At 61.3% G+C, this 55,186-nt stretch carries 55 protein-coding genes (2 of these 55 only partly in view); 29 read left to right on the top strand and 26 right to left on the bottom strand.

The window, feature by feature from the left end:
• Positions 1–826: the 3' portion of a ribonuclease G gene (gene rng / locus ACLBXN_RS19570; protein WP_343677539.1), read on the top strand. 662 nt of this gene lie to the left of the window's left edge; 826 of the gene's 1,488 nt are visible here — the last part of the coding sequence; its start codon lies off the left edge, out of view; the stop codon is at positions 824–826.
• 90 nt (positions 827–916) lie between these two features.
• Here rng and ACLBXN_RS19565 read toward each other — a convergent pair whose 3' ends face one another.
• Positions 917–2,449, bottom strand: a complete 1,533-nt coding sequence (locus ACLBXN_RS19565; RefSeq protein WP_447613247.1) for an NCS1 family nucleobase:cation symporter-1 — start codon at positions 2,447–2,449, stop codon at positions 917–919.
• Between the two features lie 483 nt (positions 2,450–2,932).
• Between ACLBXN_RS19565 and ACLBXN_RS19560 the strand changes: the two genes are divergently transcribed.
• Positions 2,933–3,607 carry a GntR family transcriptional regulator gene (locus tag ACLBXN_RS19560; protein ID WP_447613246.1) on the top strand — a complete coding sequence of 225 codons (675 nt, stop codon included), beginning with the start codon at positions 2,933–2,935 and terminating at the stop codon, positions 3,605–3,607.
• A 250-nt stretch (positions 3,608–3,857) separates the two neighbouring features.
• On the opposite strand, the gene ACLBXN_RS19555 is transcribed toward ACLBXN_RS19560, so the two are convergent.
• Positions 3,858–5,648, bottom strand: a complete 1,791-nt coding sequence (locus ACLBXN_RS19555) for an acyl-CoA dehydrogenase (protein ID WP_447613245.1) — start codon at positions 5,646–5,648, stop codon at positions 3,858–3,860.
• Between the two features lie 484 nt (positions 5,649–6,132).
• On the opposite strand from ACLBXN_RS19555, the gene ACLBXN_RS19550 reads away from it, so the two are divergent.
• From ACLBXN_RS19550 to ACLBXN_RS19540, 3 genes are all read left to right on the top strand, one after another.
• A complete protein-coding gene (locus ACLBXN_RS19550) occupies positions 6,133–7,113 on the top strand; it encodes a quinone oxidoreductase family protein (RefSeq protein WP_447613244.1) in 981 nt (326 codons plus the stop codon).
• Positions 7,114–7,205: 92 nt separating this feature from the next.
• Positions 7,206–7,862 (top strand): DsbA family protein, encoded by a 657-nt coding sequence (locus ACLBXN_RS19545; RefSeq protein ID WP_407713425.1) that lies wholly within the window; start codon positions 7,206–7,208, stop codon positions 7,860–7,862.
• Positions 7,831–8,184 (top strand): Rieske (2Fe-2S) protein, encoded by a 354-nt coding sequence (locus ACLBXN_RS19540; protein ID WP_447613243.1) that lies wholly within the window; start codon positions 7,831–7,833, stop codon positions 8,182–8,184. Before ACLBXN_RS19545 ends, ACLBXN_RS19540 begins: the two co-directional genes overlap by 32 nt.
• Positions 8,185–8,308: 124 nt before the next feature.
• Here the strand turns inward: ACLBXN_RS19540 and ACLBXN_RS19535 are convergent, their stop codons facing one another.
• The 4 genes from ACLBXN_RS19535 to ACLBXN_RS19520 all read right to left on the bottom strand — a co-directional run bounded on the left by ACLBXN_RS19535 (position 8,309) and on the right by ACLBXN_RS19520 (position 12,329).
• Positions 8,309–9,421, bottom strand: a complete 1,113-nt coding sequence (locus ACLBXN_RS19535; protein WP_447613242.1) for a porin — start codon at positions 9,419–9,421, stop codon at positions 8,309–8,311.
• A gap of 241 nt (positions 9,422–9,662) precedes the next feature.
• Positions 9,663–10,700, bottom strand: coding sequence for a Bug family tripartite tricarboxylate transporter substrate binding protein (locus ACLBXN_RS19530; RefSeq protein ID WP_447613241.1), 1,038 nt, complete (start codon positions 10,698–10,700; stop codon positions 9,663–9,665).
• Positions 10,701–10,799: 99 nt separating this feature from the next.
• Positions 10,800–11,402: an RBBP9/YdeN family alpha/beta hydrolase gene (locus ACLBXN_RS19525; RefSeq protein ID WP_447613240.1), complete on the bottom strand. Its 603-nt coding sequence runs from the start codon at positions 11,400–11,402 to the stop codon at positions 10,800–10,802.
• Positions 11,403–11,417: 15 nt separating this feature from the next.
• The gene (locus ACLBXN_RS19520) at positions 11,418–12,329 is read right to left on the bottom strand and encodes a TauD/TfdA dioxygenase family protein (RefSeq protein WP_211459008.1); all 912 of its coding nucleotides are present in this window, start codon (positions 12,327–12,329) and stop codon (positions 11,418–11,420) included.
• A gap of 110 nt (positions 12,330–12,439) precedes the next feature.
• On the opposite strand from ACLBXN_RS19520, the gene ACLBXN_RS19515 reads away from it, so the two are divergent.
• Positions 12,440–13,462, top strand: coding sequence for an AraC family transcriptional regulator (locus ACLBXN_RS19515; RefSeq protein WP_043005288.1), 1,023 nt, complete (start codon positions 12,440–12,442; stop codon positions 13,460–13,462).
• A gap of 78 nt (positions 13,463–13,540) precedes the next feature.
• Here the strand turns inward: ACLBXN_RS19515 and ACLBXN_RS19510 are convergent, their stop codons facing one another.
• Positions 13,541–14,593: a Bug family tripartite tricarboxylate transporter substrate binding protein gene (locus tag ACLBXN_RS19510; RefSeq protein WP_447613239.1), complete on the bottom strand. Its 1,053-nt coding sequence runs from the start codon at positions 14,591–14,593 to the stop codon at positions 13,541–13,543.
• Positions 14,594–14,613: 20 nt separating this feature from the next.
• On the bottom strand, positions 14,614–14,760 hold the full coding sequence (locus ACLBXN_RS19505) for a hypothetical protein (protein WP_155293383.1): 147 nt from the start codon (positions 14,758–14,760) through the stop codon (positions 14,614–14,616).
• 304 nt (positions 14,761–15,064) lie between these two features.
• On the opposite strand from ACLBXN_RS19505, the gene ACLBXN_RS19500 reads away from it, so the two are divergent.
• Positions 15,065–16,135 (top strand): BKACE family enzyme, encoded by a 1,071-nt coding sequence (locus ACLBXN_RS19500; protein ID WP_043005289.1) that lies wholly within the window; start codon positions 15,065–15,067, stop codon positions 16,133–16,135.
• Positions 16,136–16,268: 133 nt separating this feature from the next.
• On the opposite strand, the gene ACLBXN_RS19495 is transcribed toward ACLBXN_RS19500, so the two are convergent.
• On the bottom strand, positions 16,269–17,207 hold the full coding sequence (locus tag ACLBXN_RS19495; protein ID WP_447613238.1) for an MBL fold metallo-hydrolase: 939 nt from the start codon (positions 17,205–17,207) through the stop codon (positions 16,269–16,271).
• A gap of 96 nt (positions 17,208–17,303) precedes the next feature.
• Between ACLBXN_RS19495 and ACLBXN_RS19490 the strand changes: the two genes are divergently transcribed.
• Positions 17,304–17,897 (top strand): NUDIX domain-containing protein, encoded by a 594-nt coding sequence (locus ACLBXN_RS19490; RefSeq protein WP_211459002.1) that lies wholly within the window; start codon positions 17,304–17,306, stop codon positions 17,895–17,897.
• A gap of 233 nt (positions 17,898–18,130) precedes the next feature.
• Positions 18,131–18,439, top strand: a complete 309-nt coding sequence (locus tag ACLBXN_RS19485; protein ID WP_003053925.1) for an ArsR/SmtB family transcription factor — start codon at positions 18,131–18,133, stop codon at positions 18,437–18,439.
• Between the two features lie 59 nt (positions 18,440–18,498).
• Here the strand turns inward: ACLBXN_RS19485 and ACLBXN_RS19480 are convergent, their stop codons facing one another.
• Complete coding sequence (locus ACLBXN_RS19480; RefSeq protein ID WP_211459000.1) at positions 18,499–18,912, bottom strand: DsrE family protein; 414 nt, start codon at positions 18,910–18,912, stop codon at positions 18,499–18,501.
• 160 nt (positions 18,913–19,072) lie between these two features.
• Here ACLBXN_RS19480 and ACLBXN_RS19475 point away from each other — a divergent pair, with 160 nt between their 5' ends.
• The 11 genes from ACLBXN_RS19475 (at position 19,073) to ACLBXN_RS19425 (ending at position 29,005) form a co-directional block, all read left to right on the top strand.
• Positions 19,073–20,107 (top strand): MBL fold metallo-hydrolase, encoded by a 1,035-nt coding sequence (locus ACLBXN_RS19475; RefSeq protein ID WP_447613237.1) that lies wholly within the window; start codon positions 19,073–19,075, stop codon positions 20,105–20,107.
• Positions 20,104–20,598 (top strand): hypothetical protein, encoded by a 495-nt coding sequence (locus ACLBXN_RS19470; protein WP_447613236.1) that lies wholly within the window; start codon positions 20,104–20,106, stop codon positions 20,596–20,598. Before ACLBXN_RS19475 ends, ACLBXN_RS19470 begins: the two co-directional genes overlap by 4 nt.
• Before the next feature lie 115 nt (positions 20,599–20,713).
• Positions 20,714–21,034: a c-type cytochrome gene (locus tag ACLBXN_RS19465; protein ID WP_447613235.1), complete on the top strand. Its 321-nt coding sequence runs from the start codon at positions 20,714–20,716 to the stop codon at positions 21,032–21,034.
• Positions 21,035–21,089: 55 nt separating this feature from the next.
• Positions 21,090–22,442, top strand: coding sequence for a sulfite dehydrogenase (gene soxC, locus ACLBXN_RS19460; protein WP_447613234.1), 1,353 nt, complete (start codon positions 21,090–21,092; stop codon positions 22,440–22,442).
• Positions 22,426–23,496 carry a c-type cytochrome gene (locus ACLBXN_RS19455; RefSeq protein ID WP_447613233.1) on the top strand — a complete coding sequence of 357 codons (1,071 nt, stop codon included), beginning with the start codon at positions 22,426–22,428 and terminating at the stop codon, positions 23,494–23,496. The genes soxC and ACLBXN_RS19455 overlap by 17 nt, the downstream gene beginning before the upstream one ends.
• A 36-nt stretch (positions 23,497–23,532) precedes the next feature.
• Positions 23,533–23,988 carry a thiosulfate oxidation carrier protein SoxY gene (soxY, locus tag ACLBXN_RS19450; RefSeq protein ID WP_447613232.1) on the top strand — a complete coding sequence of 152 codons (456 nt, stop codon included), beginning with the start codon at positions 23,533–23,535 and terminating at the stop codon, positions 23,986–23,988.
• 32 nt (positions 23,989–24,020) lie between these two features.
• Positions 24,021–24,332, top strand: a complete 312-nt coding sequence (gene soxZ, locus ACLBXN_RS19445; protein WP_003053938.1) for a thiosulfate oxidation carrier complex protein SoxZ — start codon at positions 24,021–24,023, stop codon at positions 24,330–24,332.
• A 78-nt stretch (positions 24,333–24,410) separates the two neighbouring features.
• Positions 24,411–25,220 (top strand): sulfur oxidation c-type cytochrome SoxA, encoded by an 810-nt coding sequence (gene soxA, locus ACLBXN_RS19440; RefSeq protein ID WP_447613231.1) that lies wholly within the window; start codon positions 24,411–24,413, stop codon positions 25,218–25,220.
• Between the two features lie 9 nt (positions 25,221–25,229).
• A complete protein-coding gene (gene soxX / locus ACLBXN_RS19435) occupies positions 25,230–25,883 on the top strand; it encodes a sulfur oxidation c-type cytochrome SoxX (protein WP_447613230.1) in 654 nt (217 codons plus the stop codon).
• Between the two features lie 182 nt (positions 25,884–26,065).
• The gene (soxB, locus tag ACLBXN_RS19430; protein WP_447613229.1) at positions 26,066–27,799 is read left to right on the top strand and encodes a thiosulfohydrolase SoxB; all 1,734 of its coding nucleotides are present in this window, start codon (positions 26,066–26,068) and stop codon (positions 27,797–27,799) included.
• 96 nt (positions 27,800–27,895) lie between these two features.
• Entirely contained in the window at positions 27,896–29,005 is a 1,110-nt protein-coding gene (locus ACLBXN_RS19425) for a YeeE/YedE family protein (protein WP_447613228.1), read from the top strand.
• Positions 29,006–29,121: 116 nt separating this feature from the next.
• Here ACLBXN_RS19425 and ACLBXN_RS19420 read toward each other — a convergent pair whose 3' ends face one another.
• Genes ACLBXN_RS19420 through lptF form a run of 5 tightly spaced genes read right to left on the bottom strand, consistent with a single transcriptional unit; the run spans position 29,122 to position 33,969 of the window.
• Positions 29,122–30,288: a pyridoxal phosphate-dependent aminotransferase gene (locus tag ACLBXN_RS19420; protein WP_447613227.1), complete on the bottom strand. Its 1,167-nt coding sequence runs from the start codon at positions 30,286–30,288 to the stop codon at positions 29,122–29,124.
• 40 nt (positions 30,289–30,328) lie between these two features.
• On the bottom strand, positions 30,329–31,270 hold the full coding sequence (locus ACLBXN_RS19415) for a CysB family HTH-type transcriptional regulator (protein ID WP_003075706.1): 942 nt from the start codon (positions 31,268–31,270) through the stop codon (positions 30,329–30,331).
• Between the two features lie 58 nt (positions 31,271–31,328).
• Positions 31,329–31,757 (bottom strand): sirohydrochlorin chelatase, encoded by a 429-nt coding sequence (locus tag ACLBXN_RS19410; protein ID WP_447613226.1) that lies wholly within the window; start codon positions 31,755–31,757, stop codon positions 31,329–31,331.
• 2 nt (positions 31,758–31,759) lie between these two features.
• Positions 31,760–32,863 carry an LPS export ABC transporter permease LptG gene (gene lptG / locus ACLBXN_RS19405; protein ID WP_043005305.1) on the bottom strand — a complete coding sequence of 368 codons (1,104 nt, stop codon included), beginning with the start codon at positions 32,861–32,863 and terminating at the stop codon, positions 31,760–31,762.
• On the bottom strand, positions 32,860–33,969 hold the full coding sequence (gene lptF, locus ACLBXN_RS19400) for an LPS export ABC transporter permease LptF (protein WP_043005306.1): 1,110 nt from the start codon (positions 33,967–33,969) through the stop codon (positions 32,860–32,862). The genes lptG and lptF overlap by 4 nt, the downstream gene beginning before the upstream one ends.
• A 23-nt stretch (positions 33,970–33,992) precedes the next feature.
• On the opposite strand from lptF, the gene ACLBXN_RS19395 reads away from it, so the two are divergent.
• The 3 genes from ACLBXN_RS19395 to ACLBXN_RS19385 are packed head-to-tail and all read left to right on the top strand — an operon-like array spanning position 33,993 to position 36,836.
• Complete coding sequence (locus ACLBXN_RS19395; protein WP_447613225.1) at positions 33,993–35,549, top strand: leucyl aminopeptidase; 1,557 nt, start codon at positions 33,993–33,995, stop codon at positions 35,547–35,549.
• 51 nt (positions 35,550–35,600) lie between these two features.
• The gene (locus ACLBXN_RS19390; RefSeq protein ID WP_211458970.1) at positions 35,601–36,032 is read left to right on the top strand and encodes a DNA polymerase III subunit chi; all 432 of its coding nucleotides are present in this window, start codon (positions 35,601–35,603) and stop codon (positions 36,030–36,032) included.
• Between the two features lie 3 nt (positions 36,033–36,035).
• A complete protein-coding gene (locus ACLBXN_RS19385; protein WP_447613224.1) occupies positions 36,036–36,836 on the top strand; it encodes a hypothetical protein in 801 nt (266 codons plus the stop codon).
• Positions 36,837–36,865: 29 nt separating this feature from the next.
• Here the strand turns inward: ACLBXN_RS19385 and ACLBXN_RS19380 are convergent, their stop codons facing one another.
• On the bottom strand, positions 36,866–37,885 hold the full coding sequence (locus ACLBXN_RS19380; protein WP_211458966.1) for a D-2-hydroxyacid dehydrogenase family protein: 1,020 nt from the start codon (positions 37,883–37,885) through the stop codon (positions 36,866–36,868).
• A 652-nt stretch (positions 37,886–38,537) separates the two neighbouring features.
• Here ACLBXN_RS19380 and ACLBXN_RS19375 point away from each other — a divergent pair.
• Together ACLBXN_RS19375 and ACLBXN_RS19370 are read left to right on the top strand one after the other, a co-directional pair.
• Entirely contained in the window at positions 38,538–40,013 is a 1,476-nt protein-coding gene (locus tag ACLBXN_RS19375; protein ID WP_447613223.1) for a sensor domain-containing diguanylate cyclase, read from the top strand.
• Between the two features lie 159 nt (positions 40,014–40,172).
• Entirely contained in the window at positions 40,173–41,339 is a 1,167-nt protein-coding gene (locus ACLBXN_RS19370; RefSeq protein ID WP_447613222.1) for a GGDEF domain-containing protein, read from the top strand.
• Positions 41,340–41,350: 11 nt separating this feature from the next.
• Here ACLBXN_RS19370 and ACLBXN_RS19365 read toward each other — a convergent pair whose 3' ends face one another.
• Positions 41,351–42,130 carry a YoaK family protein gene (locus ACLBXN_RS19365; RefSeq protein WP_029158460.1) on the bottom strand — a complete coding sequence of 260 codons (780 nt, stop codon included), beginning with the start codon at positions 42,128–42,130 and terminating at the stop codon, positions 41,351–41,353.
• Positions 42,131–42,272: 142 nt separating this feature from the next.
• Entirely contained in the window at positions 42,273–43,490 is a 1,218-nt protein-coding gene (locus ACLBXN_RS19360; RefSeq protein WP_211458962.1) for a GGDEF domain-containing protein, read from the bottom strand.
• Positions 43,491–43,810: 320 nt separating this feature from the next.
• Here ACLBXN_RS19360 and ACLBXN_RS19355 point away from each other — a divergent pair, with 320 nt between their 5' ends.
• Positions 43,811–44,065 carry a putative hemolysin gene (locus tag ACLBXN_RS19355; RefSeq protein WP_447613221.1) on the top strand — a complete coding sequence of 85 codons (255 nt, stop codon included), beginning with the start codon at positions 43,811–43,813 and terminating at the stop codon, positions 44,063–44,065.
• A gap of 390 nt (positions 44,066–44,455) precedes the next feature.
• Here the strand turns inward: ACLBXN_RS19355 and ACLBXN_RS19350 are convergent, their stop codons facing one another.
• From ACLBXN_RS19350 to ACLBXN_RS19335, 4 genes are all read right to left on the bottom strand, one after another.
• Positions 44,456–44,650: a hypothetical protein gene (locus ACLBXN_RS19350; RefSeq protein ID WP_019042799.1), complete on the bottom strand. Its 195-nt coding sequence runs from the start codon at positions 44,648–44,650 to the stop codon at positions 44,456–44,458.
• 67 nt (positions 44,651–44,717) lie between these two features.
• Complete coding sequence (locus tag ACLBXN_RS19345) at positions 44,718–44,888, bottom strand: hypothetical protein (RefSeq protein ID WP_447613220.1); 171 nt, start codon at positions 44,886–44,888, stop codon at positions 44,718–44,720.
• Positions 44,889–45,725: 837 nt separating this feature from the next.
• Positions 45,726–46,073: a PRC-barrel domain-containing protein gene (locus ACLBXN_RS19340; protein ID WP_043005313.1), complete on the bottom strand. Its 348-nt coding sequence runs from the start codon at positions 46,071–46,073 to the stop codon at positions 45,726–45,728.
• Positions 46,074–46,141: 68 nt separating this feature from the next.
• Entirely contained in the window at positions 46,142–46,324 is a 183-nt protein-coding gene (locus ACLBXN_RS19335) for a hypothetical protein (protein ID WP_447613219.1), read from the bottom strand.
• 407 nt (positions 46,325–46,731) lie between these two features.
• Between ACLBXN_RS19335 and ACLBXN_RS19330 the strand changes: the two genes are divergently transcribed.
• Positions 46,732–48,261 (top strand): EAL domain-containing protein, encoded by a 1,530-nt coding sequence (locus ACLBXN_RS19330; RefSeq protein WP_447613218.1) that lies wholly within the window; start codon positions 46,732–46,734, stop codon positions 48,259–48,261.
• A gap of 289 nt (positions 48,262–48,550) precedes the next feature.
• Here the strand turns inward: ACLBXN_RS19330 and ACLBXN_RS19325 are convergent, their stop codons facing one another.
• Positions 48,551–49,411, bottom strand: a complete 861-nt coding sequence (locus ACLBXN_RS19325) for a hypothetical protein (RefSeq protein WP_447613217.1) — start codon at positions 49,409–49,411, stop codon at positions 48,551–48,553.
• A gap of 353 nt (positions 49,412–49,764) precedes the next feature.
• On the opposite strand from ACLBXN_RS19325, the gene ACLBXN_RS19320 reads away from it, so the two are divergent.
• Complete coding sequence (locus ACLBXN_RS19320; protein ID WP_447613216.1) at positions 49,765–51,567, top strand: clostripain-related cysteine peptidase; 1,803 nt, start codon at positions 49,765–49,767, stop codon at positions 51,565–51,567.
• Positions 51,568–51,725: 158 nt separating this feature from the next.
• Here the strand turns inward: ACLBXN_RS19320 and ACLBXN_RS19315 are convergent, their stop codons facing one another.
• Positions 51,726–52,169: a universal stress protein gene (locus tag ACLBXN_RS19315; protein ID WP_447613215.1), complete on the bottom strand. Its 444-nt coding sequence runs from the start codon at positions 52,167–52,169 to the stop codon at positions 51,726–51,728.
• 317 nt (positions 52,170–52,486) lie between these two features.
• On the opposite strand from ACLBXN_RS19315, the gene ACLBXN_RS19310 reads away from it, so the two are divergent.
• Entirely contained in the window at positions 52,487–54,292 is a 1,806-nt protein-coding gene (locus ACLBXN_RS19310) for an alpha/beta fold hydrolase (RefSeq protein WP_447613214.1), read from the top strand.
• 96 nt (positions 54,293–54,388) lie between these two features.
• On the opposite strand, the gene ACLBXN_RS19305 is transcribed toward ACLBXN_RS19310, so the two are convergent.
• Positions 54,389–55,030 carry an FABP family protein gene (locus tag ACLBXN_RS19305; protein WP_447613213.1) on the bottom strand — a complete coding sequence of 214 codons (642 nt, stop codon included), beginning with the start codon at positions 55,028–55,030 and terminating at the stop codon, positions 54,389–54,391.
• 115 nt (positions 55,031–55,145) lie between these two features.
• A protein-coding gene (locus ACLBXN_RS19300; RefSeq protein ID WP_407713392.1) for a DNA breaking-rejoining protein crosses the window boundary here: on the bottom strand, positions 55,146–55,186 show its final stretch. Its footprint extends 361 nt past the window's final position; the window shows 41 of its 402 coding nt (coding positions 362–402); its start codon lies beyond the right edge, outside the window; the stop codon is at positions 55,146–55,148.

Genomic DNA, 55,186 nt, shown 5'->3' with positions numbered 1-55,186 from the left:
GCTGCAGCGTGTGCTGCGGGATCTGGTCGGCGAGAACACCCAGAGCATTCGCATCGATTCGCGCGAGCAGTTTGCGCTGCTCAAGAGCTTTGGCCAGGAATACATGCCAGCTGCTGTGCCCAAGCTTGCGCTGTACAAGGGCGAGCGGCCGATCTTCGACCTCTACAACATCGACGAGGAAATCGCGCGCGCACTGGGGCGGCGTGTGGATCTGAAGTCGGGCGGCTATCTGATCGTCGATCAGACCGAAGCTCTGACCACCATCGATGTCAATACGGGCGGCTATGTCGGTGCGCGCAATTTTGACGACACCATCTTCAAGACCAATCTGGAAGCGGCGCACGCAATTGCGCGTCAGTTGCGCCTTCGCAATCTGGGCGGCATCGTCATCGTGGACTTCATCGACATGGTGCGCGAGGAGCATCAGGGTGAGGTGCTCTCCGAATTCCGCCGCCAGCTGGCACGCGACCGCGTCAAGACCATGGCTGGCGGCTTCTCGCAACTGGGCCTGGTGGAGATGACGCGCAAGCGCACGCGCGAGTCGTTGGCCCATATGCTGTGCGAGCCCTGTGCTGCCTGCTCCGGCAAGGGCAATGTCAAGACCGCGCGCAGCATCTGCTACGAGGTGCTGCGCGAAATCCTGCGCGAAGCCCGTCAGTTCAATCCCCATGAGTTCCGTGTCGTGGCATCGCCCAAGGTGGTGGAGATGTTCCTCGACGAGGAAAGCCAGCATCTGGCCAGCCTTTCCGACTTCATCGGCAAGCCCATTTCGCTGCAGGCCGAGACTGCGATGGCGCAGGAGCAATACGATATCGTGCTGTTGTGAGGAGCGCTGAGCCGGCAAGCTGCGGCTTCAAGCAAAACGAGGCGCTTGGGCGCCTCGTTTCATATGCCTGCCTAAAACAGGTGCAGTGGCTTAGTGCTTGGCCGCTGCAACAGCGATGGTTTCGCCATCCCGGTCGGTGTAGGTCAGGCCCTTGGGGGCGACCAGCCAGTAGAAGAAGGCCCCCAGTCCTGCGGCAATGAACCAGGAAAATGCCGAGACGGATTGCAGGTAGGGCACAAAGGCGAAGAGCAGCGAAATCAGGGCGGATGGAATCAGCGCCTGAATCGCTCTGGGGTTGAAGCCGTTGCGGTAGTGGTAGGGGCCGTTCGCATTCTGGGTGTACAGAGCCACCACATCCACGCGTTGCTTGCGGATGAGCCAGTAATCGGCCATGACGATGCCGAACAGAGGGCCGAGCAGGGAGCCAAGACCGCCAAGGAAATACACGATCACCACGGGCGAGCTGTAGAGGTTCCAGGGCAGGATGACAAAGCCCAGGATGGCACTGACCAGGGCGGCTTTGCGGAAGTTGAGCTTTCTGGGCAGCAGATTGGTTAGCGCCAGCGCGGGGGCCACGAAGTTCGCCATCAGATTGACGGCAATAGTCAGGATGATCAGCGCAATACTGGCCAGGATCAGCAGAGGCTTGCTGGGAATTTTCTGGATGATGTCCACGGGGCTGCTGATGAGCGTGCCGTCGATGGAGAGCTGGCCGCCGGTCAGGATCACAACCACGAGACCGAAGACCATCATATTGATGGGAATGCCCCAGAAATTGCCCTTGATCACCGCGCTGCGCGAAGTCGTGCCTCGGCTGAAGTCGCAGAAATTCAGAACAAAAGTGCCATAGAGCGCCACCCAGAGCGAGGCGGCTCCCAGAATCTGCACCCACTGGGAGCCATGGGCCTGCACGGTAGGAGCCGACCAGTGCAACTGCCCGCCCGAGCTGTGAAGAATCCAGCCCGCCAGAGCAATAAAGGTCATGAAGATCACCGGGCCGGCAAAGGCCTCGTACTTGCGGATGCTCTCCATGCCCCAGCAGGCGATGACGACCTGCACCACCCAAAGCAGCGTAAAGCTGATCCAGCCCAGCAGCGGCAGCCCCAGCAGCGTCTGCTCCGCCAGTGGCTGCCATTGCGGCAGCAGCATCAGCACCAGTACATCGAGCACCTTTGAGGCCAGATAGGTCTGGATGCCAAACCAGGCGATTGCCACGCCGCCCCGTATCAGCGCCGGTATCTGTGCGCCGCGCGTGCCAAAGCTGATGCGACTCATGACGGGAAAGGGGACGCCTGTCTTGCAGCCCATGAAGCCGGAGAGGTTCAGAAGTGCGAAAAGAAAGGCTGCGCCCAGCAGCAGGGCCGTCAGGATCTGCCCGCCGCTGAAGCCCAGGGCAAACAGGCCGATGGCAAAAGAGTAGTTGCCCAGATTGTGAACATCGTTGACCCACAGGGTGAACAGGCTGTAGGCGCTCCAGGATCGACCTTCCTTTGCGGTGGGCGCCAGATCTGCGTTGTAAAGCGCCGGTGAGACGCCTGGCGGCAGGCTTGGATGCCGTCTGGGCGCTGCGGTGTTGGGGCTGGGGGCGAAGTGGCCGCCTTCGTTGATTGCTAGGTCTCTCATTTTTGCCTTTATGGGGAGCCGCCGCGTGTCCGGTGCATCGGCTTTTCTCAGGCAATCTGTTCCATCTCACCCAAACAACGCGGCACTGGCATGTCTGGGCTTGGGGGCGCCAGACATGCAATCCGATGCTTTGAAGATGAGAGATATCAAGCATCGCTGTTGAATATCATCTTGTATACATCTGATAAGTCGAAAAATGTATACAAGCTGACAAAGGCCCGAATTGGTGGGAACCCTTGGTCATTGGAGTGCCTACAAATAGTTCCAAATGAGCTGTCTTGCCGCCGCAGCAGTGCGCGCTCAGGCTGCATGGGACAGGCAGCAGGAGTGTCTGATCACCAAAGGCTGGAACAAGGTAAGCAACGGTAAACTGCAGCCTGCCGCGGATGTCCCTTGCCGTGGCGTCCCGAGCAGCGATGGACTGTGCCCTCTGCTGCACACCGCCCTGTTGATTGAACGGAGAGCCATGCAGAAGGTATTGCTTTGATTGCCAAGACCAAGATTACGGAGCGTCTGATCGAGTCCATCCTGACCGGAAGATTGCGGCCCGGGGTGAGGCTGGGCGAGCAGGACATTGCCGATTTGTTCCAGGTCAGCCGTACCTTGGTGCGCGAAGCACTGATCCAGTTGCAGGCGCGTGGCTTTGTCGAGGTGCGCTCGCGTGTCGGGTGGTATGTGGCCGAGCCCTCGTTTGAGGAGGCCCAGGAGACCTATGCTGCGCGGCGCGTGGTGGAGTCGGGCATGTTGCGCGATGCAGGCAAGCCGCTGCAGGCAGCACTCTCGCGCCTGCGCCAGCATATTGCCCAGGAGCAGGAGTCCATTGCCGCCGACGATGCTGCCCAGCGCAGCTCGCTGCTCGCGGACTTTCATATCTGCCTGGCCGAATGCGTGGGCAATCGTTTTTTAACGTCGATGATCGTCGACCTGTCGGCGAGGTCGATGCTGGCTGCTGCGCTATATCACTCAAAAGCTGAAGCCAAGGTCTCCAATGACGATCATGCGGCCATCGTCGAGGCTCTGGCTGAGGGCGATAACGCCAAGGCCGAGCAGCTGATGATTGCGCATATCGATGCCCTGAAGTCGCGTCTGGACGAGGGGCTGGCCGGCAATCGCCGGGAGCGGGACCGTCTGCGCTCCATCCTGATTGCGCAGCCGTAGCCATCGTCGCAATGCCTTGCCTGGGCAGACTGCTCTGCCTGGAAAACCCATTCCATCAATAGCGCTCGGCAGCCTGCGCCGGCAGTACAAGCCGCAGTGATGGCACCAGAGTCTGCCGAGTAGGCGGTCTTGGTGCGCCTCAGGGATTCAAAAAACATAGCGGTTGGCGCTTTATCCATAGGCGCTAGCCGCTATTTCCATGCAAGTCATGATAAGGCAGGGCGTCATTGCCCCGCCTTCAAGTGCAGGATCAGAACAGATCCATGGGCAACGCCATCACGCTGGCCGCGCCGTTGATCACGGCATCGGCTTGGCCGGGCACCCGGGTCAGAATATGTTCGGCATAGAACTGTGCCGTGGCCAGCTTGGCTTGCATGAAGGCCGTGTCCTGGCCCTTGGCCAGTAGCTCCTGCGCAGCCAGCACCGAGCGGCCCAGCTGCCAGCCTGCGACCAGATTGCCGGTGAGCATCAGATAGGGGACGCTGCCAGCATAGGCTGCATTGGGGTCGGCCTTGGCCTTTGCCACGATGAAGTCCACCACCTGCACAAAGGCCTGACGGGCCTGGGCCAGGTTCCTGGCAACGGCCTTGGCCGTGTCGGTGCCGCTGGCAGTGAGAGCCGCCTCGGTCTTCTCGATCTGGGCGGCAATCGCCTTGGCGGTCAGGCCGCCATCACGCGCGGTCTTGCGGCCGACCAGGTCGTTGGCCTGGATGGCGGTCGTGCCCTCATAGATGGTCAGGATCTTGGCGTCGCGGTAGTACTGGGCGGCGCCGGTTTCCTCGATGAAGCCCATGCCGCCATGGACCTGCACGCCCAGGCTGGTAACTTCCAGGCTCATTTCGGTACTGTAGCCCTTGACCAGGGGCACCATGAATTCATAGAAGGTCTGATTGGCCTGGCGCACGTCGGCGTCGGGGTGGTGGTGGGCGGCATCGTAGGCAGCGGCGGCGGCGGTTGCCATGGCGCGGCAGCCCTCGTTGCTGGCACGCATGGTCATCAGCATGCGACGCACATCGGGGTGGTGGATGATGGTGGCGCTGGCCTTGACCGAGCCGTCGACGGGACGGCTTTGCACGCGTTCCTTGGCGTAGGCCACGGCGTGCTGGTAGGCACGCTCGGCGACGGCCAGGCCCTGTAGGCCCACGGCATAGCGGGCGGCGTTCATCATGATAAACATGTATTCGAGGCCGCGGTTTTCCTCGCCCACGAGGTAGCCGATGGCTCCTCCGTTGTCGCCAAATTGCAGCACGGCCGTGGGCGAGGCCTTGATGCCCATCTTGTGCTCGATGCTGACGCAGTGCACATCGTTGCGCTTGCCCAAGGAGCCGTCCTGGTTCACCAGGAACTTGGGCACGACAAACAGGCTGATCCCCTTGACGCCCTCGGGAGCACCGGCCACGCGGGCCAGCACCAGGTGGACGATGTTGTCCGCCATATCGTGCTCACCATAGGTGATGAAGATCTTGGTGCCGAAGACCTTGTAGCTGCCATCGTCCTGAGGCTCGGCCCTGGTGCGCACCAGGGCCAGGTCGGAGCCAGCCTGGGGTTCGGTCAGGTTCATGGTGCCAGTCCACTCGCCGGTCACGAGCTTTTCCAGATAGGTGGACTTGAGTGCATCGCTGCCTGCAGTGAGCAGTGCCTCGATGGCACCGTCGGTCAGCAGCGGGCACAGCGCAAAGCTCAGGTTGGCGCTGTTGAGCATCTCGATACAGGCTGCGCCAATGGTCTTGGGCAGGCCCTGGCCGCCAAAGTCGGCTGGGTGCTGCAGGCCTTGCCAGCCGCCTTCGGCGTACTGCTTGAAGGCATCGGCAAAGCCGGGAGTCGTCGTGACGACGCCATCCTTGAAGGAAGAGGGATTGACATCGCCCGGCACATTCAAGGGCGCGACCACGCCTTCGCAAAGCTTGGCGCATTCCTCGAGAACGGCCTGCGCGGTCTCCAGCCCCGCATCTTCAAATCCTGGAATCTGGGCGACCTGCTCTATCTGGGCCAGATGCTCCATGTCGAACAGCATGTCTTTGATGGGCGCTTTGTAAGTCATCGTCTCTGTTTCCTTGAATGCTGGCCCGGCTTGCTGCCAGACCTGGGTTGTGCCTTGGATTGTTGGGGAAGTTGCCTGCCACGGATGGCAGGGGCTTCCCTCGACTTCATGTCCGGCGCCTGGAGAGCATGCCGGGCTTCGGATATTGATTTGACGTTTACGTAAACGGAATGATTCTAGAGGCTGTGACGGGCTTGCCGCAGTCGCAGACGCGCAATATGGTGGGCAACGCTTGCGGCAGGCTTTCAATCAAAGAGAAACTTTTAAGTTAACTTTTTTGCCTGATATTTACCCCTGGTGTCGCGTAAAGACAAGAGAGCGGCGTTCTCGGGAAATGCCTTGCAGGCGAATTCCCATAAATTCAGTCCAGTCTGAATGGAGAGATAGCGGAGATATGGTCTAAGCCATTGATTTGTATCGATTCTGTTCGAGGTGAGGGCGTGTGCCGCATCACCTTTCGATTGGTATCTGACTGGGAGTTTGTATGGCGAAAGTAATCCGTTATCACGAAGTTGGCGGCCCCGAGGTGTTGCGACAGGAAGACATTGAAGTCGGCCAACCCGGTCCAGGTCAGGTCCGCCTCAAGCAGGGTGCTGTGGCCTTGAACTTTGCCGATACCTATTTCCGCTCCGGTCTGTATCCCGCTCCTCTGCCCGCCGGCGTGGGCAGCGAGGCTTGCGGCACGATCACGGCCGTGGGCGACGGCGTCACGGATTTCAAGGTCGGCGACCGCGTGACCTATACTGGCGCGCTGAACACCATCGGCGCTTACGCCACGGAGCGCCTGATTTCTGCTGCTCCCCTGATCCGTCTGCCTGACAACATCAGCTTTGAAACCGCAGCAGCCATCACCATGCGTGGACTGACCGCGGCTTATCTGATGCGCCGTATCTGGGACTTCAAGAAGGGCGACACCATCTTGCTGCATGCTGCAGCCGGTGGCGTGGGCCTGCTGGTGTCGCAGTGGGCAAAGCTGGAAGGCCTGAACGTGATCGGCACAGTCTCCAGCGATGCCAAGGCCGAAGTGGCCAAGGCCAACGGCTGCGTCCACACCATCAACTACAGCCATGAAGACGTGGCCAAGCGCGTGCGTGAGCTGACCGATGGCGTGGGTGTGAATGCCGTCTTCGACAGCGTGGGCAAGGACACTTTCGAGGGCTCGCTCAACAGCCTCAAGGTGCGCGGGCTGATGGTCTGTCTGGGTACGGCTTCAGGCTCCATTGCACCATTCAACCCGCAGATTCTGGCCGGCAAGGGCTCGCTCTTCCTGACCCGTCCCGCATCGGCGCATTACATCGCCGACCCCACGGAGCGTGCAGAGCTGGCCAACGAGCTGTTCGCCCATGTGGCCGAAGGCCGTATCAAGGTGGACATCAGCAAGCGCTATGCGCTGGAAGACGCCGTGCAGGCTCACCGCGACCTGGAAGCACGCAAGATTGTGGGATCGGCCATCTTCACGCTCTGAGATATCGAAGGCAGCACTTCGGTATGAAAAGGGCTGAGCCATTCAGCCCTTTTTTGCATCAACTCCGATGATTGCCCAAAGAAATAAATGTCATGACTCAAAGCTCTGCTGCAACGACACTGCAGGTCGACTTTTCGCTGGACCTGATCTGCCCCTGGTGCTGGATCGGTCTGCGCAATCTGCTGGCCGCCCGTGAGATGCTGCTGGCCAGATATCCCGACCAGCAGCTTGCAATCCATTGGCATGCAGACACTCTGCTGCCCCAGATCCCGGAGCATGGAGTGCCTTATCAGGCCTTCTACGAAGCCCGGCTCGGCGGCCCCAGGGCCGTGGAGGTTCGCCGTGCCCAGGTGCGCTCGGCGGCTCACGCGGCGGGCCTGCAGATCAATCATGCGCTGATTGAAACCTTCCCCAGCACGCGCCTGGTTTGTGCCTTGGTCAACTACGCCCAGACTCTGCTCGATGGCGAATCCATGATCCGCTTTGTGGAGTCCATCTTTGCCGCCTACTTTGTGCAGGGCCGCGATATAGGCTCGGTCATGGTGCTGCAGCAGCTGGCGCACTCGGCGGCACTGGACTGGAATCCCTCCCGCTTTGATGCGCTGCGCTACCAAAGCGAGGCCAGCCATACCGGCGGCGTGCCGCATATGGTGTTCAACCAGCGTCTGCAGGTGACGGGCGCGGTGGCGCCCGCAGAGCTGCTGCGCGCCATGGAGCATGCCCGTGTTGCCGACAGCACCTTCGCCTGATACCGCATTGCTGGCTGCCGGCGCCGTGCGGGATTTGCCGCCTGGCGGGCGCAAGCTGGTCTTCACGTCGGGTGGCCAGAGCATTTTGCTGCTGAATGTCGAAGGCGAGTTCTATGCCTTGGAGAACAGCTGCCCGCATGCGGGTGCCTCCATGGCCGGCGGAAATTGCGATGCTCATGTGCTGAGTTGTCCCGCGCATGGACTCAAGTTCGATATCCGCAGCGGCAAGTGCACGGCATCGCCGCAGATGACGATTCCTCTCTACGAAGTCCTGGTCAGGGAGGGACTGCTCTGGCTCAAACCGCCTGACAACTGCTGCTGAACCATCGAGCGCTGATGTGCGATGAAGAAGGCCCGCAGATTATCCCTGCGGGCCTTTTTCTGTGGTTTCAGGATTGATGCCATCTGGCCGGCAACCGGCAGGTGCCGGTTGCCATGGATCTGGCTCAGAACGTGTGGCGAATGCCGATGTCAAAGCCCGAGGCATTGCCGCCAGCGACCGGGATCGGGCCTTGCAGAGCACCCGTGGCCACCGGCAGGTTGATGCTGCCGCGATTGTCTACATAGGCATAGGTGCCGTAGAGGGCGGTGCGCTTGGAGAGGTTGTGCACATAGCCCACGGCGTACTTGTTGGAGCTGCTGCCGCTGTTGTCGTTGCGGCTCAGGCGCATGAAGCTCATGGGGATGTTGTCGTTGCCGACTTTCCAGATGGCGCCCAGCTGCCAGTAGCGCACATGGTTGGCGTTGTCCAGACCTGCCAGGCGGTTGCCGGTGCGGTGATCGGCAGCCAGAACCATGAGGCGGTGGCCCTCCCAGAGGTAGGAGGCGGCGGCATTGATCTGCCTGTAATCGTCGGCGGCGCGGTTCTTGGTGGTTGTGATGGCGACGGCAGCATCCCAGTTGTCGCCGCCATAGCCCAGGCGTGCACCATAGACGCGGCCGTCCTGGCGGTTGGGGCCGGCATCGTTTTCGCCGAATGCCGTCATCAATTGATAGAACAGTCCCTTGCAGCTCGAGCTGGAGCAGCCGGGCGAGAGGTAACCAATGCTGTTCGACGCCCGAAAGCCCGTCACCGTCGTGCCGTGCAGCACATGCAGGCTCATGCCCACGCCCAGGCGAAAGGGGTCGTAGTTGAACATGTTCCAGAAGGCGGGTACATAGTCGCGGCCCAGACGTACCTCGCCCCATTGCTTGCTCTGCAGATAGACCAGGGACTTGCGGTTGAAGCTCAGGCCGTTGCTGCTGACTGCCCCTGAGGGCTGGTTGTTGGTGTTGGAGGCCTGGCCGGTACCGTTGTCGGTATTGAGGCCCGCTTCCAGATCAAAGCCGGCGGCCAGACCGCTGCCGAGATCTTCGCGGCCCCGAAAGCCCAGACGGCTGGCCTGATTGCCACTGGAGGTCAGCATCTGGCGCGAGCCCGCACCCGCGCCGCGGTAGTTGGATACGGCCATATCCACCACGCCGTAGATCTGCACCGACGATTGCGCCGAAGCCGCCAGCGGCGTCAGCGTGCATGCGAGAGCACTCAGCGCATTGAAAGCCATTTTTTTTGTAGTCATTCATGTCTCCTTGAACCGTTGAAAAAAGATGCCTGAAGGCAAACCGACGAGAAAAACAGCAACGCAAAGCCGGACCCGGGCCTGGGGATGGGCTTAAGGCGCAGGCAAGCCCCAGCTCGAATCCCGCAAAAGGACATGAGCCGGGTGCAGCCGCCCACGGTGCCAAAGTGGCACCGGGCAGAGGTCTTGAATCAGATTGGTAATGGAGCCGCTTGAGAGCAATTGCTCAAGGGCCCGGGCCTCAGTTCTCGGGCTTGTAGCCTATGGACTTGAGCAGGGCCGCCTGCTTGCGGCTGGCTTCTTTGAGGTCGCTCGTCATGTCGGCTGTGCTCAGCGGCTGGCCGGGCTCCATGCCCAGCGCAGCGAGCTGCTTGAGAACGGCCTCCTTGCGGAAATGCGCCAGCGCCAGGTCCCGCAGCTTCTGCTGGATGGCTGCCGGGGCTTGCGGATGGGACCACACGGCAAACCAGCCTGGTTTGGAAAGCTGGGGGTAGCCCAGCTCCGTGAAGGTCGGCACCTCGGGCAAAGTCTGCAGGAGGCTCGGGTAGACGACTGCCAGCGCCTTGATCTTGCCGCTGCGGATCAGGGGCAGCGAAGTGGCGACTCCATCGAACATCACCGGGATATGACCCCCCATGAGGTCCACCAGAGCAGGGGGCGAGCCCTTGTAGCCCACATGGCGCATATTGATCTTGGCCAACTGGCCCAGCAGCATGCCCGAGGTGTGGCCCTTCAGGCCCGTGGCGTAGGAGGCAAAGTCCACGCCGTCGCGTTGCTGTCTGGCGTAGCTGATGAATTCGGGCAGGGTCTGAAAAGGCAGGTCCTTGTTGGCAACCATGACCAGACCGGTGCGTGTGAGCTGGGCCAGCGGCGTCAGGTCCTTGAACGGGTCGAAGCTGACTTTCTGGGCCTGCGGTGCCTCGCTCAGCGCTCCGTCCTGAATCACCAGGAAGGTGTAGCCGCTCTTTCCATGCGACTTGAGGTCCTGGATGCCGATGGCTCCCGAAGCTCCGGGCTTGGACTCCACGATCACGGGCTGCTTGAGCTCCTGCGTCATGCCCTCTGCCAGCAGGCGTGCCAGGGTGTCGGCCGTGCCGCCGGCAGGCCCGGTGACGATCAGGCGTATGGGCTTGGTCGGCCAGTCTGCGGTCTGCCCGGCTTGTGCGGGCAAGGCCAGGCCGGCGGCCACGGCCATGACGGCCAGGCCTAATTTCCGGCGCATTGCGCGAGAACCTGCGGTGTCCACTGAATTGTGCGAGGCGGGTGTTCTTGCCTTCATTGCTTGTCTCCTTCAACGGGGAGATCTGGCTCCCCATCTGCGCGCACCTTTTATATATTGTGGGTGGCTGCGCATTCATCGTGATGGTTATCGGGCGGCTCAGGCAGTCGGTTCGGGCTGACGGGCTTCGATCCGCGCCCGCAAATCCTCGATCAGCTGTTTTGCCTGCGGCCAGGGGCCATGGCCCGAGGCCGGGTTCAGGTGGCCCTGGGGGCCCAGCTCCACCAGCTCGCTTCCCCAGTCGCGCGCAAAGCTGCGCGCGCGCTCCAGCTGGGTCAGCGGGTCATTGCTGCTGGCTGCCAGCAGTGTGGGAAACGGCAGGCGCTGGCGCGGGATGGGCGTCCAGCCGTGGGCTGCCAGCACATCCTTGGGGGGGTAGCCAGCAGGCATCTGGGTTTCCACATCGGCGGGGGCAGCGAGCAGGGCTCCGAGAATGGGACGGGCTCGGCGCAGCGCCCAGTGCGCGACCATCATGCAGCCGGCGCTGTGCGCCACGATGATGACGGGGCCGTCGATGCCGTCCAGAGCCTGGTCTATGGCGTCCAGACGGGCCTGGCAACTGAGCTTGTCCTGCTCCAGCGGCGGCACGGTGACACAGGGGATGGACTGCGCAGCCAGCTCCTTGGCCAGCAGCGTCTGCCAGTGCTCTTCCACATGGTCGCGCAGGCCGGGGATGATGAGAATCGTGTGGTTCAAGGTCATCTTCTGTCTCCTGGCTCAGTCCGTGGGGCCGCCGATGATGGCCGTGCGTTCCATCTTGCGGTGGCAGGGCTGGTAGTCCATCACTGCGTAGTGCTGGGTGGAGCGGTTGTCCCAGAAGGCTACGCTGTTCCTGCGCCATTTGAAGCGCACCTGGTACTCGGGAATCATGGCCTGGCTGGTCAGGTAGTTGAGCAGTTGCGAGGAGCCGGGCGATTTGTCCAGACCGAAGCGCACATTGGCGGGGGTGTTGTAGTTGGTGAAATGGGTGGTGAAGCTGCTGTTGACGAACAGAATCTTCTCGCCGGTTTCGGGGTGGATGCGCACCACGGGGTGCTCCGCGTCGGGGTATTGGGCCTTGAGTGCCAGGCGCTTTTCGATGGGCATGACGGCACCAAAGCTCGCTTCGATGCTGTGGCGGGCACGCAGGTGCTCGATCTTGACCTTGATGTCGTCTGGCAGGTTCTCATAGGCCATCACCATGTTCACCCACATGGTGTCGCCGCCCACGGGCGGGCACTCAACGCAGCGCAGCACGCAGCCCATGGGGGGCTGCTCGCGCCATGTCGCATCGGTGTGCCAGGAGTTTTCGTTGCGGTCCAGAGGGCTGTCGGGGGTCTTGTAGATCTGCACCAGGCCAGGGTGCTCGGGGTGGCTGCCCACCACCGGGTGGTCTTCCAGTTCGCCAAACTTGCGTGCAAACGCCACATGCTCGGCACGTGTGATGTCCTGGTCGCGGAAAAAGATCACGCGGTGCCTGAGCAGCGCCTGGCGGATCTCGGCCATCAGGCCTTCGTCCTCGGCGGCCGCACCCAGATGAACGTTGGACAGCTCGGCACCGATGGAGCAGGTCAGAGGATTGACTTCCAGAGAGCGGGTCAAAGAGCTGGAGCGGATAAGGGCGGGTGCTGCGCCAACCTCGTTTTTCATTGGGAAGTCTCCTTATAGAATCGATGTCGCCAGTGTGAAAACTCCCCCCGATCGGCGCTTGTCATTACATGACTGGTGCTTTGCAATTAGTGCCAAGTTAGTGAAACCCCATGGCCTCTCTCGTTCGCGCAGCCTGCTTGACCAATTACGCCGAAGTCGCCCAGGCTTCGGGGCTGAATGGCGCGCGCATGCTGCTCGATGCCGGTCTCAGCCCTGCGGTGCTCGACGAGCCGGATCTGATGATCCCCGTGGACAAGGTGGGACGTCTGCTGCAGGCCTCGGCCACGCAGTCGGGCAATGAAAGCTTTGGTCTGTGCATGGCGCGCTCGCGCCTGCTGTCCAATATGGGGCCGGTGGGTCTGCTGATCCGCGATCAGGCCACGCTGCGCGATTCGCTGAATCTGCTGGTGCGTCATCTGGCGCTGCTCAACGGCGCCATGACGCTGGAGCTGGACGAGCAGGCCGACACGGTGCTGATCCGTGAGCTGTTGCTGGCCGGCCGTGCCCATGAGCCCACGCGCCAGCGCGTGGAGCTGGCGCTGGGCGTGATGGTGCGCGCCATCCGGCAGCTGATAGGTCGCGACTGGCAGCCGCGCAAGGTGTGTTTCGAGCATGCCGCGCCCAAGGACCTGAGCATGCACCACCTGATGTTCGGCCAGCGCGTGGAGTTCAACCAGGAGTTCAACTGCATTGTCTGCGCCAAGGCCGATCTCGATACGCGCAACGAGTTCGCCGACCCCGCCATGGTGCGTTATGCGCAAAAGCTGCTGGAGTCCGTGGCACCCGTGAGCGACGATGCAGTGCTGGACGATGTGCGCCGCACCATCTTGCTGCTCTTGCCCAGCGGGCGCTGCAGCATTGAGAAGGTCAGCGAGCACCTGGGTGTGGTGCCGCGCACCATTCAGCGCCGGCTGACGGAAAAGGGCCAGAGCTTTTCCTCGCTGATGAACGATATCCGCAAGGAGCTGGCCGTGCGCTATGTGTTCGAGAGCAATCGCTCTCTGACCGAAGTGGCAGAGTTGCTGGGCTTTACGGCCCCCAGCAGTTTTTCACGCTGGTATCAGAGTCAGTTTGGCTGCAGTGCCAAGGACAGCCGCGCCAGGGCGCAACACGAAGGCCAGGGCGGGGCATAAAAAAGCGGGCCGCAAGGGCCCGCCAAACACACTACCAAGGTGCCGCCCTTGAGATGAGGACGGCTACGCCAGCTTCCTTCAGTTGCCGGCGACTCTGAGCTTGCTCAGAATTTTGCGGTTCTGTTCCACCGTGCTCAGCATTTTTTGCTGCAGCTGCGGCATGGTGCTCGGTTGGGGCGCATCAAAGCCCTGGCTCCTGAGCTGGGCCTGGAATTTGGGGGATTGGGTCACCTTGTCCATTTCCTGGCGCACCTTCTGGACCAAGGACGGGGGCGTGCTGCTCAGCACGAACAGGCCCACGCTGGCATCGGGCAGCACGAAGTCGGGCATGTTCTGCTCGGCAAAGCTGGGCACATCGGGCAGCAGCCGCGAGCGATTGGGCGAGACCACACCCAGGGCCTTGATCTTGCCGGCCTTGATCAGCGGGGCGGCATTGGTCACCACCTCAAAGGTCAGCTGCACCTGATTGCCGATCAGGTCGACGATGGCCGGGGCCGAGCCCTTGTAAGGCACGGCGGTGATCCTGCCGCCGCTTTTCTCGCTCAGCAGCTCGCCCAGCATGTCGGAGCGGGTGCCGGGACTCAGGTTGGCGATATTGATCGGGCCGCTGCTCTTTTGCGCGTAGTCCAGCACTTCCTGAATCCTGTTGGGCGGGAAGTTGTTGTTGGCTACCAGCATGTGCACCATGGACGCCACATCCGAGACATAGGTGAAGGTCTTGTGCACATCGAACGGCGTCTTCACGGTGAGCGGAAAGTCGGTCCAGATGCTGGAGGGCGCAATCATCAGCGTGTGCCAGTCGGCAGGTGCATTCATCACGGCGCGCTCGGCAATCACGGCCGAGCCGCCGGGCTTGTTGTCCACCACCACGGGCTGGCCCAGATTGGTCTGCAGATGATCGGCCACCAGACGCGCCACGCCGTCGGTGATGCCGCCCGGAGGTGCGGGAATGACGATGCGTATGGGCTTGCTGGGCCAGGTGGGAGCCGGGGTCTGGGCCTGCGCAGCCGTGCCCGCTAGCAGGCCGGTACAAAGCACGGCGGCGCAGCAGCGCAGGCTTTGAGTCATGCTGCGCCTATGTTGCTTGCGTGATGGCGTGGCGGGTTCTGCGAAATTCACGGCGCTTGTCATGGAGGTCTCCTGTCGTTTTGTCATGGGGTCTGGCTGCCGATCTCGCCCTTGGCAGAGTGCAGATACGGCGCTGAATCGGCTGGCATGTCCTTGCGTGCAGGTGCCCGGGTGGAGGAATGCAGCAATTCATGATGGCTGGCGGCCAGTCGCCGGACTTGACGTTTCATGCCTGCGACTTCGCATTTGATGACTGCAGTACCCCGCACTTACCCGATGCGGGCGATGTCGTTTGCAGGCTGCGGCAGCTTGAGTCTGCGGCCCGCAAAGCTCTTGGCGCAGCTTTGCTGTCTGTCTCGCTTTCAGACGTGACTTGCCGGCCCTGTCGTGATTGAGAAAGCGCGTGTCCTGAAATGCAAAGTGGCATCCCGCACCGCGTTTGATACTGGCTTCACGCATCGGCAAGGGACTGAAACGCCCTGTTGCCGCTGGTCCAGACACTGATTTCCCGCACTCAAACCGGAGACGACAACCATGAACTTTCTTGACGGTCACCTGTATCCCGAAAACCAGCAGCCGCTGATCATCACGGCCGCTCCCTATGCTCCGGGCTGGATTCCCTCGGACTTTCCCGAGGACATTCCCGTCACCATGGAAGAGCAGATCCAGAAGGCCGTGGACTGCTATGAGGCCGGCGCCACCGTGCTGCATCTGCATGTGCGCGAAGACGACGGCAAGGGCAGCAAGCGCCTGTCCAAGTTCAACGAGCTGATCGCCGGCGTGCGCGAGCGGGTGCCCGAGATGATCATCCAGGTCGGAGGCTCCATCAGCTTTGCGCCCGAAGGCCCGGATGGCCAGGCCAAGTGGCTCTCCGACGACACGCGCCACATGCTGGCCGAGCTGACTCCCGTGCCCGATCAGGTGACGGTGACCGTCAACACCACGCAGATGAACGTGACCGAGCATGCCGGCGAAGACGACTTCCGCGGTGTCTCGCGCGGCTTCCCGCATCTGCACAAGACCTACAAGGACATGATTGTTCCTTCGAACCCCAGCTTCGTCGAGGAACATATCCGCCGCCTGTCCGAAAAGGGCATCCAGAGCGCCTTCCAGGTCTACAACATCAACAGTTTCGAGACCATCGAGCGCATGATCCGCCGCGGCGTCTACAAGGGCCCGCTGGTCATGAACTGGGTCGCCATCAGCGGCGGCATGGACCAGGCCAATATCTACAACCTGGCCAATATGCTGCGCGCCGTGCCCGACAACGCCATCGTGACCGTGGAGAGCTCGGTGCTGAACGTGCTGCCCATCAATATGATCGGCATGGCCCTGGGTCTGCATGTGCGCTGCGGTATCGAAGACGTGCTGTGGAACCAGACCCGCACCGGCAAGATGAGCACCGTGGAGCAGATCAAGCAGCTGGTGCGTATTGCGGGCGAGTTCGGGCGCCCGATTGCCACGGCCCAGCAGGCCCGCGAGATCAAGCAGATCGGCGTGTTCTACGAAACTGCCGACGAAACCCTGGCCAGGAACGGCTTTGCGCCCAACCGCAAGGGCGCCAATCAGGGCTTTCTGCGCAAGCCCATGGACGCTGTGGCCTGAGTCTCAAAGCCCGGGTGACCGGGACCGGCTCAGCTAGCCGCTGTGCGTTTGTCACGCTTGCCTGGTGGATGCGTGGCAGCGCGTCTGGCACCGCCGACTTCCCTGAGAAGTCGGTTTTTTTATTTCCCGGGATTCAAGCCCGCAGGTAAAGGTCGTCGCCTTGCGCGTTGCGCTGCTGCAGGATTTCTCCGGCCGCCAGCAGTTCGTCCAGATGCTGGGAAATGCTGCGCACCTCGGCCCCCTGTACCCATGGCGCATCAAAGCCTGGCGGGTAGAGCAGGCGCTGCTCGACCATCTGGGCGAGCGTCATGGGCCGCTGCGCCAGCCATTCGAGAATGCGTGCGCCGCGCTCGTCAATGACCGCAGCAAAGCGCTTGAGGTCTCGCAGAAACGTCTCGCGTTCCGTGTAGATGCCCTTGTGGTGCGAGGTCACCCAGACCCGGGCCTCGATCTCCGGCAGCCGCGCCAGGCTGCGGCGAAAGTCCGCAAGACAGGAGCAGGCATCGCCGTAATAGGGCCCGAAGCCTGTCAGATCGATGTCGCCGATAAAGGCAAGCCCCTCGGGCTCGATCAGCAGCACGCTGTGGCCCGCCGTATGGCCCGGCATATGAATGGCGCGGATCCGCGACTGGCCCAGATCCCAGACAGCTCCATCTTCGTAGCCCCTGGCATCGGGTCTGGGGGCGTAGAAGAATTCGCTCTCCAGCTTGCTGCGCATGATGTCGGCCTGGGTCGAATCGGCCCAGCCAAAGGTGGCTACCAGGTCCTCCCAGCTTTGCAAGGCCGCCAGATCGCTCAGGTGAGCAAAGACCTGCGCGTCGGGCAGGCGGTGCAGGCCGGCCATATGGTCCTCATGCACATGACCCATCACCACCAGCTCGGCGGCATCGAACTCGGCTCCGATATGGTTGGCCACGATAGGCGTGTCCAGTACCGCCAGCGTGTCGCTGCCGCGGATCATGATCTGGTTGCCGTCCGGATATTTGCCGCCCTTGGCGCCGCGAAACACCGTCACGCGGCCGAACTGGTGGCGCTGTATGTCTGTCTGGGCTGTGTCGATGGGATGCATCATGGTCTGAGTGGAGGAAAGTGAAGCCGGCTTCTGCGAAGATTAAGACCTTGGATGTATCTGCGCTGTCACCACAGCGCTTTGAAAGACGAGTCGGAGATGACCCAACAAGACAAACAGGCTCAAGAAAGCCATCTGATCGAGCACCCCATCAAGAGCGAGCTGGTACACCAGGGCAGTTTTCTGCAGGTCAGGCTCGATACCGTGCGCCTGCCCCATGGCGGGCAGGCCACGCGCGAGTATGTGGTGCACCCCGGCGCCGTGGTGGTGATCGGGCTGCTCGACGATGGCCGCGTGCTGCTGGAGCGGCAGTTTCGCTACCCCGTGGGCCAGGTCATGACGGAGTTTCCCGCAGGCAAACTCGATGCGGGCGAGCTGCCGCTGATCTGTGCCCAGCGCGAGCTGCTGGAGGAAACCGGCTACAGCGCGCGCGAATGGGCCTATGCCGGGCCCATGCATCTGGCGATCGGCTACTCCGACGAGATCATTCACATCTTCTTCGCGCGCGGCCTGACTGCGGGCGAGCGCCAGCTCGACGCCGACGAGTTTCTGGATGTCTGCAGCATGACGGCTGCCGAACTGCTGGATGGCGTGCGCACCGGGCAGGTCACTGACGCCAAGACCCTGAGCTGCTGCCTGTGGCTGCAGAACGTGCAAAGCGGTGCCTGGTCTCTGGACTGGAAGCCAGCCTGATTTTTTGATAGCTGCTTGCGCACATCAGCAATGGATTTCAGATAGGAAAGTTCCTAAAATCGTTGTCAATCAAGCGCTAGCTGCTTCTTTTTTGGGATTGCCTGATGACCATCAGTGTTTGTCGTTGGGCGATGACAGAGGCTGCATGACCTTCCTATAAACTGGCGCCATGCACCACGGCACGCAATCCAGACGGGACGCTTGCAGGCCGCCAAGGTGCCCAGGAGTGTTTCATGGAATCGTCAGAGCTTGAGGATGACAGCGTGTTCGAGAGTGCGGCCGAGCTGTTCAAGGCCATGGCCGCGCCGATGCGGCTGAAGATCATCAGCGCGCTGTGCAATGGAGAGAAAAACGTCTCCGAGCTGCTGGCTTCCATAGACACCACCCAGCCCAATATGTCGCAGCATCTGAACACGCTGTACCAGTCCGGCATCCTGGGGCGCAGGCGTGAAGGGGTCAGCATCTACTACTTCATCGCCAACGAGAAGGTCGTCCATATGTGCCGCACCATCTGCGTGCAGATTGCCATCGAACAGAACTGAGGGCTGGAGCCCTCGAAGCAAAGGCGCCTGCGGCGCCTTTTTTCATGCGCGCTTTCGGCTCAGGGCTTGAGATAGACAAAGCCCTCCCTGGCCTGCAGGCGCGCCACTTCGGCCACGCCCGAGGGGACGACCGACGCTTCCATGAGCAGGCTGGAGGCTTCGAGCTTGCGTGTCTGCAGCGTGTTGTTGCAGACCTTGAACTCCACGCCGCGCCCCGCCAGCGCGCTGACCTGGCCGCTGAACTCGCGGCCCTTGCTGTCCTTGGCGTTGCTCAGCAGAAAGTCTATGCCGGGCCCGTGGGTGACCACCACGATCTTGTCGGTGGGCGAGGCATTGAGTTCGTTGGTGATATTGCCGAGTATGGCGGCCGCCGTCTCCACGCCGGTGTTGACGTGATAGACCACTTTCACATCCTGAGCGGCGGCAATTGCCGTGCACAGGGCAAAGCTCAGGGCAACAAGTTGGCGCTTCATCGAAGGTCTCCTGTGGTGTCTGTGGGCATCAGGGAAGATGCTGCTGGTTAAATATTGCCACTTGCTTATATTAATGAGGAGGCATGCATTCAAAAATAGGGCAAGCGCTAGTGGCGGCTTCGATGGCGCCGGCCGCGGCCCACGCAAGGGAGACACCGCGATGACAAGCTGGGCAGGAGCTGCGCTGAGGAGATTTGCAGGAACGGCAATCGCAGCGGCCATCGCAGCGCCAGGTGCAGCGGCTGCGCATGATGCGCGCCCCGTGGCGGGCACCCCCGTGGCAGGCACTCCTGTGGCGGGCACTCCCGTGGCGGCCAGTGCACCCGTGATGGAGCTGCAGCAGGTGGCGCCCAATGTGTTTTTCGTGCAGGGCGTATCGGCACTGGGCAGTGCGGCCAATCGCAATTTCATCTCCAATGCGGGCTTTGTCATCACAGGCGATAGCGTGGTTGTGATCGATGCGCTGGGCTCGCCCGCGCTGGCCGAGGAGCTGGTGCAGAAAATCCGGGCGCTGACGTCCAAGCCCATCAGCCATGTGCTGCTGACCCACTATCACGCCGACCATATCTATGGTCTGCAGGTGTTCGAGGTACTGGGCGCGAAGATCGTGGCCCATGCCCAGGCGCGTGAATACATCAACTCCGAGACCGCGCATCTGCGGCTTGAGGCTTCACGCAAGGATCTGGCTCCCTGGGTCGACCAGGGCACGCGCCTGGTACCGGCGAATCAATGGGTGTCGGGCGACAGCTCCACGCTCAGGGTCGGGGGCGTGGACTTTGTGCTGCAGCACATGGGGCCTTCGCATACGCCGGAGGATACGGCGATCTTCCTGCCGCAAAGCGGCGTGCTCTTCATCGGCGATGTGGTATTTCGCAACCGCATTCCCTATGTGGGCCAGGCCGATAGCCGGCACTGGATTGCCGCGCTGGACGAATTGCTCAAGCTGCCCGTCAAGATCATGGTGCCGGGCCACGGCCCGGCCTCCGAGCAGCCGCGCCAGGACATGCAGCTGACGCGTGACTATCTGCACTATCTGCGTGAGGCCATGGGCAAGGCCGCAGCCAATCTCGACCCGTTTGACGAGGCCTATCAGGCGACGGACTGGTCCAGGTTTTCGGCCTACCCGCTGTTCAAGGAAGCCAATCGCATGAATGCCTACAACACCTTTTTGCTGATGGAGCAGGAAAAGCCGTGACGGCCACGGCCCGCTTCCTTGATGCCCGCAGAAGACTGTGCCTGCAGCTGCTGCTGGCGGGCGCGGCACCGGCGTGGGCGGCGCTCGATGCTTCGGAGCGTCTGCTGCCCACCAGCCAGAGTCTGCGGCATGACCTGGCCTTGGCGCTGGCCCGCAAGCAGCCGCTGGTGGTGATGGCAAGCCTGCATGGCTGCCCGTTCTGCAAGCTGGTGCGCGAGCATCACCTGCTGCCGCTGCAGCGCTCCGGGGGCTTGGTGACCCAGATTCATTTTCTGTCGCGTGAGGCTTTGCAGGACTGGAATGGCGCGGCGACCACGCATGGCGACATGGTCAGGCAACTGGGCATCGAGGTCGCGCCGACCGTGCTCTTCTATGGAGCCGCTCACAAGGAGGTGGCCGAGCGCTTGAGCGGCAGCTCCATCCCCGACTTCTATGGCGCTTATCTGGAGCAGCGAATGCAGACGGCCCGCGCGGCGGTGCAGGGGCGTTGAGCTCGTTGTTCCTGCTCGGGAATAACGAGGGTTAGCGCGGGATTTCAAATTGGGCATCCTGTCCGATACTTTAAATAAAAACATGCTTATATATAAATATAAGGAGACCCAAGCGATGAAGACTGCATCCTGGCTGAGTGGCTTGACGGTATTGCTGGGGCTGGCTGTTCCTGCGCTGGCGCACGCGGATCAGGCGCTGGCGCAGAAGAACGCCTGCATGGCCTGCCATGCGGCGCAGCAGAAACTGGTAGGCCCGGCGTTTCAGGACGTGGCCAGCAAATATGCGGCCCAGGCCGATGCACAGGCCTATCTGGTCAAGAGCATCAAGGCCGGCGGCTCCGGCAAATGGGGGCCGGTGCCCATGCCTGCCCAGCCCGCACTCAGCGATGCCGACACCCAGACACTGGCGGCCTGGATTCTCAAGGGTGCCAGATGACGCAGGCGCCTCACGCTTTCCCGGCAAGCACCAATAGCGATCAAAGAGAGAGCTTATGCAAAGCCAGTTGATGGGCAAGGTGCGCAAGGCACCCGAGAATTTCGTGCGCTCAGGCGATGTCGGCACCGTGTTTGCCGAGGGCAGGGCCGGCCGGCGGGACTTCATCCGCGGGGCTTTCGCGGCCGCAGCGGCCGGCGCTGCAGGCGTCCATGCGCAGGGCCGGCAGGCCGTGAGCGGCGATGGGGACCCGAATATTCTGGAGTTGCCCGCGCACAGCAAGGGCCTGGGCCAGCCGGTGGTCACCGACGGCTACGGCAAGCCTTCCAGATACGAGGCCAATGTGCAGCGCCGTCAGAGCCCGGGGCTGACCCAGACCAAGCAGGCTTCGGTATCGTTTGCGCCGCTGCAGTCGCTGTTCGGCATCGTCACGCCCAGCGGTCTGCATTTCGAGCGTCACCACCAGGGCTGGTGGGATATCGACCCCTCCAGGCACAGGCTGATGATCAATGGCCTGGTGAAGAATCCCAAGGTCTTCACCATGGACGAGATCATGCGTCTGCCTTCGGTGTCGCGCTTTCACTTCATCGAATGCGGCGCCAATACCGGCATGGAGTGGGGCAACGTGGCCGTGCCCACGGTGCAGTACACGCACGGCATGCTGTCGTGCAGCGAGTTCACGGGCGTGCCCCTGATCACCTTGCTGGAGATGGCTGGTGCCGATCTGAAAAACGGCCGTTTCATCCTGGCCGAGGGGGCGGACGGCTCGTCGATGACGCGCACCATTCCCGTGGAGCTGATCACTTCGGGCGAGGTGCTGGTCGCCTACGGCCAGAACGGCGAGATGCTGCGGCCCGAGCAGGGCTATCCGCTGCGCCTGGTGGTGCCGGGCGTACAGGGCGTGAGCTGGGTGAAATACCTGCGCCGCATCGAAGTGGGCGACATGCCTTATGCGGCCAAGGACGAGGCCATCCACTATGTGGACCTGATGCCCGACGGGCAGCACCGCCAGTACTCGAGCATCCAGGAATGCAAGAGCGTGGTCACCACGCCGTCCGGCGGGCAGATGCTGCTGGACAAGGGCTTCTACAACATCACGGGCCTGGCCTGGTCGGGGCGCGGCAAGGTCCGGCGCGTGGATGTGAGCGTGGACGGCGGTCGCAACTGGCGCACGGCCCGGCTCGAAGGGCCGGTGATGGACAAGTGCCTGACGCGCTTTCATCTGGACTGGGTCTGGAATGGCGAGGAATGCATCATCCAGAGCCGCGCCATGGATGAAACCGGCTATGTGCAGCCCAGCAACCAGCAGCTGCGTGCCGCACGTGGAACGCGCTCCATCTATCACAACAACTCCATCCAGTCCTGGGCGGTACGAGCCAACGGGGAGGTCGCCAATGTTCAGCTTGCGTAAACCGCTGGTACTGCTGGCGCTGCTGGCCATGGGCGTGGCTGCCGGGCCCGCTGCGGCGCAGCGCAAGTCTGGCGAAGACCGCTATCCCGGCGTGGGCCGCAATGCCACGGGCAAGGAGGTTCTGGCCTGGGATATCGATGTGCGCCCGGATTTCAAGGGGCTGCCGCCGGGCTCGGGGTCCGTGCAAAAAGGCATGGATGTATGGGAGGCGAAGTGCGCGTCCTGCCACGGCGTGTTCGGCGAATCCAACGAGGTGTTCAGCCCGCTGGTCGGCGGCACCACGGCCGAGGACATCAGGACCGGCCATGTGGCGCGGCTCAAGGACCCCGCCTTTCCGGGGCGCACGACCCTGATGAAGGTGGCCACGGTCTCCACGCTGTGGGATTACATCAACCGGGCCATGCCCTGGAATGCGCCCAAGTCGCTGTCCACCGAAGAGGTGTATGCCGTCACCGCCTATCTGCTCAACCTCGGCGGCGTGGTGCCCGAGAACTTCACGCTCAGCGACAGCAATATCGCCGAGGTACAGCAGAAGCTGCCCAACCGCAACGGCATGACGACCCGGCATGCGCTGTGGCCCGGCAATGAGTTCGGCAAAGGCGCCAGGCCCGATGTACTGGCCACTGCCTGCATGAGCAACTGCGGCCCCGCGCCCACGCTGCGCTCGGCCTTGCCCGAGCATGCCGGCAACAACCACGGCAATCTGGCACAGCAGAACCGGCTGGTCGGTGCCCAGCGCGGCATAACCACCGATGGCGGTGCCAGCAAGGTTGCGCCGCCCGCAGGCACCGGGAAACCGGGCGGCGCGGCACCGACGGCCTTGCTGGAGAAGAACGCCTGCATGGCCTGCCATGGCATGACGCAAAAACTCGTCGGCCCGGCCTTCAGCGACATTGCCGGCAAACACGGCGGCCAGCTTGACTATCTGGCAGGCAAGGTCAAGTCAGGAGGCTCGGGTGTCTGGGGATCAACACCCATGCCGCCTCAGCCCAATCTCAGCGATGCTGATGCCAGGGTGATTGCCCAGTGGCTGGCTGCCGGGGCCAAGCCCTGAGCCCGCTTGTGTGATGTGAATGAAAAGGAGACAACGATGAAACGTAGAGACGCCCTCAGGAACAGCGCGGCCGTGCTCGGCATGTTGATGGCCGCCGGCCTGCTGCCGCAGGCTGCGCAGGCGGCCTATAACAAGACCGCCTTCGACGCCAAGACCGTGGCCGATGTGCTCAAGGCCATGGGAGCTGCTGCACCTGTCGAGAGCAAGGACGTGACGCTGACGGCGCCCGACATCGCCGAAAACGGGGCCGTCGTGCCCCTGGGCGCCGCGACCAGCCTGCCCAATGTGAAGCAGATGCTGGTGCTGGTGGAAAAGAACCCCAATACGCTGGTGGCGGCCTTCACCGTCAACGAGGCGCTGGACGCCAATTTCCTGACCCGCGCCAAGCTGGGCCAGTCCTCGGATGTGTATGCGGTGGCCATCACCAACGATGGCAAGGCCTTCTACGCCAAGAAGGAAGTCAAGGTCACCCTTGGTGGCTGCGGCGGCTGATTGCAACCCATCATCTGAAACAGGAGAAGAACATGGCTGATCCGATGCGTATTCGTGCCCAGGCTGCAGGTGACAAGACCACCGTGCGCGTGCTGATGTCCCATGAGATGGAGACCGGCCAGCGCAAGGATGCGGAAGGCAAGACCGTGCCCGCATGGTTTATTCAGGAGGTGACGGCGGCGCACAACGGCAAGCAGGTGCTGCAGGCCGAATGGGGGCCTGCGGTTTCCAAGAACCCGTTTCTGCAGTTCGTGGTCAAGGGGGCCAAGGCGGGGGACAAGATCTCGGTGAGCTGGAAGGACAACAAGGGCGAGACCCGCACCGATGAAGCGACCGTGAGCTGAGCATGGCGCAGACAGCGGCTGGCCGGCGGCCAGCCTTCACCCGAGTCCAGAATCAATCAAAAAACAGAGAGGTGCCCCATGAGACATTCCTCCCCGGGCCAGGCGGCTGCCGCCGTGCTGGCCTTGTGCATGGCCGCGCCGGTGCTGGCGCAAAAGTCCACGGCGGACGGCATTGCCGAGTACCGCGAGATGCTGCAGGACGGCAACCCTGCCGAGCTGTTCGAGATGAAGGGCGAGGAGCTGTGGAAGCAAAGGCGAGGCCCGCGCAAGGCGTCCATGGAGCAGTGCGATCTGGGCAAGGGGCCGGGCGTGGTCAAGGGCGCATTTGTAGAGCTGCCGCGCTATTTTGCCGACACGGGCAAGGTGCAGGATCTGGAGTCGCGCCTGCTGACCTGCATGGACAGGCTGCAGGGGCTGGACGCGCAAAAGATTGCGGCAACACCGTTCGGCAAGGACGAGCAAAAGAACATGGAAGGGCTGGTGGCCTGGATTTCATCGCAGTCCAAAGGCATGAAGTTCAACCTGCCCCAGAGCCATGCGCAGGAAAGACAGATGTATGAGGCGGGCAAGCGCCTGTTCTATATGCGCGGCGGCCCGCATGACTTTGCCTGTGCCTCCTGCCATGGTGCGGACGGCAAGCGCATCCGCATGCAGGATCTGCCCAATCTGACCAAAAGCCCGGGCGCAGCGGAAGGCTTTGGCGCCTGGCCGGCCTATCGCGTCTCATCGGGCGAGCTGTGGAGCATGCAGCGCCGCCTCAACGACTGCTTCCGTCAGCAGCGCTTCCCCTATCCCGGCTATGCCAGCGATGTGACGGTGGCGCTGGAAATGTTCATGGGCGTCAACGGCAAGGGCGGGACGTCGACCGCACCGGCCATTAAGCGATAAGGAGGCCCTATGCGCAAGCAAAAATACATGTCGTACCTGGCCGTGGCCGCATCGCTGCTGGTGCTAGGTTGTGCCTCCGTCGACGGGGCGGCGGACATCGATGCCTTGACGGCCAGGATGGTGCAGACCTCTTTTCGCGATCAGGGCATCGCCAAGGTCGATCGCCTGCAGCAGGACGAATCGAATGCGGCCTGCAGCGCTGCCGATGCTTCCGGCAAGCCGCTGGCCCCTGAGCGTGCACAGGGCATCGAAGCTGCCAATCTCAAGACCGTCAAATGGCCTCAGGATGGCAAGCTGGTCGGAGACTGGAAGGAGGGCGAAAAAATCGCCCAGAACGGCCGGGGCATGACCTGGAGCGACAAGGCGGGCAGCGCCAATGGCGGCAACTGCTACAACTGCCACCAGATCAGCAAGGAAGAAATCTCCTTTGGCACGCTGGGCCCCAGTCTCTACAACTACGGCAAGATTCGCGGCATCAAGGATCCGTCCAGCCCCGACTCCAGAGCCATCGTCGAGTACACCTGGGGCAAGATCTGGAACGCCAAGGCCTACAACGCCTGCTCGGGCATGCCGCGCTTCGGTCACTCCGGCATCCTCACCGAAGCGCAGACGCGAGATCTTGTCGCGCTGCTGGTCGATCCGGCCTCTCCCGTCAACAAATAGCTTTTTTCAAGCGGCGCCGCTGCTTGCCCATCTCGCAGTGCCGAGCCATTCGGCAGGGGAGCGAGACCGGGCGGCGCAGCATTGCGGACATGGCTTGTGCCAGTTGGAATAGCGCGGGGCGTCCTGTCGACGGAAAGGCCCGCGCCTGCCCCTGGTTGGAACAAGTACCAACGGATATCACCATGAGTCTTTCCAAACGCGAATTTCTGCAGGTGCTGGCGGCGGCCAGTGTCTCAGGCATGGGTTTGCAGCGCCATGCCTACGCCGAGCAGTCCCTGGCCGAAAAGGCCTTGTATGAGGTGGCGCCGTTCGGCAATGTGTCCCTGCTGCACATGACGGACTGCCATGCCCAGCTCAATCCGGTGCACTTTCGCGAGCCCAGCGTCAATCTCGGTATCGGGGCCATGAAGAACCAGCGCCCGCATCTGGTGGGCGAGCATCTGCTGCGCTCCGCGGGCATCAAGCCTGGTACGGCTTCGGCCCATGCATTCAGCTATCTGGATTTCGAGGCGGCAGCCAGGCGCTATGGCAAGGTGGGCGGGTTTGCCCATCTGTCCACGCTGGTCAAGCGCTTGCGCGCCTCGCGCCCGGGCGCCTTGCTGCTGGACGGCGGCGATACCTGGCAGGGCTCGGCCACTTCGCTGTGGACCAATGCCCAGGACATGGTCGATGCCTGCAAGCTGCTGGGCGTGGACGTGATGACGGGCCACTGGGAGTTCACCTATGGCATGCAGCGTGTGCAGGAGATCATCGACAAGGACTTCGGCTCGCAGCTCGACTTTGTGGCGCAAAACGTCAAGACGGCCGATTTCGGCGACCCGGTGTTCAAGCCCTATGTGATCCGAGAGATCAACGGCGTGCCCGTGGCCATCATCGGTCAGGCTTTTCCGTACACGCCGATCGCCAACCCGCGCTATATGGTGGCGGACTGGAGCTTCGGCATCCAGGACGACAATCTGCAGAAGATGGTGGACGAGGTTCGCGCCAAGGGCGCCAAGGTGGTGGTCGTGCTCTCGCACAACGGCATGGACGTGGACCTCAAGATGGCCGGCCGCGTGCGCGGTATAGACGCGATCCTCGGCGGCCACACGCATGACGGCATGCCTGTGCCCACCCTGGTGCAGAACGCAGGCGGCAAGACCATCGTCACCAACGCGGGCTCGAACGGCAAGTTTCTCGGGGTGCTGGACTTCGATGTTCGGGACGGCCAGGTGCGCGGCTTCCAGTACCGGCTGCTGCCGGTGTTTGCCAACATCCTGCCGGCCGACGCCCAGATGCAGGCGCTGATCGCCCGGGTGCGTGCGCCCTATGAAAGCCGGCTGGGTGAAGTGCTGGCGCGCACCGACGGCACGCTGTACCGCCGCGGCAACTTCAACGGCACGGGCGACCAACTGCTGCTGGACGCCATGATGGAGGTGCAGAATGCGCCGATTGCCTTCTCGCCGGGCTTTCGCTGGGGGACCTCGCTGCTGGCCGGGCAGGACATCACGCGCGAATGGCTGATGGACATGACGGCCACCACCTATTCCTACGCCACGGTGACCGAGATGACGGGCGCCACGATCAAGACCGTGCTCGAAGACGTGGCCGACAATCTCTTCAACCCCGATCCCTACTATCAGCAGGGCGGCGACATGGTGCGCGTGGGCGGTCTGCAATACCAGTGCGACCCGGTGGCCGGCGCGGGTCGGCGCATCAGCGACATGCGCCTGAACGGCCAGTTGCTGGAGGCGGACAAGAAATACAAGGTGGCTGGCTGGGCGCCGGTGGCCGAGGAAGCCAGGACGGCCGGCAACAAGCCGATCTGGGAGCTGGTCGAGCCCTGGCTCAAGGACCGCAAGACGCTGGGGCCGCGCCGGCTCGACGAGCCCCGACTGATCAATGTCGGCGGCAACCAGGGGCTGGCCAAGGCCTGACGAGAGCCGATTCGAGAACCGATTAAGACAGTGTTAGCGCGCGGGCTGGGGTATATGCCAATGCCTTGAAGCCGGGCCGCGCCGTCCAATGCCCGCATGAGTCCTGCCGAGTTTGAATCCCTGACGGCCACCGTTCTGGTGGCCATTTTGTTGCTGGCCGCCGTGCTGGGCTTTGTGATGCGCGAGACCCGCTTTTGCACCGTGGGCGCCATCAGCGATGTGGTCTATCTGCAGGACTGGGGGCGGGCGCGCCAGTGGTGCATGGCCATTGCCGTGAGCATGCTGGGCTTCACGGCGCTGGCGCTGTACGGCCAGTTGCAGGTGGGCGATGCCCTCTATGCCAGCCGCCGCCTGCTGTGGCTGTCGGCCCTGGCGGGAGGACTGCTGTTTGGCGCAGGCATGGTGCTGGCATCGGGTTGCGGGGCCAGGAATCTGACCCGGCTGGGCAGCGGCAGCCTCAAGGCGCTGGTGGTGCTGCTGGTCATGGGCGTGGCCGCCTTTGCCACGCTCAAGGGCATTACCGCCGTGGCGCGTGTGCGCTGGCTGGACAGCGTGCATCTTGAATTCGCGGGCCCGGCCCTGCTGCCCGAGTGGCTGGCCGGTCATGTCGCCTGGCCCTTGACGCTGCTGCGCGGCGTGCTGGGCCTGGGGCTGGGGGGCTTGCTGTTGCTGCTGGCCTTCGATCCCCGGCCCGGTGCCGAGCGCAGCCGGGTCGTGCTGCTGGGCGGGCTGCTGGTGGGCTTGTGCGTGACGGCAGCCTGGTGGCTAGGCGGCCATCTGGCGCTGGTGGCCGAGCACCCCGAGACGCTGGAACAGGTCTATGCCGCGACCTACAGCGGCCGCATCGAGGCCTTCAGCTTTGTCACGCCGGTGGCGCACACGCTGGACTGGCTGATGTTCTTCAGCGATCGCAACAAGGTGCTGACCTGGGGCATTGCCTCGGTGGCAGGCGTGGTCCTGGGCAGCTTTGTCCATGCGCTGTGGCGCCGGGACTTCCAGTGGCAGGGCTTTGCCGACCGCCGGGACCTGGCCCGCCATCTGCTGGGCGGACTGCTGATGGGCGTGGGCGGGGTGACGGCCATGGGCTGCACCGTGGGCCAGGGCATCAGTGCGATTTCCATGCTCAGCCTGGGCAGCTTTGTGGCGCTGGCCGGCATTGTGCTGGGGGCGGTGCTGATGCTGCGCCATCTGGCGGAAACGGCATGAAGCAAAGCAGATTCAATAGCTGCTTGTGCTTGCTGATAAACAGATTCAGCATGAAAACATGCTGAAAATGAGAAAAGGAGCGCGGTAGGCGCTCCTTTTTTAAGGGCTGCAGCGTTTCAGAGCTGGCGCAGGCGCGCGGCTGCCTCGATCAGGGTTTCGTCCTTCTTGGCAAAGCAAAAGCGCACCACGCGCTGATCGAAACCGTCGCCGTAGAAGGCCGACAGCGGAATCGCGGCCACGCCGATTTCCTTGACCAGCCACTGGCAGAACTCGGCCTCGTTGAGGTCCGAGACCGAGGAGATGTCGGCACACAGGAAATAGGTGCCGGCCGTGGGCAGCAGCTTCAGGCGCGAGCCCTGCAGGCCGCCGAGGAACAGATCGCGCTTGGCCTGGTAGAAGGCCGACAGCTCCAGATAGGGCGCCGGGTCCTGCATGTACTGCGCGAGACCCGCCTGCATGGGCGTGTTCACGGTGAATACATTGAACTGGTGCACCTTGCGGAACTCGGCGCTGAGAGCAGCGGGCGCGGCCACGGTGCCGACCTTCCAGCCCGTGACATGGTAGGTCTTGCCAAAGCTGGAGACGATGAAGGCGCGCTCGGCCAGGCCCGGGTAGCGGGCGCTGCTCAGATGCTGGGCGCCGTCGAAGACCATGTGCTCATAGACCTCGTCGCTGATCAGCAGCACATTGGTGGGCGCCAGCAGGGCTTCGAGCTGGCGCATTTCCGCATCGGTCCAGATGGTGGCGCTGGGGTTGTGCGGGCTGTTGATGATCAGCAGGCGCGTGCGCGGCGTGATGGCAGCTGCGATCGAGGCAAAGTCGGGGCGGAAGCTGCCTGGCGTCAGCGGCACCCGCACGGCCACGCCGCCGGCCATCTCGATATTGGGCACATAGCTGTCGTAGCAGGGGTCGAGCACGATGACTTCGTCGCCCGCATGCACGGTGGCCAGGATGGCGGTGAGAATGGCCTGGGTGGCGCCGGCGGTAATGGTGATTTCGCTGCCCGCGTCATAGTGGCGACCGTGCAGCGTTTCGATCTTGGCGGCCACGGCCTCGCGCAGTGCGGGCCAGCCCGTCATGGGCGGGTACTGGTTGTGACCGGCGCGCATGGCGTCGTTGACAGCGTCGAGCAGCCTGGGGTCGCAACCGAAATCGGGGAAGCCCTGGCCCAGATTGACGGCCTTGTGTTCGGCGGCCAGCGCCGACATGACGGTGAAAATGGTGGTGCCCACATTGGGCAGCTTGCTGGGGAAGTTGGGAGTCACGATAGTCTTGCAATGCATGGGCCGGGCGCACAGGCACCGGCCCTTGAGGCGGGCCGGATCAGAGCCCGAAGTCGTCCACGCTGCCGTTCATGGCGCGCATGATGAGGTCGCGCGAGAGACGGTCGCTGAGCAGCTCGGCAAACCGGTAGACGAAGTTGCGCAGGTATGCGCCGCGCTTGATGGCCACACGGGCCACGCTGGTGCCGAACAGATGGCCGACGGGGCGCACCACCAGGTCGTTGACGGTGTCGTCGCGCATGGCCATCTCGGCCACGATGCCGATGCCCAGGCCCAGACGCACATAGGTCTTGATCACGTCGGCATCGATGGCTTCCAGCACGATATGCGGATGCAGGCGGCGCATCTCGAAGGCATGGTCGATCTTGCCGCGTCCGGTAAAGGACGGGTGGTAGGTGATCAGGGCCTCCTGGGCGATGTCTTCCAGTGTGATGCGCTCTTTCTGCGCCAGCGGATGGCCGGTGGGGATGACCAGCACATGCTGCCATTCGTAGCAGGGCAGGGTCACCAGGTCGGGGTAGTCGGCCAGCGATTCGGTGGCCATGCCGATCTCGGCCACTTCGTCGATCACCATGCGCGCGACTTCGGCGGGCGTGGCCTGGTGCAGGCTGATGGTGACCTTGGGATAGAGCTCGCGCAGGCGTGCCACGGCGGGCGGCAGCACATAGCGGGCCTGGGTGTGGGTGGTGGCGATGCTCAGCGTGCCGCTGTCCTGAGCGCTGTATTGCTCGCCGATGCGCTTGAGGTTGCCCACCTCGCGCATGATCAGCTCTATGCTCTTGAGGACTTCCTGTCCAGGCTCGGTGATGCGCTTGAGACGCTTGCCGTGGCGCGCAAAGATATCGATGCCCAGCTCTTCCTCAAGCTCGATGATGGCTTTGGAGACTCCGGGCTGGGAGGTGTGCAGGGCCTTGGCCGCCTCGGTGAGGTTGAGATTGCGGCGGGCGGCTTCCTGGACGAAGCGGAATTGATGCAGGTTCATGACAGCATGGACTAAGAACTCGCATCATTATGCTTCAAATATCTAAAGAAGCTATTTTTTATTTGAAATCTGTATGTTTGAGTGCTTCGGCCCCGCCGACAGCCTCTATCGCCAGCTGTGCCAGCAGGGCCGTGACGCGCGGATTCTCGCCGGCTGCGGTCTGCAGATCGAACTTGCAGCCGGGATGCTGGCGGCGCAGTTCGTCCAGCAGGCGCGGAATGTCTTCGCGCGCATGTTTGCCGGTGCCGAGAAACAGCGGCAGCACGATCAGATGCTGGACGCCCTGGGCAATCAGGCTCTGCGTGGCGGCAGGCAGATCCGGGGCGCAGGCGTCCAGATAGGCGCAGATGCAGGGCAGGCCCGGCTGCATGGCCTGCAGCAACTGGTGCACGGCCTCTATGGGCTGGCGCCAGAGGGGGTCTCTGGAGCCATGGGCCAGCAGGATCAGGCCGGCCCGGCCTGTAGAGTGGTTGGCTGCGTCATCCATGGCTAGCGCCTCAGTACCAGCCAGCCAAAGGCCGAGAGCGACAGCGCGGTGTAGAGCAGGCCCGGCGCAGCGGCGGCCAGCCAGGGCCACCAGGACTGCAGGGTGCCGATATAGCCGAACACGTTGTTGAGCAGGAAGAAGCTGATGCCGGCCATCACCCCGCCAAACACATAGGCCGTGATGCCGCCCGAGCGGAAATGCAGATAGGCAAAAGGCAGGGCGAGCACCACCATCACCAGGCAGCTCAGCGGGTAGAAGACCTTGCGCCAGAACTCGATTTCGTACTTCTGCGCGGCCTGACCGTTGTCCTGCAGATGGCGTATGAACTGGAACAGCGCAATCGTGGTCATGCGATCGGGCTTGAGCAGCGCGCCCGAGACCATGGCCGCAGTGACCTTGGTGGGCCAGTTCATGCTGGCTTCGTTGATCTGGCTGAGTTGGGTGACATCGCCATCCTGGGCCACCTTGCTGCCTTGCACGTCCTGCAGCGTCCACTGCTCCTTGTCTTCATCGACCTGTGCCGACTTGGCGTTGATCTGCGCGGCGATACGGCCCTTGCTGTCGAACTCGAAGATGCGCACATTGACGAAGTCGCCTGGGCTCTTGACGGCGCCGACGTTGATGGCGACCGAGTGATTGCCCTGTTTTTCCTTGAGCCAGGCGCCGGTGGCGCCCCGGGAGATCTGGCCCTTGCTGACCACGCGCAGTTTCTGGCTGAAGTTGTCGGCAGCAGGGGCAATGTAGTCGCCCACCAGCACCGTGAGCAGCACAAAGCTCATGCCCAGAATCAGCAGCGTGCGCAGTGCCAGCCAGGGGCCCATGCCGCTGGTGCGCATGATGGTGAATTCCGAGCTCTGGGCGAACTTGGCCATCACGAAGATGGCGCCGATCAGCACGGCAATCGGCATCAGCTCGTAGAGGTGGCCCGGAATGGACAGGGCCACGAACAGCAGGGCGCGCGTGGCGGTGTAGCCGGCGTTGCCGCTGCCCACCCAGCGCATTTCATCGACCAGGTCGAAGAAGAAGAACAGCGCCAGAAAGGCCAGCGAGACATACAGGACGGCCTGTATGACCTCGCGATAGATCAGGTTGCGCAGGACTTTCATCGTGCCACCTCCTTGCGGGCGCCCGAGCGCTGCAGCAGATCGCGCGGCGACCAGCGGAAATGGCGCGCCAGCAGCACCAGCACGCTGACCGTGAGGATGCTGCCGTGCAGCAGACCCAGCAGGCCCCACATGCCTATCTTGTTGGCGCTGACCCAGCTCTCGCCCAGGGTCATGAGGTTGTAGTAAACGATAAAGGCGAAGAGGGCGATCATCAGGCTGCTGCTATTGCCCGCACGCGGGTTCACGCTGGAGATGGCCAGACCCAGAATGACGAAGTTGAGCGCGGCAAAGGGCAGGCCCAGACGCCATGCGAGCACGGAGCGGGCAATCGGTTCATCCTTGCCGATCAAGTCCTTGGTGGGCATGCTGCGTGCCGCCATCTCCTCGATGGCAACGGGGTTGTCGTTGTCGACCTGCACACCGTATTCCTTGAATTCGGTGATGCGCACCGAGCCGTCGTCGCTGCGTGTCTCCATGCGCTGGCCGTCCTCGAGAATCACCATGCGCTGGCCCTTGATGACGGCCAGATGCGCGCCCTTGGCCGAAGTCACGGACTCCTTGCCCGGGTCGCGCGAGACCACGAAGACATTGCTGGCCGCCATGTCCGAGGGGGAGTCCTTGTCCACGAAGAACACGCGTGTGCCGCCGGCCGATTCCTGGAACTCGCCGGGTGCGATGCGATCCAAGTCGCTGCGCTGCTGGAACTGGGTCTTGATCTGCTCGATTTGCTGATAGGACCAGGGCAGCACGCCCAGGGCCAGGACGGCCGTGATGAGAATCACAGGCCAGGCAAAGCGCAGCAAGGGTTTGAGCAGGCTGGCCAGACCCTGGCCGGCAGCAAACCAGATGACCATCTCGCTGTCGCGATACATGCGCGACAGCGAGCCCACAATGGCAACAAACAGACTTAGGCCCAAAATGGTGGGGAGTTGTCCGAGCACGGTGAAACCCATGACCAGCATCACGTCGGAAGGGCTGACACTGCCCTTGTAAGCCTGACCCAGGGTGCGGATCAGCATCATGGTCATCACCACAGTGATCAGAACCACGGCCGTCGCGCCAAAGCTGCGGGCCAGCTCTTTGCGTATGGATGAATCGAATAACATTGGCTAAAAGGAAAACACCGATTATGAACTTTGAACTGAAGGCTCTGACCGCTGCTGCCGCAGCGCGTGAAAAATGTGATCTGTTGCTGGTGCTGGTGTCCGAGCAGGCAGCTTCGGGCACATTCGGCAGCGACGCCATCGGAGCCATGGTGGCTCACGCGGTGAAACAGGGGGATTTTGCCCTGTCTTGCGGCAAGCAATTGCCTTTGTATCAAGTGCCCGCCATTGCCGCACGCCGTGTGGTGCTGCTGGGCGCGGGGTCCGGCTCCGCCAGGGATGTGCGCAATGCGCTGGCCGGCTGTGGCGCGGTGCTCAAGACCGACGGCATTGCCAAGGCCGTAGTGAGCTTTGCCTTTGACGCCAGCGCCCAGGCGGTGGCGGCTGCCGTGCAGGCGGTTTCCGATGCGACCTACCTCTATACCCACACCAAATCCCAGGCCAAGCCCATTGCGCTGACCAAGGTCGTGCTCGGTGTGTCGTCCAAAGCCGCTGCGGTTACCGCTGCTTTCAATACTGCCGTGGCGCAGCAGGAAGGCGTGAACACGGCCCGCGAGTGGGCCAACCGCCCGGCCAATCATGCAACGCCCACCTTGCTGGCCAATGCGGCCAAGAGCATTTCCAAGGCCGCACGCATGAGCTGCAAGATCCACGGCCCTGCCGAAGTGGCCAAGCTGGGTATGGGTGCCTTCATGGCGGTGGCCCAGGGCTCGCGCGAGCCTCTGCGTTTTATCGAGCTGCACTACAACGGTGGGGCCAAGAGCGAGGCTCCCATCGTGCTGGTGGGCAAAGGCATCACCTTTGACACCGGCGGCATCTCGCTCAAGCCTGCTGCCGAGATGGACGAGATGAAGTTCGACATGGGCGGCGCTGCCAGCGTGCTGGGCGTGTTCCAGGCATTGGCCAGGCTGCAGCCCGCCATCAACGTCGTGGGCCTGATCCCCGCCTGCGAGAACATGCCCGACGGCGCAGCCGTCAAGCCCGGCGATGTGGTGACCAGCATGAGCGGCCAGACCATCGAGATTCTCAACACCGACGCCGAAGGCCGCCTGGTGCTGTGCGATGTGCTGCACTACGCGGCACGCTTCAAGCCTGCAGCACTGGTCGATATGGCCACGCTGACCGGTGCCTGCGTGATCGCCCTGGGCGGCTTGCGCAGCGGCCTGTTCTCGACCAGCGACGAGTTGGCAGCGGCCTTGCAGACTGCGGGTGATGCGGCGCTCGACCCTTGCTGGCGCATGCCCCTGGACGAGGAGTACGCCGATGGCCTCAAGAGCAATTTTGCGGACATGGGCAATGTGGCAGGGCGTGCTGCGGGTGCTGTGACGGCCGCCAAGTTCCTGCAGAAGTTCGTGGGCGATATTCCCTGGGCGCATCTGGACATCGCCGGCACCGCCTGGAAGAGCGGTGCCGCCAAGGGTGCCACCGGTCGCCCCGTCGGTCTGCTGGTGCAATATCTGCTGGGCCAGCAAGGCAAGGCTGCAGCCGTACCCGCGACGGCCAAAACCCCGGCGCCGCGCAAGAGCACTGCCAAGCCTGCGGCCTCGCGCCGCACGCGTGTGACCGCCAAGGCCTCGACTTAAGGAAAGCCGGCAGGAGCAGCCCGGTTTGGACTGCTCCTGCCGCCAATAGCTGTGACAGAAATTGCCTTTCATTTCAACGCGCCGGACAAGCTGGGCTATGTGTGCCGCTTCGCACGCAAGGCTTTGCGTCATGGTGCGCGCCTCGTGGTACTGGGCGACGGCGCCGCGCTGAGCCGGCTTTCGCCGCGCTTGTGGAGCGTCTCGGCCACGGACTTTCTGGCCCATGCTTCCGAGTCCGAGGGAGCGCAGATGCTTGCGGCTTCCCCCATCATCCTGGCCGAACACCTGCAGGACCTGCCCCATCACGATGTGCTGGTCAACCTCACGCCGCAGGTGCCTGCCGAGTTCGAGCGCTTTGCGCGCGTGGTGGAGATCGTGTCCTCCGGCGATGAAATGGATCGCCAGGATGCGCGTGTCCGCTGGCGCGACTATGCTGCGCGTGGTTTTTCCATCGTACGGCACGATCTGAATCTCAAGGGCTAGGTCATGAACTCCTCATCCAAAGTTCCGCCACGCTTTGTCCCCACCCTGACCGAGGTGGTCCAGCCCGAAGCTGCCGCGCCCGAAGACGCTGCAGACAGCGCTCAGCCGGCGGCGCCGCAGCAGTCGCAGGGAGCTGTGCATCAGGTGCTAGGCCCGCGGACTCTGGGAGGCAGCGTTGTCCCTCTGGCGCGGCCGTCGTTTCACACCTCATGGCTGGCGGATGGCCTCTACGGTCGCGGCCGACCTGCTGGTATTCCGCATCAGCTGCCCCCTTTGCCCGAATCCCTGCCGCCGCAGCAGTCATTTGCGCAAGGCATGGCTGAGGCGGTGGTGGAAGCAATATCGGCCGGGCAGGTGGAGACTGAGTTGGCAACTGCCGAACTCGCGGAGGCATTTCCGCTCGCAGACCCGGCGGAGCAGCCCGCCGTGATGGACGCTGGCCAACCCCAGGATGAAGAACTTCAACCGGGGCCAGAAGCACTCGATGAGGAAGCCGCCGAGCCACTCGTCCAGGCACAGGATCTGGAGCAGGCCGTTGAACCTGCCCCGGTCTTTGGGGCAGCCGGCCTGCAGCAGGCGGTGGATGCGCACGGTGCCGTGGTGACCGAAGAGTATCTGGTCCACAGACTCATGCAGCGGGTGGACCTGGTGCTGGAGCAAAAGCTCAGGGAAGCGATAGCGCAGGTCGTGGAAGCGCAGACCCGATCCATGGTGCTGCGCCTGCGTGAAGAGGTGGAGACCGTGGTGCGTCAGTCGGTCTACGAGGCGGTGGAGGCCGAGCTTGCGCAGCAGACCCGGCAATAGCCGATAGCCGCTGGCAGCGGCATCCCAGCCTAGCGGTTCAGGCGCAGCGGACCGTTGAAAACCTCGGGGTTCAGAATATTGCTGGGCTGGCCGTTGGCAAAGTTCACCACGTTCTCGAACGCCGCGCGGAAATACAGCTCATAGCTGTCCTGCTCCACATAGCCGATATGGGGTGTACAGATGCAGTTCTCCAGCCTCAGCAAGGCATGGCCTTGCAGTATCGGCTCGCTTTCGAAGACATCGATGGCAGCCAGGCCTGGGCGGCCGCGGTTTAGGGCGCAGAGCAAGGCTTCGGGCTCCACCAGCTCGGCGCGCGATGTATTGACGAACAGGGCGGTCGGTTTCATCCGTGCCAGATCCTGTGCTGTCACGATGCCCCGCGTTGCGTCGTTCAGACGCAGATGCAGCGACAACACATCGCATTGCTCGAAAAAGGCTTCCTTGGAGGGGGCGCTCAGATAGCCGTCGGCCTCGGCCTTGTGGCGCGAGGCTTCGCTGCCCCAGACACAGACCTGCATGCCGAAAGCCTTGCCATAGCCTGCCAGCAACTGGCCGATGCGGCCATAGCCCCAGATGCCCAGCATGCGTCCGCGCAGCACGCTGCCCAGCCCGAAGTTGGGCGGCATGGATGCCGCCTTGAGTCCCGACTGCTGCCAGGCACCATGTTTGAGATTGGCGATGTATTGCGGCAGGCGGCGCATGGCCGACATGATCAGCGACCATGTCAGCTCTGCCGGCGCAATCGGAGAGCCCACGCCTTCCGCAATCGCCACGCCACGCTCGCTGCAGGCCTGCACATCAATATGCGCACCCGCCTTGCCTGTCTGCGCGATCAGCTTGAGCCGGGGCAATTTATCAAGCAGCTGGCGCGAGATCTGGGTACGCTCGCGAATCAGGACAATGACATCCGCATCGCGCAGCCGGACCGATAGCTGCCCCACACCCTTGATGGTGTTGGTGTAGACCTTGGCGTTGAAGGCATCGAGCAGCTTGGCGCAATCGAGCTTGCGAACCGCGTCTTGGTAATCGTCCAGGATAACGATGTTCACCACTGGCATCCTTAAGTAAGTGGCTGAGTTTATTGAATGAAATTCAATGCGATCAAAGGCTTAGGATTGCTCTCGTGAAAACTTACGCCAAATCGACGCCACCAGATTCCCTGCGTGCACACCCTACACACACCAGAGCTTAGCTCAGGTTTGGCACCGGTTTTGAAAGCCAGGCTGACGCATGGCATTTGCAGCTGCTTGATGACCAGACCCCAAGAAGCTCCGGGTTGCGAATGCCATTGTGATCCAGGCCGGAGACGGTCCGTGGCTTGCCGTGGCTGTGATCGGCAAAACTGGGGTTTACCGGTATGTTCGAACTAGTACGCAGACGGCCGCTGCGTCAGCGCATCGAGGCAGCACGATCCGTAAACGCCGTACTGCAGGGCTCTCGCGGTATCTGTGGCACGGCTGCTGCAGGCCTGACCGTTCAAGCCTGGCCGATGTGCAGTGGCTTTGCACTATCTTCCGCTTGACTCGGAGGCCAAAGGTTGGTGCTTCCGGTCTGTTGACCAGGCGGTCATTTTCGGTGCGCTGCCAAATCCAAACCGGTCCGCAAAGCGGTCCACAAACCGGTCCACAAACCGGTCCATATAGGCAAAACGCTTGTCAAACATTTCATATATGTCCAATCATTAATACCTCTGCCGGCCGCTTGCTCAATACCGGTGCAGATATCGGTGACTGTGCGGGTGTCAGGGTCGGTCAGAAATTAATGTTTCGCGGCGTTCCCAATCAAGGTGAGAATGTGGCGATGGAGAAGAATAGTTATATTTCGTCACTTTCTGATTCTCGTTTGGAGACCCAATCGCAATTGCTTGAGGTTGCTGTGGCCCAGGCATTTAATGCCGTGGTGATAACCGATGCCGAAATGACCGGCGGCGGCCCGTTCATTCGCTATTGCAACAAGGCATTTACCAGCATGAGCGGTTACTCCGCAGCGGAGCTGCTGGGCCGGTCTCCGCGTATGTTGCAAGGTCCCGAGACGGACCCGCAGGTGATTGAGCAATTGCGCCAATGCCTTGCCGAGGGACGCTTTTTCGAAGGCAGTGCAGTCAATTACCGCAAGGATGGAACGCCATACCATGTGTCCTGGAATATCTCTGCCGTGCGGGATGTCGACGGGAAGATCACGCATTTTGTATCCGTGCAGCAGGATGTGACGCGGCAGGTGGAAAGTGAAAGGCAGCGGGATTTGATGATCCAGGCATTGAACTCGGCCAATGCGCCGGTATTCATTACCGATCGCAATGGCTGTCTCGTGTTCGTCAATGATGCATTTGAGCGTCAAACGGGTTATTGCGCCGCCGAAGTAATGGGCCGCACGCCGGCTATGCTGCACTCCGGCTCTCATACGGCTCAGTTTTATGACGAGTTGCGCGATGCCCTGGCGCGCGGAGAAAACTTCAGCCGGACTTTTATCAATCGGCGCAAGGATGGCGAGCTCTACCATGCTTCCCAGAGCATTTCGGCGCTGCGCGATGCCCGGCACCGGATAACGCACTATGTGAGCATTTCCAAAGACATCAGCGACCTGGTTCAGCGTGAACAGGAACTGCTGGTGCGGGCCTACCGGGATGACCTGACGGGCTTGCCCAACCGCAGTGCCGGAAGCTATGAGCTGGAAAATTGCCAGCGAATTGCCGAGCGTCAAGGCGTTCCCTATGCACTGATCATGTGCGACGTCGATCTGTTCAAGCAGGTCAACGATCAGTTCGGCCATGAAGCCGGCGACCAGGTTCTGCAGCAGATCGCAAAAGTCCTCAGGAGCACCGTACGCTCCTCGGAGCATGTTGCGCGCTGGGGTGGCGAGGAATTCCTGATCATCGTACCGGGCGTCGGCCTGCAGGCGGCCCTGGAGCTGGCCGAGCGGCTGCGCCGCAGCATCGCATCGCACAGTTACACAGCGGCAGGGACCATCACCATGTCGTTCGGCGTGGGCGGCTGGCAGCCAGGTGAAGCCTCTGCGCAACTGCTGCGCCGCACCGACATGGCCTTGTACCGGGCCAAGAGTTCGGGCCGCAATCAGGTCCAGAGGGCTCGCTACCCGGGCCGGGGTGACGAACCCGAGCGCAGCAGCAATGGCTCTCGTGACGCCTGGCCAGTCCCGCTCACCGGAGCCGGTAGCTGATATTTGTCGGGAAATCGATTTCTCGGATTTTGGACACTTGCTAACATCGCCCCGAATTCAACAGTCCACTGATCAAACGGACTCCTTTTTCCTAACCTCAGAGCATGGGTAGCCACCAATGTGTAGCCGCGCGAATGAGCTTTACTGATCGGCTGATTCATGCCTAGCAATTTGCAGCTCTATTTGTTGGTCGCGCCGGTGTGCATTACCGCGCTTGGCGCACTCATGGCTTTTTGCTGGCTGGCGCAGCGTCGCTCCGTGTTCCTGCTCTCGACGGCCTGCGGTCTGACGCTGACGGGGATTGCCCTGGGGCTGCAATGTTTGATGCCTGCCGGTGAGCTGGTGAAATGGGCTGTTTACACCGGACCTGTATATCTGCTGGGGGCCTGGCTCTGCACCTGGGGAGTCGCCCAGAAATTCTCCGTTTCCTCCTATCCCAAGACCTCGGCCCTGGTGTCCATCATCGTTGTCGCCGCGCTCTATGAATACAGCGTCGTGCAGAACAATATTGCGGCGCGGGTGCTTTGGCTCAATACCGGGCTGGGCATCATTCACTTCATTCCCTTTCCTGCCATCGCGCTGAAAAAGGTCAAGCGTGACGGGCTGGAAAAGCTGCTGTACTGGTCTTACGGCGTGTTCGCCATCTATACGGTGCTGCGACCGGTCATGGTGCTGTACCTGGGCTTCAGCGAGCTTCAGGACATGCTCAGCTCGATCTACTGGCTGGTCACCATGCTGGGCTCGCTGCTGTTCAGTCTGGTCTTCTCGGGACTGATGCTCATTGTTTCCATGGCAGATGCCATGTCCAAGCTCAGGGAGGAGCGCAACCACGACGCGCTCACCGGGGTATTGAATCGTCGCAGCTTCTGGGAGCTTGCTGAGCCGCTGGTCCGTGATCGGAAAGCGCAGCCGATCTCGGTGGTCGTGGCCGATCTGGACCACTTCAAGCGGGTCAACGACAGCTGGGGGCACGAGTTTGGCGACAAGGTGCTCAAGGCCGCCGCGCAAGTCATACAGGCAGGGGTGCGCGGCACCGATCTGGTTGCCCGCTTTGGCGGCGAGGAGTTCGTGCTGTTGCTGACCAATGCCGACATCGATACCGCAGGGCGGGTGGCCCAACGCATCCGTGCTGGAATCAGCGAAGCCATAGACGTTTTGCCCGACGGTCAGCGCGTGACCTTGAGCCTGGGCATCGTGGCATGTCCCTTGGGCAGCGACTTGCGCGAGGCCGTGATGCAGGCTGACCGGCAACTCTACAAGGCCAAGGAACAGGGGCGCGACCAGGTTGTCGTGCTCGATCCGGCGGGTTCCGCAGCAGCGGCTTGAACCGTGGGCGCTCAGCCCTTCTTGCTGAACAGCGAGGGCCGCTCCGTCGCTTGCGCGGCATCGCGCAGAAAGGGCGGCACGGACAGGGCGAGCAAGAGAGCAGCCAGCGGTACCACGCAGATAAAGCCTATATGCTTGAAGCCCAGGGCGCCGGTAATGCCGCCTAGCACGAACATCAGGATCAGTCCTGCCGAAACCTGCATGCGGCGCCAGTCATGCCGGACCAGGGACGGCAGGGGCAGGCCGGCTTGGGCGTGGCGCTTCCAGAAGAACATCTTGCCTAGCTCCATCCCCAGATCCGTGAAATTGCCGGTCATGTGCGTGGTGCGCGTGCTGCCGCCTGAAGTCTTGGAGCCCACGGCATTTTGCAGCCCCATCATGAACGACAGCAGCAGCACGGTCAGTGGCACCGCGAACGGGGTGTTCCACGTCAGGGTGACGGCACCCATCAGACCGAAGGCGATCAGCATCAGGGCTTCCAGCATCAGGGGCAGGGCATAGACGCTGTAGAGATGCCGTTTGCGGCCCCAGTTGACCAGCACTGCGCAAACGGCCGCGCCGGTCGTGAAGGCGATGATGGCGCCCAGTGCGTTCAGCAGCAGTGTGGCGTTTTCCAGCACCATGCCGTCGGCCACCTGCGATGCGAAGCCCGTCATGTGCGAGGTATACATGCGCAGCACCAGAAATCCGCCTGCATTGACCGCGCCGGCGTTGAAGGCCAGCAGCAGACCCAGGGCGACATTGGTGGACGGCGTGCGGTGCCGGTTGGTGAGATGGCGAAGTCTGCGCATCAAGGATTCCACTGACAAAAGTGCAGCCATGGCGGATGCAGCAATGCCGGCGAGCCGGGCACCGGCAACCCATGGTGAATCGTTGATTGTGGGCCAAATCGGATCAACGAGCTGTCCGGTGCGTGATGGCCGGATGCCTGGCCTACATCAGCAGGGCCATGGGATGGTCTGCCGGCATGGTCTGCTCGAAGCTGATGTCCGGGTAGAGGCGGCCTTCCACATGCACGCGATCACGCCCTGCATTCTTGGCGCTGTAGAGCAGCTGGTCAGCCTGGCGCAGCGCTCCTTCGAGCTGGTTGGCATTGTGGATGGCGGTGATGCCAAAGCTCAGCGTCACGGCCGGCCCGTCGGGCAGCACCTTCTGGTCGCTTCTCAGTTCCAGGCCTATGCGCCTGGCGACCTGCTCGGCGCCCGGCAAATCGATGCGGGTCAGCAGCACCATGAATTCCTCGCCGCCAAAGCGTGCCACCAGATCATTGCTGCGCACATTGTGCTGCATGGCGCTGGCGACCAGCTGCAGCACCTCGTCGCCCTTGTCATGTCCCCAGTTGTCGTTGATGCGCTTGAAGTGATCAATGTCGCTGGCTACCAGCGCCATGGGATACAGGCGCTTGTCGGCCAGGCGGTGCTGTGCGGTTTCGCCAAAGGCGCGGCGATTCAGTACCTGGGTCAGTGCATCCAGATCACGCTCGGTGCGCAGCTGGCGCACAGTGTCGCGGATGGTGACGGCGCAGATCAGCACGGTGAAGAGCAGGGCAAAAAACAGAATGCTCATCAGCGTGGTCAGCCAGTAGGTCGAGTTGGCCTGCATGGCATCGCTGAGGCCGTTATGCGCGAAAGTCGCCACCAGCGTCGGGCGCAGCATGGTGAGGACGGCATAGGACAGATAGGACCACAGCAAGGTCCTGTCCAGCCAGTCGCTGGACAGGCCCCGCCTGAGGACTGCGGGCACCGGCAGCAGAAGAATCAGAGCGACGCCTATGCTGAACGCGTGCAGCCGGCCTTCGGGGTTCTGCGTCAGATTGGCGAAGTAGTACAGCGATGCCAGGGTGATGGAGCACAGAGTAAGGGCGGCGAGCGGATGCATCGGCACACGCCGGCGCTCTGAAAAACTCTTGGACAGACACCATGCTCCCGCCAGAAACAGCCCGTTGACGAGAACGACATAGTGGTTGAGGACCTCGAACTTCAGCACGCTGCGAATGCTGACGGACACTGCCGTCAGCATGAAGGCGGCGCACAGCCAGAGCAGAAAGCGCTGCCTGCGCTGGGTCACCCAGCACCCACCGAGCAAAGCCGCGAGAAACAGCAGGGACAGCGATGGCATCAGCACATAGATGTAGTCGTTGCTCGTATGCATACACGCAGCCCTTCTGCTAGTGATTACCAACAGACAGGCCAGACTGGCCATATCTCTCATGGAATCTAAATGCCATGGCGATCGGCAATGTGTCAGTCGCTGATCTTCCGGATCAGAAATTAACAACTTCTTGCGATTTCTGACAGTTCCCTTTTTCCTTTTTTTGAGGGGAAATGACTAAAAGTGACATTTGCTGACAGCGTGCGCCAGGATGGCTGGCACAAACCCTTGGCCCAAATGGGTGAAGCCCTGATGAAATGGCTCTGAAGCATGACTTTATGAGGCTCGGCGAGAGGGTGGGCATTTGCTACATTGGGCCCATGAAAAAAGTACTTGAAACCACCGGCGCCGTTCTTGGCGCGATTGTCATCAGCGGCTGTGCACAGCCTCAGGCCACAACGCCTGCCGCGCCCATGGTCGGCATGGCCAACCCGGCCTCGGTCTACTGTGCCCAGCTGGGAGGCAAGACCCGTATCGAGAAGACGGGCGCCGGCGAGCGCGGCATCTGCGTGCTGCCAGACGGCAAGGAAATCGACGAGTGGGAACTGTTCCGCCGCGACCACCCCGCCCGCTAACGGTGCCCTGATCCTGACATCGGGCGGGCCTGTCCACCGGGGCGAAACGGTGCAGCTGTGCTGCGCATGAGCTGCGTGCCGGCAGGGCTGACCTGCATCTGGCCGGGGTCAAGGCTGCCGCTGCGGCCCGCGCAAGCTCGCTGCGGTGACCAGGAATGGCAAAGGCCCGCCGGGTAGCAAACCTTGCGGGCCTTGATGTACATGTCGAACCTGATGAATACCTGCTGAATTTGTGAGCGTCTTGCGCTTTATCTATATGCATTTCAAGGTGTTTTTATCCTGAAATCTATGTATGGATTGCGCTAGCAGCTTTGATTTCTATAGCCGCAGGCGGGCTAATTGATGACCATAACGCTGTCGCCGCGGATGGGCGATGTGCGTGGCGGCAGGTCAGGGCTTTTCGCGCAGGCATTGGACGGTGTGGGCATCCAGCCATTCGGCGTGCATGCCCGGGCAGGCGAAATCATCGCGCACGGACTTGGTGAGGGTGGTGGGTTCGTCCGCCTGGGCGCTGGGAGTTGCCAGCCACAGGGCACCCATGCCGATGGCGGCGACGAGGATCAGGGATTCGATGATCTTTTCCATGATGTTTCTCCGGTCTGGCGCTTATCAATCAAGCGCATATAGCTATCAGAATTGATGGATTAAGCGTTCAAAGCGGCCAGGCTTCGGGCGTGGTTGCAATGACGGCGACGGCGCCGATGAGGCCCAGCAGCGCAAGCACCCATTGCGCGGCACTCAGAAGCTTTGCTCCAAGGCTGGGGCGAGCAGGAGCAGGACCGCCAGGAGCAGCGCGAGCAGGGCGGTGGGGATGTGTGGCCATTTCACAGGCCCCCCTTCTCGCGCAGGCGCTGCACGAGGTCTTCATCAACGGGCTGAGGGACGGTGCTGTACAGCATGGAATTTCCTTTTGGCGAGAGGCAGGCCCGCTGCATGGGCGGGGGCGAATAAAAAGGCCAGTGCTCTTGCGAGCAGGCGAAACCAACGAAGGTGCGGAGTGAATGCGCTTCGCGCTCTGGCGGGGAAAACGAGGGCTGAGGCACGGATCTGCAAGCAGCGATTGCATTGGATTTTACTGTTATTTTTATCAGTGCTGTTCATTTGTACAGTAGTTTAGACCTGGCCTGTATAGCGCGTCAACAGGCGTGAACGCAGGGTGTTGCGCGGCTGCAGCGGATGTCTGCGGGCAAGGAAAAGCCCACCGGCTTTCGCGGGTGGGCTTGAATAAAGGCCGATGCCTTGCGGCGTGCCTGAGGAAGCGGAGGGAGGGTCAGAGAACCTCAGGCTCGGCAGAAAACGACGGGCGTCTTCACCATCGGGTGTGACGACTGCAGCACTCCGGCGATCCGGCGATCCGGCGATCCGGCGATCCGGCGCAGCCTACGGTTGGTGCACTGCAGTATCCGCAAAGCGTATTTCAGGCCTTGATTTTGAGCAAGACCCTCTGCCCGGACGATCACACCGGATGGCCCCGCTTGACCCTGCGGGGAGAGGTTGCGTTTAAGGCCCGCGGGGCCGGGAGGCTACATTTGAAAATCTCCGGGCAAAAAAAAACCTACCGCGAGGTGGGCTGAACTCCAACAGGATGGCGGCCGGCGCTCACCGGCCTGCAGTTCTTCTTGGGATCGGGCGCAAGCGCTTGCGCGGCTGCGCGCCGGGCTTAGACAAAGGGCACACCGTAGTGGTCGTAGACGCGGCGGCCGTAGTCGTCGGTGTATTCGGGCAATGCGCCACCTGCGTAGTGAGGGGCGTTTTCAAGCCGTTCCTTGGTGACGGAAACCACGTAACCGCCTTGACTGGGCTCGTATTTGAGGCTGTCCCAGGGCAGGGGATAGAGATCCGAGCCGATTCCCAGGAAACCGCCAAATTGCATCACTGCGTATCGAACCTTGCCGCTGAGCTTGTCGATCATCAGTGAGTCGATGGACCCCAGCTTGTCGCCGTTAGGGTTGTAGACATTGGTGCCGTTGACACGATCGGATGAGATGACAGGTGAAGCTGATTGCATTCCTGCTCCTTTCTTTGCGTGGTTCAGAACAGCGCTGGCGCACAGGGCCAGCGCTGAGGCGCGCAGTTTCAGTGCTGGGGCGTCTTCTGCTGCTGCTGGGCAGGATTCTTCTGCTGGCCCGGGCTCTGCTGCTGTTGCTGGCCGGGCTGGTTGGTGTTCTGGCCTGGCTGGCGTTGACCAGGGCTTTGCTGCTGCTGTTGCTGCTTGTCCTGCTGGTTGGGGCTGTGCTGCTGGTTGGCTTGTTGCGTCATTTCCTTCACTCCTTCAGGTTGGTGATCAGCAAACCGGTTGGCTTGCTGAGGGCCCATGGTCACCGACTCAGGAAAAACCCTTCTGTAGGAGAACGGGGCGCAAGCCTGAAAACTGTGAGTGAGCCGCCATTACGTAGCATTTGGTTTACGTTTGAGGCGGAACTCTCGATATTCCTCACACAAACCATCACAAAGTGGCGCGGGTGACGGCCCGGCGCAAGGTGCACGCAGGCGTGGAGTGTCGGAGCATGCTTTGCTGGTTGACGTATGGCCAGGAAGCAAGCGCGCAGCCTCTTGCAGGTGCATTGCCGGACTTCAGGGTAAACATTCCGATACAAAGAAAGCCCTCTGGTATTTTGGGGGCTGAACATAGAATGACATTTCAATAGGCATATACAAATCAATCAATGAATAAATTATCTGGAATCAATAAAAACCCAGTAAAAATAAGAATTTTGATTTATTTATTGCCTGTCGCAGGATTATTTTCAGGAATTTTTTTCGGCAGCAGACTTGATTTCCATCATTTTGAGAATCAAGCTGAAATACAGCATTCATTTATCTTGAAGCGAGCCATGAGGGAGAGGCAGGAAGAAACAAAAATCTTCGATGCTCTTGACTCAAAAAAAGCAGACTGCAGTCTTGATGATATTCAGGAGATGAAAGGCTATCTTTCCCAATCTAAATATATAGCGGATATAGGCAGAATGATTGATGGGAGAATAAGATGCACCGCAATGTCGGGATTGGTCGATGGAATAGTGCTTTCTGAATCCGCTTCAAAGCAGCGAAATGATGGGGCATTGGTATGGCAGGATGTTGAATTCTCGCAGCTCAATAAGGAAAAAGGATCGGTTGCCTTGCGTGGCAGTGTGGCTATCTTCACCCATGGGGATTTGTATGACGATCTGGCTGCAGAAGGTACTAATTCAGTGGTGCAGATTAACTCGAGAGATCAGGAGATAATATATTGGTATTCCCGAGTTTTGGATAATTACAGGCTCAAGAAAGAAGAATTAATATCCGAGTATATCTGGCCGCAGCTTCAAAAAACGAGTTGCCTGTCGGATATTTGCGTTCAGTCCGAATTCAGGGTTTCGTGCCGGCTCAACACCCTGGTATTGTCAGCGTTGGGTTTGACGATTGGCCTGCTGTTGGCGATAACCATCGGGATGCGCTGGCGAGTCAAGCACGGGCTGCGTTACAGGCTGGTCGAAGCCATGAGGTCAAGGCAGATCTTTATGGAGTATCAGCCCCTGCTTGCTGTCGCAGACAAAAGAGTCGTCGGAGCGGAGGCACTGGCTCGTTGGCGGCATGATGAAGTTGGCTCGGTCTCGCCCGATATATTCATCCCTTTGATTCAAAAAATGGGTTTGCGAAAGGAATTCACCAGATATATCGTCACCAGCATTATCGAGGAGCTGGAGGTCAAGCTCAAGTCAGAGAAAGATTTTTATGTGGGTATCAATGTCTTTCCTGCAGATCTTGAAGAGGATGATTTCTTCTTGTTTTTGCATTCGACTCTGAAAAGAATGAATATTCCTGCAGGAAAAATAGTTCTGGAAGTGACCGAAGGCAGCCAGTTCAGTGTTGATGATCCGGCGAGAATTTTCGAAAGATACCGATCCTTGGGAGTGAAGATCTATATCGATGATTTTGGTGTGGGGTACTCCAACATCAGTCGCATGCTTGAAGGTGGTATCGACGGTATCAAGCTGGACAGGGTTTTCATCAGATCCGTGGATTCGCAGGCCGAGACGAATTCCATTTTTGATAACGTCGTGGCAATGACGCAAAAAATAGGAGTGCAGATCGTCATTGAAGGAGTAGAGACAATTGAACAGCATCAATACATTGCCAGGCTGGCTCCCGGGGCGATTGGCCAAGGCTGGTTCTATGGCCGCCCCGGACCGGCCGGCGCTCTGACTGTCCATTGACGGCGGGGCCGGCTCGCATTGCAGTCGGGTCAGCCGCGTGAGCTGCAGCAAGTTTGGGCGATCACTCCCATGCTCGGAAGGCACCGCTTCCGGAATGCATGGAGCTTGAATGGCGAGCGATCAACTGTAGCTGCAGCACAGCTAATCGCCGGACATGCCGAAGCTGGGCTTGATTATCAATTTTGATAGCTTTAATCGCTTGATTGTTAACCGTTTGAGGCCGGTTTTCCTCAAATTTCGGTTTCGCTGCCATTTCCCTGCAGCGACTGGCAGTCAGCGGAATTGCCATTCAGGCCAGGCAGTTCAGGTCGTAGCCGACCATGAAGAGCGAGGCTTCCATGGCGCGCATGCGATCGGGCTGGGCGGCAAACAGGCCCGGGGTCTTGCGCAGGGTTTCGGCCATGACCCAGGCCAAGCGGACCTTGGCGCCGGCCCAGCGCTGGGGAGTGCCTTGGCTGGTGTAGAGCAGGGTGCCCGGCGACGGTGGCTGGTCAAACAGGCAAGCCAGTTTGTGCTGGGGCTTCTGGCTACCGCCGGCAAGGGGAAAGCTCAGCGTGTCGGGCAACTGGCGTGTGCGGCTGTGGCGACGCCAGAATTCCACCTGCGCAGCCGCTGCGGCACTGACGCGCGAGTCATAGATGGGCAGACCTTCTGTCGAATAGAACGCATGCACCTTGGTGAGCATGGAGTTCATGAGCTGTACCGTCGGAAAGCCGCTGCGCAGATTGGCCGTGCCCAGCGCCATCTCCTGGTGGGTTTGGGCAATGTAGTGGCTGATGTGGTTGCCAAGGCCCACGAGAAAGGGCCGTGCACCTTCCTTGGGGTTGCGCTCGCCGCCCCAGTCCAGCACATCGCTGCAGGCGGCCAGCGTGGCTGCGGCATCGCCGGCCTGCACGGCGGCGCGCAGCCTGGCAGACAGGGCTGCGGTCTTGGCGCACGACTCGGCCCAGTCGCCCGTTGTCAGGCCGGTCGCCCGCCAGCGGTAGTGGTGAGGCACCAGGTCGGCAAAGCAGGTGGTGGCTTTCAAGCCTTTGGGCACATAGGTGGAGGCGCGAATGTCCAGCTGAATCTGTCGCTGCGGCAGTGTGGCTGCGAGCCAGTCGGTGAAGCCAGCCACTTCGGGCTGTTGCAGAAATTCGGTGCGATTCATGGGTTTCTTGGGGCCGGTTGGATTGCTGGCAAGGCTCATTCGCGCTTTGCCCTGCGCGATGATTATGGCGCCTGTCGGATCAATTTTGATAGCTGCAGGCGCTTTATTCATCAGTGCTTTGGCCTGCTCCTTCTTTGGGAACATGCATGTGAATCCTGTTTGCAGGGACGGACGGCAAGGAACGGGCGTGCCGCCGCTCTGGGCCTTGACGGACTGATGGATGGATCCGTTTGCGCTGCCAAATACCTGATTCCAGTGATTGTTGCTGTCTACCTCAAAAGATGTAATTTCTATTCATTGAATATTTCAAAAAGTAATGGGAGACGGCGATGCAATGGATTCGATGGTGGGGAATGTTGTTGCTCACGATGCTGCTGATCGCCTGCGGCGGAGGCGATGGTGACAGGCCGCGCGCAAAAACCACGATGCTGGTCTATCTGGTTGCCTCGGATCTGATTGCCAGCGCGGAGGGCGATCTCACCCATATGCTGGCAGCGGCCAGCAGCAAGGACATCAACGTGGTTCTGCAGGTCGGCGGCGGCTCGGCTGCAGGCTCGGTGGCTGGTGTCGACCTGACGCAGACGGTGCGCTACCGGCTGGCTCCTGCTTCAGCCCCTTCGAATGGCAGGGGCTGGACTCTGGAGCGACTGCCTCAGGCAGAGCAGCCAGGTGCCCAGGTGGCCATGAACAAGGCCGATACCTTGCGCAACTTCATTCAGTGGGGAGCACGCCAGTACCCCGCTCAGCAATATGCGCTGACGCTCTGGAACCATGGCGGCGGCCCGGTCGCGGGATTCGGCTGGGACGAGGCATATGGCGGTGGTAAATCCATGAGCGTGAAGGACATCACCAGTGCAATCCAGCAGGCCAATGTCAGGCTGGAGCTGCTGGGCTTTGACGCCTGCCTTATGTCCAGCCTGGAAGTGGCTGCCTCGCTACAGCCCTATGTCAACTATCTGGTGGCTTCGGAAGAGGTGACCACTGGCTGGGACTGGACCAGACTGGTGCAGTACATGGTGGACAACCCCCTGGCCAGGGGCGATGCCCTGGGCAAGACCATCGTGGACACCTACAAGCAACAGAATGGCTCGCTCGACTTCACGGCCTATGCGGTGACCGACCTCCAGCAGATCCCGGCTCTGATTGCCGTGCTGGAAAAGGCTGCTGCCAGCCTGCATCAGTCGCTGCAGAGCGGCGGGCTCGACACCTGGGTGCAACTGGCTGCGGCACGGCGCAATGCCGAGGACTTCCAGACCAATATCTTCAACACGCAGTTTGATCTGGTGGACGTGCTTTCCTGGGTCAATGAGCTTGCCGCGCGCAATCTGCTGAGCCGCTCGATGCAGCAGGACATTCGCACTGCATTCGACCGTGCGGTGATTCACAAGGATGGCGGCGAGGACGAAGCCTACGGCCTGATGATGTACTTCCCGCGCTATTCCACGCTGAACTCTCGCCTGCTGGCGCAGTACGCGGAGCTGGACTTCTCTGCCCCTATCAAAGGCTTTGTGCAGGCCTATGCCGCTTTTGCCGGCAGCTCGCTGATGCCGCAAATCACTGTGACCAGCCCGGTGCTCAGCGGCAATGCCTTCAGTGCGCTGGTCAGCAGCAATATGCCGGGCCTGGGCCGTGTCTTTGACCGGGGCTATGCCGTGCTCACGCAAAACGGCGTGGCACTGGCCATGCAGCAGCTGGGTGTGAACGGCAATGAAGTTCGTCTGCCTCAGTCCCAGGTCTGGCCGCATCTCGATGGGCAGGTGATCACCATGCTGCCCGAAAACGATGAGGACACGGTGTTCATGATCCCTGTCAGGATGCTTGACGAAAATGGTAGCGAAGCTGATGGCATGCTTTATGCGCTGCAGGATGAACAGGGCCGCCTGGTCGTGAAGTACAAGCTTTCCTCGCAGGGCCTTGCCGGTATCGGCCTGGCCATGGCCAAGATTGAAGAAGACGAAGAATTCCATCCGCTCGTCATGAACGCGCAAGGGCAGTTGGTGGATTCCGGCGTCGAGCTGATCGCCCCCGAAGGCGACTGGATCATCGAGATGCAGGCAGTCCGTGGAAGCGGCTACAAGCTCTATGCCGCAGCCTCCGATCTGGTCGGACGCCTCAGGATTTCGCCCACTTCGGTGGATCTGGTCACGGCGAACTGAAGCTTGCCCAACGCAAAAGGCCATCGACAGATGGCCTTTTCAGTCCGAGCCTGAGCTTTGCCATACTCCTTCGTCCCGCATCCCGGTGCTCTCTTCGTGGGCCAGCTGGCCGTGTTCGGTGCTACAGACGTACGCTTTGCCGGCCTGCCGCGCAGCCCTCAGGGGCGGTGCACCAGCACCGGGATGCTGCTGTTAATCAGCACGCGCTGGGTTTCGCTGCCCAGCAAAATGCCGGCGATGCCCTTGCGGCCATGCGATGCCATGCAGATCAGATCGCAATGGTTTTCCTGGGCTGTTTTGATGATGGCCTGGTTGACGGAGATACCGGTCGCCCGCAGCGTCTTGCACTCCACGCCCGTGGCTGCAGCAATGTCGACCGCAGTCTGCAGTACCTTGTCGGCTTCCTTCTGGGCACTCTTGTCAAACTCGGCAGAGTTGTACGACATCAGTGCCTCGGCGCCGTAGATGATGGCGGAGTAGTCCGGCATCACGTACAGCGCGGTTACCTGCGCGCCTTGCTCCTTGGCCAGCTGTATGCCTGCGTGCAGCGCTGCTTCGGAGAGTTTCGAACCATCCGTAGGAATCAAAATATGCTTGAACATGTCTGCCTCCTTGCGCTCCAGCGCGCATATGGTTGCCAGATGAAATGGGCCGATTGCCGTTTCCATACTCACACTCGGACGTAGCCAATGCAAGATTGGGAGTGTTGATTCATGCAGTATCTTGACCAAAATCAAGAGGTGAAAAATTATGGGGAAGCGGATTGATCTTCCGTAAATAAATCGCTGATAGCTATTAAGAAAATAGTTGTGACATTGGATTGCTTTCAGCAAATACCTGATTCCAGTGATTGTCCGTATCTACCCTGAAATATGTAATTGCTCTTGCCTTGGTTTTTCAAAAAGAAAGAGGGAGAGCAATGAAATCGATGCAATGGTTGGGGCTGATACCGCTGGCCGCGTTGCTGGTGGCTTGTGGCGGCTCCGATGTGGAGCCAGAAACCAAAGATCCGCTGGCGACATACAAGAATCAGAAGCTGAGCTGGGGCAGCTGCGATGCCTATTTTTCGAAGTACTCCTCGGAAGGCTCCGAGCGCTACATCAGCAAGCTCGGCAGTCGTTTGCAGTGTGCAGATATCGAGGCTCCGCTGGATTACAAACAGCCCGACGGACTGAAGATCAAGGTCTCGGCCCTCAGGGTGCAGACCGCCGATGCTCCCGACAAAAAGCCTCATCTGTTCTTCAATCCCGGCGGGCCCGGTAGCGATGGCCTCAACTTGTCCCTGGCATATTCCCAGATGCTTGCCGGCGGCAACCCGAATACCGCCCTCGGCGCGATGTACAAAAAGGTCAGTGAAAGCTTCAACTTCGTCGGGTTCTCGCCCAGAGGGGTGGGAGCCAGTACCAATTTGCTGTGCAGCGGCAACGAGCAGGTCTATGCGCAGGATCCATCGGCGGATGGAGAGAACGCAGAGAACATCCGCAGAATCAGCGATGCTGCCAGATACATGGCTGTCAACTGCCAGAAGAACCCGATCTCCGATTTCATCAATACCGATGCCACGGCACGTGACATGGATCTGATGCGCCATCTGTTCGGCGACGAGAAAATGCATTACTACGGCATCTCGTATGGAACCTGGCTGGGCTTCTGGTATGCGGGCCTCTTTCCCGAGCGTGTCGGCCCGATGGTCGTCGACAGCAATATGAACTTCAGCCAGAGTATTCATGCGGCCAGCATCAGCTACGAAGTAGGCAAGATTCACAGCTTTGCCAACCATATTGCTCCCTATGCCGCGCGCCACAACAGCAGCCTGGGCATGGGCACCAGCACGCAGGAGATTGTGGACAGGCTGAAAAGGCTCGCGCCACCTTTGAATCAAATGCTGGTGCAGAGCAGCTTCCGGGCCGAGCCCAACACGATTGCCAGCGAGCTTCTCTATGCCCGCATGCTCATGGATGCGAGCGGCTATCTGCGCAATGGCATGCAGCCTTCCGACATTGCCAACCAGTTGCAGAACATTCAGGTCAGCACCGGTGATCCTGATGTGGATGCGAGCATTCCAGACAAGGCTTCCAGCATCGGCAGCGGGATATTGATGTTGAACGATCCGCAGTACTGGACAGCGGCCGCGCCGTTTTCTGCGGACAACTCCGACTCGGTCTTCAATACGGTGGTTTGCAACGACGAACTCTTGCTGGAGCGAGATCCGGTCTACTGGGTCAACAAGGGCTTCGAGCTGGCGCGAACGCTGCCCATAGCCAACAACCGTATTGCGGGCCAGCCCTGCCTGTACTGGAAACGACAGGCGCAGTTCTCCAAGCCGTCGATCGCCAGTCTGAAGACCGCCAGGATGCTCATGGTGCAAAGCGAGTTCGACGTGCCCACACCGCTGGCCGGTGCCATGGAGACCTTTGACCAGCTGCCGGCCACCAGCATGGTTTATGTCAAGAACGAAGGCAGCCATGGCCTGATGGTCTATCAGACCGAGTGCGTGGACCTGACGGTCATGAACTATCTGCTGGGTCAGGCACCAGCACGGCGCTTGACACAATGCCAGGGCAAGCCCTTGCCGCTGGATGCCCAGGTGCAGAATCTGCAGGCTCGCAGCATGAGGACCTTGCCGATATCAGGGCAGGAACCCAGCAATTTTGAAGATCCGGAACTGGCTCGGACGCTGCTTGAGCGCCTGCGCAAGGCCGTCGGCCCTGCATCATTGCTCTGAGGCCGTGCTGCGCAAGTATCGAGCAGCGCAATGCCTCGCTGCATGGGGTGCCCGGGGCGTGCGCGACGCTTGCGACAACGCCCGGGCTATTCGCCATCAGATCTCGACTGCAGCTCTTGCCGTGGGGTTGGGCGTGGGCTCGCCAATCTTGTGCAGGGTGTTGCGGTCGGTATGGGCAAAGGGTTCACTCTGACCGGGGATGGTGAGCGTGGTTTCCTGCTCGTACGACCAGGTGCCGTCGGAGTGCTTGGTGACGGTGATGGTATAGGCGTCGGTTCTGAAGGCGTGCTCCAGAAACGGGTTGCTGGAGATGCCGTTGACCGTGGAGCCGCGCACGGCCTTGAGGGTGAAGCTGGTGGCGTCTGCCGTGGTTTTTCCCGTGGCCATGGCCGTCTGCCCGCGCGGGATGCTCAGGGTCTGAATGATGTTGCCGGTGGCGGGCTCCCACAGCCAGTAGCCGACCTGGTCGTGAAAGGTTTCCACGTCGTCGGGCTTGACGATGCGCGTGTGATAGCGCAGACCGTAGAAGAGTTGGGGGCCATTGGTCTGCGCATCAATGGGTTGCAGTTCCATGTGCTCAATGAAGGCCTGCTTTTCGGGGCCGTCGGCCTTGGGATTGATGTCCAGGCCGCGCCTGCCGGTCCAGATGCCGGCCATGCCGGTGAAGGGGCCGAGATTGGCCAGGGTGTTCACATCGGGTGTGGGCTCGGTGTAGATGTCCTTGGGAAAGTTTTCCATATCGTGTAACGGGCTTTCACTTTGAATCTGGTGAAGCCAGTTTACAAGCCGCAGGTCGAGGTGAAATTGACGGTGGTCAGGATGCCGGACGCACGAGAGCTGCCGGTAAGAGCAGTCAGGTGCTTTCTTCGGTCGTGAGCGTGAAGCGTGCACTCT

The sequence above is a fragment of the Comamonas sp. C24C genome (assembly GCF_053345995.1).
Note: the sequence above shows the minus strand (reverse complement) of the source record. Positions and strands in the feature narration are given on the sequence as shown.

Bases quoted from the DNA above. Each gene is read 5' to 3' on its own strand.
- soxX (WP_447613230.1), top strand. From the start codon at position 25,230: ATGCGCAAGCAAAAATACATGTCGTACCTGGCCGTGGCCGCATCGCTG.
- ACLBXN_RS19360 (WP_211458962.1), bottom strand. From the start codon at position 43,490: ATGCATACGAGCAACGACTACATCTATGTGCTGATGCCATCGCTGTCC.
- ACLBXN_RS19365 (WP_029158460.1), bottom strand. From the start codon at position 42,130: ATGCGCAGACTTCGCCATCTCACCAACCGGCACCGCACGCCGTCCACC.
- ACLBXN_RS19545 (WP_407713425.1), top strand. From the start codon at position 7,206: ATGACTCAAAGCTCTGCTGCAACGACACTGCAGGTCGACTTTTCGCTG.
- ACLBXN_RS19420 (WP_447613227.1), bottom strand. From the start codon at position 30,288: ATGCATTGCAAGACTATCGTGACTCCCAACTTCCCCAGCAAGCTGCCC.
- ACLBXN_RS19395 (WP_447613225.1), top strand. From the start codon at position 33,993: ATGAACTTTGAACTGAAGGCTCTGACCGCTGCTGCCGCAGCGCGTGAA.
- soxZ (WP_003053938.1), top strand. From the start codon at position 24,021: ATGGCTGATCCGATGCGTATTCGTGCCCAGGCTGCAGGTGACAAGACC.
- ACLBXN_RS19455 (WP_447613233.1), top strand. From the start codon at position 22,426: ATGTTCAGCTTGCGTAAACCGCTGGTACTGCTGGCGCTGCTGGCCATG.
- ACLBXN_RS19505 (WP_155293383.1), bottom strand. From the start codon at position 14,760: ATGAAACGTCAAGTCCGGCGACTGGCCGCCAGCCATCATGAATTGCTG.
- ACLBXN_RS19495 (WP_447613238.1), bottom strand. From the start codon at position 17,207: ATGATGCATCCCATCGACACAGCCCAGACAGACATACAGCGCCACCAG.
- ACLBXN_RS19305 (WP_447613213.1), bottom strand. From the start codon at position 55,030: ATGGAAAACTTTCCCAAGGACATCTACACCGAGCCCACACCCGATGTG.
- ACLBXN_RS19410 (WP_447613226.1), bottom strand. From the start codon at position 31,757: ATGGATGACGCAGCCAACCACTCTACAGGCCGGGCCGGCCTGATCCTG.
- ACLBXN_RS19485 (WP_003053925.1), top strand. From the start codon at position 18,131: ATGGAATCGTCAGAGCTTGAGGATGACAGCGTGTTCGAGAGTGCGGCC.
- ACLBXN_RS19350 (WP_019042799.1), bottom strand. From the start codon at position 44,650: ATGGAAAAGATCATCGAATCCCTGATCCTCGTCGCCGCCATCGGCATG.
- ACLBXN_RS19425 (WP_447613228.1), top strand. From the start codon at position 27,896: ATGAGTCCTGCCGAGTTTGAATCCCTGACGGCCACCGTTCTGGTGGCC.
- soxY (WP_447613232.1), top strand. From the start codon at position 23,533: ATGAAACGTAGAGACGCCCTCAGGAACAGCGCGGCCGTGCTCGGCATG.
- ACLBXN_RS19475 (WP_447613237.1), top strand. From the start codon at position 19,073: ATGACAAGCTGGGCAGGAGCTGCGCTGAGGAGATTTGCAGGAACGGCA.
- ACLBXN_RS19480 (WP_211459000.1), bottom strand. From the start codon at position 18,912: ATGAAGCGCCAACTTGTTGCCCTGAGCTTTGCCCTGTGCACGGCAATT.
- lptF (WP_043005306.1), bottom strand. From the start codon at position 33,969: ATGTTATTCGATTCATCCATACGCAAAGAGCTGGCCCGCAGCTTTGGC.
- soxC (WP_447613234.1), top strand. From the start codon at position 21,090: ATGCAAAGCCAGTTGATGGGCAAGGTGCGCAAGGCACCCGAGAATTTC.
- ACLBXN_RS19510 (WP_447613239.1), bottom strand. From the start codon at position 14,593: ATGACAAGCGCCGTGAATTTCGCAGAACCCGCCACGCCATCACGCAAG.
- ACLBXN_RS19490 (WP_211459002.1), top strand. From the start codon at position 17,304: ATGACCCAACAAGACAAACAGGCTCAAGAAAGCCATCTGATCGAGCAC.
- ACLBXN_RS19520 (WP_211459008.1), bottom strand. From the start codon at position 12,329: ATGAAAAACGAGGTTGGCGCAGCACCCGCCCTTATCCGCTCCAGCTCT.
- ACLBXN_RS19515 (WP_043005288.1), top strand. From the start codon at position 12,440: ATGGCCTCTCTCGTTCGCGCAGCCTGCTTGACCAATTACGCCGAAGTC.
- ACLBXN_RS19530 (WP_447613241.1), bottom strand. From the start codon at position 10,700: ATGAAGGCAAGAACACCCGCCTCGCACAATTCAGTGGACACCGCAGGT.
- ACLBXN_RS19355 (WP_447613221.1), top strand. From the start codon at position 43,811: ATGAAAAAAGTACTTGAAACCACCGGCGCCGTTCTTGGCGCGATTGTC.
- ACLBXN_RS19525 (WP_447613240.1), bottom strand. From the start codon at position 11,402: ATGACCTTGAACCACACGATTCTCATCATCCCCGGCCTGCGCGACCAT.
- soxA (WP_447613231.1), top strand. From the start codon at position 24,411: ATGAGACATTCCTCCCCGGGCCAGGCGGCTGCCGCCGTGCTGGCCTTG.
- ACLBXN_RS19315 (WP_447613215.1), bottom strand. From the start codon at position 52,169: ATGTTCAAGCATATTTTGATTCCTACGGATGGTTCGAAACTCTCCGAA.
- ACLBXN_RS19385 (WP_447613224.1), top strand. From the start codon at position 36,036: ATGAACTCCTCATCCAAAGTTCCGCCACGCTTTGTCCCCACCCTGACC.
- ACLBXN_RS19325 (WP_447613217.1), bottom strand. From the start codon at position 49,411: ATGAATCGCACCGAATTTCTGCAACAGCCCGAAGTGGCTGGCTTCACC.
- ACLBXN_RS19340 (WP_043005313.1), bottom strand. From the start codon at position 46,073: ATGCAATCAGCTTCACCTGTCATCTCATCCGATCGTGTCAACGGCACC.
- ACLBXN_RS19535 (WP_447613242.1), bottom strand. From the start codon at position 9,421: ATGACTACAAAAAAAATGGCTTTCAATGCGCTGAGTGCTCTCGCATGC.
- ACLBXN_RS19370 (WP_447613222.1), top strand. From the start codon at position 40,173: ATGCCTAGCAATTTGCAGCTCTATTTGTTGGTCGCGCCGGTGTGCATT.
- ACLBXN_RS19320 (WP_447613216.1), top strand. From the start codon at position 49,765: ATGTTGTTGCTCACGATGCTGCTGATCGCCTGCGGCGGAGGCGATGGT.
- ACLBXN_RS19465 (WP_447613235.1), top strand. From the start codon at position 20,714: ATGAAGACTGCATCCTGGCTGAGTGGCTTGACGGTATTGCTGGGGCTG.
- lptG (WP_043005305.1), bottom strand. From the start codon at position 32,863: ATGAAAGTCCTGCGCAACCTGATCTATCGCGAGGTCATACAGGCCGTC.
- ACLBXN_RS19555 (WP_447613245.1), bottom strand. From the start codon at position 5,648: ATGACTTACAAAGCGCCCATCAAAGACATGCTGTTCGACATGGAGCAT.
- ACLBXN_RS19415 (WP_003075706.1), bottom strand. From the start codon at position 31,270: ATGAACCTGCATCAATTCCGCTTCGTCCAGGAAGCCGCCCGCCGCAAT.
- ACLBXN_RS19330 (WP_447613218.1), top strand. From the start codon at position 46,732: ATGAATAAATTATCTGGAATCAATAAAAACCCAGTAAAAATAAGAATT.
- ACLBXN_RS19310 (WP_447613214.1), top strand. From the start codon at position 52,487: ATGAAATCGATGCAATGGTTGGGGCTGATACCGCTGGCCGCGTTGCTG.
- ACLBXN_RS19550 (WP_447613244.1), top strand. From the start codon at position 6,133: ATGGCGAAAGTAATCCGTTATCACGAAGTTGGCGGCCCCGAGGTGTTG.
- ACLBXN_RS19500 (WP_043005289.1), top strand. From the start codon at position 15,065: ATGAACTTTCTTGACGGTCACCTGTATCCCGAAAACCAGCAGCCGCTG.
- ACLBXN_RS19335 (WP_447613219.1), bottom strand. From the start codon at position 46,324: ATGACGCAACAAGCCAACCAGCAGCACAGCCCCAACCAGCAGGACAAG.
- soxB (WP_447613229.1), top strand. From the start codon at position 26,066: ATGAGTCTTTCCAAACGCGAATTTCTGCAGGTGCTGGCGGCGGCCAGT.
- ACLBXN_RS19540 (WP_447613243.1), top strand. From the start codon at position 7,831: ATGCCCGTGTTGCCGACAGCACCTTCGCCTGATACCGCATTGCTGGCT.
- ACLBXN_RS19565 (WP_447613247.1), bottom strand. From the start codon at position 2,449: ATGAGAGACCTAGCAATCAACGAAGGCGGCCACTTCGCCCCCAGCCCC.
- ACLBXN_RS19345 (WP_447613220.1), bottom strand. From the start codon at position 44,888: ATGGCCACACATCCCCACCGCCCTGCTCGCGCTGCTCCTGGCGGTCCT.